The 57344-nt window shown below is 70.3% G+C and carries 45 protein-coding genes and 3 pseudogenes (1 of these 48 only partly in view); 19 read left to right on the top strand and 29 right to left on the bottom strand.

Going from position 1 to position 57344, the window contains the following annotated elements; all coding sequences use genetic code 11:
- The 5 genes in view from ACZ7L0_RS17705 to ACZ7L0_RS17725 are tightly spaced (at most 1 nt apart) and all read left to right on the top strand, a layout consistent with a single transcriptional unit that may run on beyond the window.
- A protein-coding gene (locus ACZ7L0_RS17705; RefSeq protein WP_471243375.1) for a hypothetical protein crosses the window boundary here: on the top strand, positions 1–1814 show its 3' portion. Its footprint begins 907 nt before the window's first position; 1814 of the gene's 2721 nt are visible here — the last part of the coding sequence; its start codon lies off the left edge, out of view; its stop codon occupies positions 1812–1814.
- A gap of 1 nt (position 1815) precedes the next feature.
- Positions 1816–5289, top strand: a complete 3474-nt coding sequence (locus ACZ7L0_RS17710) for a hypothetical protein (protein WP_471243376.1) — start codon at positions 1816–1818, stop codon at positions 5287–5289.
- On the top strand, positions 5289–6953 hold the full coding sequence (locus ACZ7L0_RS17715; RefSeq protein ID WP_471243377.1) for a hypothetical protein: 1665 nt from the start codon (positions 5289–5291) through the stop codon (positions 6951–6953). Before ACZ7L0_RS17710 ends, ACZ7L0_RS17715 begins: the two co-directional genes overlap by 1 nt.
- Before the next feature lies 1 nt (position 6954).
- Positions 6955–8310 carry a hypothetical protein gene (locus ACZ7L0_RS17720; protein ID WP_471243378.1) on the top strand — a complete coding sequence of 452 codons (1356 nt, stop codon included), beginning with the start codon at positions 6955–6957 and terminating at the stop codon, positions 8308–8310.
- 1 nt (position 8311) lies between these two features.
- Complete coding sequence (locus tag ACZ7L0_RS17725) at positions 8312–9802, top strand: protein phosphatase 2C domain-containing protein (RefSeq protein ID WP_471243379.1); 1491 nt, start codon at positions 8312–8314, stop codon at positions 9800–9802.
- Between the two features lie 37 nt (positions 9803–9839).
- Here the strand turns inward: ACZ7L0_RS17725 and ACZ7L0_RS17730 are convergent.
- Together ACZ7L0_RS17730 and ACZ7L0_RS17735 are read right to left on the bottom strand one after the other, a co-directional pair.
- Positions 9840–10070, bottom strand: a pseudogene (locus ACZ7L0_RS17730) (Type 1 glutamine amidotransferase-like domain-containing protein); the annotation flags it as partial.
- A gap of 77 nt (positions 10071–10147) precedes the next feature.
- Positions 10148–11116 (bottom strand): alpha/beta fold hydrolase, encoded by a 969-nt coding sequence (locus tag ACZ7L0_RS17735; RefSeq protein ID WP_471243380.1) that lies wholly within the window; start codon positions 11114–11116, stop codon positions 10148–10150.
- Positions 11117–11232: 116 nt separating this feature from the next.
- On the opposite strand from ACZ7L0_RS17735, the gene ACZ7L0_RS17740 reads away from it, so the two are divergent.
- The gene (locus ACZ7L0_RS17740; protein ID WP_471243381.1) at positions 11233–11850 is read left to right on the top strand and encodes a TetR/AcrR family transcriptional regulator; all 618 of its coding nucleotides are present in this window, start codon (positions 11233–11235) and stop codon (positions 11848–11850) included.
- Between the two features lie 125 nt (positions 11851–11975).
- On the opposite strand, the gene ACZ7L0_RS17745 is transcribed toward ACZ7L0_RS17740, so the two are convergent.
- A complete protein-coding gene (locus ACZ7L0_RS17745; protein WP_471243605.1) occupies positions 11976–13571 on the bottom strand; it encodes an FAD-dependent monooxygenase in 1596 nt (531 codons plus the stop codon).
- Positions 13572–13627: 56 nt separating this feature from the next.
- Between ACZ7L0_RS17745 and ACZ7L0_RS17750 the strand changes: the two genes are divergently transcribed.
- Positions 13628–14350, top strand: coding sequence for a TetR/AcrR family transcriptional regulator (locus ACZ7L0_RS17750; protein WP_471243382.1), 723 nt, complete (start codon positions 13628–13630; stop codon positions 14348–14350).
- A gap of 271 nt (positions 14351–14621) precedes the next feature.
- The gene (locus tag ACZ7L0_RS17755; protein WP_471243383.1) at positions 14622–18086 is read left to right on the top strand and encodes an RHS repeat-associated core domain-containing protein; all 3465 of its coding nucleotides are present in this window, start codon (positions 14622–14624) and stop codon (positions 18084–18086) included.
- 356 nt (positions 18087–18442) lie between these two features.
- Here the strand turns inward: ACZ7L0_RS17755 and ACZ7L0_RS17760 are convergent.
- The 18 genes and pseudogenes from ACZ7L0_RS17760 to ACZ7L0_RS17845 form a co-directional block, all read right to left on the bottom strand.
- Positions 18443–18835 (bottom strand): annotated as a pseudogene (locus ACZ7L0_RS17760) (nucleotidyltransferase family protein); the annotation flags it as partial.
- 116 nt (positions 18836–18951) lie between these two features.
- On the bottom strand, positions 18952–19752 hold the full coding sequence (locus ACZ7L0_RS17765; protein ID WP_471243384.1) for an ABC transporter ATP-binding protein: 801 nt from the start codon (positions 19750–19752) through the stop codon (positions 18952–18954).
- Positions 19749–20723: a FecCD family ABC transporter permease gene (locus ACZ7L0_RS17770; RefSeq protein ID WP_471243606.1), complete on the bottom strand. Its 975-nt coding sequence runs from the start codon at positions 20721–20723 to the stop codon at positions 19749–19751. The genes ACZ7L0_RS17765 and ACZ7L0_RS17770 overlap by 4 nt, the downstream gene beginning before the upstream one ends.
- A 56-nt stretch (positions 20724–20779) precedes the next feature.
- A complete protein-coding gene (locus ACZ7L0_RS17775) occupies positions 20780–21820 on the bottom strand; it encodes an ABC transporter substrate-binding protein (protein WP_471243385.1) in 1041 nt (346 codons plus the stop codon).
- Positions 21821–21911: 91 nt separating this feature from the next.
- Positions 21912–26195, bottom strand: coding sequence for an amino acid adenylation domain-containing protein (locus tag ACZ7L0_RS17780; protein ID WP_471243386.1), 4284 nt, complete (start codon positions 26193–26195; stop codon positions 21912–21914).
- Positions 26192–26437 carry a phosphopantetheine-binding protein gene (locus ACZ7L0_RS17785; protein ID WP_471243387.1) on the bottom strand — a complete coding sequence of 82 codons (246 nt, stop codon included), beginning with the start codon at positions 26435–26437 and terminating at the stop codon, positions 26192–26194. The genes ACZ7L0_RS17780 and ACZ7L0_RS17785 overlap by 4 nt, the downstream gene beginning before the upstream one ends.
- Before the next feature lie 32 nt (positions 26438–26469).
- Positions 26470–28032, bottom strand: coding sequence for a fatty acid--CoA ligase (locus ACZ7L0_RS17790; protein ID WP_471243388.1), 1563 nt, complete (start codon positions 28030–28032; stop codon positions 26470–26472).
- Positions 28033–28049: 17 nt separating this feature from the next.
- Positions 28050–28550 (bottom strand): (2E)-enoyl-ACP glycyltransferase, encoded by a 501-nt coding sequence (gene scoD, locus ACZ7L0_RS17795; protein ID WP_471243389.1) that lies wholly within the window; start codon positions 28548–28550, stop codon positions 28050–28052.
- Complete coding sequence (gene scoE, locus ACZ7L0_RS17800; protein WP_471243390.1) at positions 28547–29437, bottom strand: (3R)-3-[(carboxymethyl)amino]fatty acid oxygenase/decarboxylase; 891 nt, start codon at positions 29435–29437, stop codon at positions 28547–28549. The genes scoD and scoE overlap by 4 nt, the downstream gene beginning before the upstream one ends.
- 23 nt (positions 29438–29460) lie before the next feature.
- Entirely contained in the window at positions 29461–29700 is a 240-nt protein-coding gene (locus ACZ7L0_RS17805; RefSeq protein WP_471243391.1) for an acyl carrier protein, read from the bottom strand.
- A complete protein-coding gene (locus tag ACZ7L0_RS17810; RefSeq protein ID WP_471243392.1) occupies positions 29697–30743 on the bottom strand; it encodes a beta-ketoacyl-ACP synthase III in 1047 nt (348 codons plus the stop codon). Before ACZ7L0_RS17810 ends, ACZ7L0_RS17805 begins: the two co-directional genes overlap by 4 nt.
- A gap of 60 nt (positions 30744–30803) precedes the next feature.
- Positions 30804–32168, bottom strand: a complete 1365-nt coding sequence (locus ACZ7L0_RS17815) for an MFS transporter (protein WP_471243393.1) — start codon at positions 32166–32168, stop codon at positions 30804–30806.
- Between the two features lie 271 nt (positions 32169–32439).
- A complete protein-coding gene (locus ACZ7L0_RS17820; RefSeq protein WP_471243394.1) occupies positions 32440–33195 on the bottom strand; it encodes an aspartyl/asparaginyl beta-hydroxylase domain-containing protein in 756 nt (251 codons plus the stop codon).
- Positions 33196–33363: 168 nt separating this feature from the next.
- Positions 33364–33888: a copper chaperone PCu(A)C gene (locus tag ACZ7L0_RS17825; protein ID WP_471243607.1), complete on the bottom strand. Its 525-nt coding sequence runs from the start codon at positions 33886–33888 to the stop codon at positions 33364–33366.
- Positions 33885–36164 (bottom strand): heavy metal translocating P-type ATPase, encoded by a 2280-nt coding sequence (locus ACZ7L0_RS17830; RefSeq protein WP_471243395.1) that lies wholly within the window; start codon positions 36162–36164, stop codon positions 33885–33887. The genes ACZ7L0_RS17825 and ACZ7L0_RS17830 overlap by 4 nt, the downstream gene beginning before the upstream one ends.
- On the bottom strand, positions 36164–36421 hold the full coding sequence (locus ACZ7L0_RS17835; RefSeq protein WP_471243396.1) for a hypothetical protein: 258 nt from the start codon (positions 36419–36421) through the stop codon (positions 36164–36166). The genes ACZ7L0_RS17830 and ACZ7L0_RS17835 overlap by 1 nt, the downstream gene beginning before the upstream one ends.
- A 199-nt stretch (positions 36422–36620) precedes the next feature.
- Positions 36621–37373 carry a YcnI family copper-binding membrane protein gene (locus tag ACZ7L0_RS17840; RefSeq protein WP_471243397.1) on the bottom strand — a complete coding sequence of 251 codons (753 nt, stop codon included), beginning with the start codon at positions 37371–37373 and terminating at the stop codon, positions 36621–36623.
- 37 nt (positions 37374–37410) lie between these two features.
- Positions 37411–37992, bottom strand: a complete 582-nt coding sequence (locus ACZ7L0_RS17845; protein WP_471243398.1) for a hypothetical protein — start codon at positions 37990–37992, stop codon at positions 37411–37413.
- 302 nt (positions 37993–38294) lie between these two features.
- Between ACZ7L0_RS17845 and ACZ7L0_RS17850 the strand changes: the two genes are divergently transcribed.
- Both ACZ7L0_RS17850 and ACZ7L0_RS17855 read left to right on the top strand, forming a co-directional pair.
- Entirely contained in the window at positions 38295–39329 is a 1035-nt protein-coding gene (locus ACZ7L0_RS17850; RefSeq protein ID WP_471243399.1) for an MDR family NADP-dependent oxidoreductase, read from the top strand.
- Between the two features lie 51 nt (positions 39330–39380).
- Positions 39381–39752 carry a MerR family transcriptional regulator gene (locus tag ACZ7L0_RS17855; protein WP_471243400.1) on the top strand — a complete coding sequence of 124 codons (372 nt, stop codon included), beginning with the start codon at positions 39381–39383 and terminating at the stop codon, positions 39750–39752.
- Between the two features lie 114 nt (positions 39753–39866).
- On the opposite strand, the gene ACZ7L0_RS17860 is transcribed toward ACZ7L0_RS17855, so the two are convergent.
- From ACZ7L0_RS17860 to ACZ7L0_RS17880, 5 genes are all read right to left on the bottom strand, one after another.
- Positions 39867–41222: an LLM class flavin-dependent oxidoreductase gene (locus ACZ7L0_RS17860; RefSeq protein WP_471243401.1), complete on the bottom strand. Its 1356-nt coding sequence runs from the start codon at positions 41220–41222 to the stop codon at positions 39867–39869.
- Positions 41223–41258: 36 nt separating this feature from the next.
- Positions 41259–42311, bottom strand: a complete 1053-nt coding sequence (locus ACZ7L0_RS17865) for an aliphatic sulfonate ABC transporter substrate-binding protein (protein ID WP_471243402.1) — start codon at positions 42309–42311, stop codon at positions 41259–41261.
- A 63-nt stretch (positions 42312–42374) separates the two neighbouring features.
- Positions 42375–43106 (bottom strand): ABC transporter ATP-binding protein, encoded by a 732-nt coding sequence (locus ACZ7L0_RS17870; RefSeq protein ID WP_471243403.1) that lies wholly within the window; start codon positions 43104–43106, stop codon positions 42375–42377.
- A complete protein-coding gene (locus ACZ7L0_RS17875) occupies positions 43103–43993 on the bottom strand; it encodes an ABC transporter permease (RefSeq protein ID WP_471243404.1) in 891 nt (296 codons plus the stop codon). Before ACZ7L0_RS17875 ends, ACZ7L0_RS17870 begins: the two co-directional genes overlap by 4 nt.
- Positions 43990–44886, bottom strand: a complete 897-nt coding sequence (locus ACZ7L0_RS17880; RefSeq protein WP_471243405.1) for a TauD/TfdA dioxygenase family protein — start codon at positions 44884–44886, stop codon at positions 43990–43992. The genes ACZ7L0_RS17875 and ACZ7L0_RS17880 overlap by 4 nt, the downstream gene beginning before the upstream one ends.
- A gap of 591 nt (positions 44887–45477) precedes the next feature.
- Between ACZ7L0_RS17880 and ACZ7L0_RS17885 the strand changes: the two genes are divergently transcribed.
- From ACZ7L0_RS17885 to ACZ7L0_RS17900, 4 genes are all read left to right on the top strand, one after another.
- Positions 45478–45609, top strand: coding sequence for a hypothetical protein (locus ACZ7L0_RS17885; protein WP_471243406.1), 132 nt, complete (start codon positions 45478–45480; stop codon positions 45607–45609).
- 185 nt (positions 45610–45794) lie between these two features.
- A complete protein-coding gene (locus ACZ7L0_RS17890; protein ID WP_471243407.1) occupies positions 45795–45890 on the top strand; it encodes a putative leader peptide in 96 nt (31 codons plus the stop codon).
- Positions 45891–46077: 187 nt separating this feature from the next.
- A complete protein-coding gene (locus tag ACZ7L0_RS17895) occupies positions 46078–46902 on the top strand; it encodes a DUF1684 domain-containing protein (RefSeq protein WP_471243408.1) in 825 nt (274 codons plus the stop codon).
- 48 nt (positions 46903–46950) lie between these two features.
- The gene (locus ACZ7L0_RS17900; RefSeq protein ID WP_471243409.1) at positions 46951–47988 is read left to right on the top strand and encodes an LLM class flavin-dependent oxidoreductase; all 1038 of its coding nucleotides are present in this window, start codon (positions 46951–46953) and stop codon (positions 47986–47988) included.
- Between the two features lie 99 nt (positions 47989–48087).
- Here the strand turns inward: ACZ7L0_RS17900 and ACZ7L0_RS17905 are convergent, their stop codons facing one another.
- Positions 48088–49734, bottom strand: a complete 1647-nt coding sequence (locus tag ACZ7L0_RS17905; protein WP_471243410.1) for a rhamnogalacturonan lyase B N-terminal domain-containing protein — start codon at positions 49732–49734, stop codon at positions 48088–48090.
- A 253-nt stretch (positions 49735–49987) separates the two neighbouring features.
- On the opposite strand from ACZ7L0_RS17905, the gene ACZ7L0_RS17910 reads away from it, so the two are divergent.
- A complete protein-coding gene (locus ACZ7L0_RS17910) occupies positions 49988–50719 on the top strand; it encodes a DUF6250 domain-containing protein (protein WP_471243411.1) in 732 nt (243 codons plus the stop codon).
- Entirely contained in the window at positions 50712–53471 is a 2760-nt protein-coding gene (locus ACZ7L0_RS17915) for an exo-rhamnogalacturonan lyase family protein (protein WP_471243412.1), read from the top strand. The genes ACZ7L0_RS17910 and ACZ7L0_RS17915 overlap by 8 nt, the downstream gene beginning before the upstream one ends.
- Positions 53472–53583: 112 nt before the next feature.
- On the opposite strand, the gene ACZ7L0_RS17920 is transcribed toward ACZ7L0_RS17915, so the two are convergent.
- Positions 53584–54117, bottom strand: a complete 534-nt coding sequence (locus tag ACZ7L0_RS17920) for a putative immunity protein (protein ID WP_471243413.1) — start codon at positions 54115–54117, stop codon at positions 53584–53586.
- Positions 54118–54311: 194 nt separating this feature from the next.
- Between ACZ7L0_RS17920 and ACZ7L0_RS17925 the strand changes: the two genes are divergently transcribed.
- Positions 54312–54665, top strand: coding sequence for a VOC family protein (locus ACZ7L0_RS17925; RefSeq protein WP_471243414.1), 354 nt, complete (start codon positions 54312–54314; stop codon positions 54663–54665).
- 63 nt (positions 54666–54728) lie between these two features.
- Here ACZ7L0_RS17925 and ACZ7L0_RS17930 read toward each other — a convergent pair whose 3' ends face one another.
- Complete coding sequence (locus ACZ7L0_RS17930) at positions 54729–55427, bottom strand: HAD family hydrolase (protein ID WP_471243415.1); 699 nt, start codon at positions 55425–55427, stop codon at positions 54729–54731.
- 184 nt (positions 55428–55611) lie between these two features.
- On the opposite strand from ACZ7L0_RS17930, the pseudogene ACZ7L0_RS17935 reads away from it, so the two are divergent.
- Together ACZ7L0_RS17935 and ACZ7L0_RS17940 are read left to right on the top strand one after the other, a co-directional pair.
- Positions 55612–56363 (top strand): annotated as a pseudogene (locus tag ACZ7L0_RS17935) (MerR family transcriptional regulator).
- A gap of 32 nt (positions 56364–56395) precedes the next feature.
- The gene (locus tag ACZ7L0_RS17940) at positions 56396–57214 is read left to right on the top strand and encodes a hypothetical protein (RefSeq protein WP_471243416.1); all 819 of its coding nucleotides are present in this window, start codon (positions 56396–56398) and stop codon (positions 57212–57214) included.
- Positions 57215–57344: the final 130 nt, after the last annotated feature.

The following is a 57344-nucleotide window of genomic DNA, read 5'->3' on the forward strand; positions in this document are numbered from 1 at the left end:
CCGAACACCCCGTGCAGTTGCTGGACTTTCCCGGGATCGGCGCCGCGGGTTCCTACGGCAGGGACAAGTCCCTGAGCCGGCGGGCACTCGTGGACGTGCACACGATCCTGCTGGTCATCCTCGCCTCCCGCCCGCAGTCCAAGGGCGCGTCCGAGTTCTGGGACATGCTCCTGGAGGACGGCCGCACTCCGGAGGCCCTCGCCCACGCCGCACTGGTGGCCGCGAACGTCTTCGACCGGACGCATCTTCCGTCCCTGGCCTCCGTGCCGGGCCCCGGACTCCCGACGCACCAGTTGCTGCGGCACGCGGACGAGCTCAACGGGATCCACGTCCACGGCAACAAGTACGTCCGGGGCCGTCAGGACGGCATCGTGGTGACCTCGCCGATCCCCGCGATCCGCCGCTACGAGTTGTCGTACACCGGCCTCATCGAGGAGACACGCGACCGCGTCCGCAAGGCCATCGGCGCGCTGCCGCCCGTCGGCGTCCGCCTGTGGGAACCCATCGCGGCCCGACTCGAGGAGACGGAAACCGCCAATCCGTGGACCCCTCGGCTGCGTGCCTACGACGAGGACGGGGGCATCGGCCGACTGCGCACCCTGATCGAGGACCACGTCCGGAAGAACGGCGTGGCGCAGAAGCTGGAGCGCGCCGATGCCTCGCGACGCAGGCTCGACGCGGCCCTCCTGACGCTGCAACGCCAGGTGCACCGCGCCACCGCGGGCGACAACGCCGTCTACCGGGAGATCGCGGAGAAGTTCGCTGAGCTGCGCCGTCTGCTGGACCGCCAGGTGCGTCCGGCCCTGCACGCGGTACGGGATCCCGGCACGCCGCTCGCTACCGGCGCGGCGGTGCCCCACGGCGACGCCGAGGCCGTAGCCGCTCCTCCCCCGCCGCCCAGCCTGGCGGCGACCGCCGCCGCGGTGCACCAAGACGTCTTCCAGTGGACGCAGTGGCACCACCTGCTGGAGCGGGCCGACCGGGACCCGCGGCACCTGGTCACCAAGAGCAGGCCACCGGTGACCGAGCCCGTGGACGACGAGGAGCTGCCTCCCGGCTACGACTTCGGCGCGGACGCCGGTGAACCCGCCGCCGACGAGCCGGCGGAGGACAGTACGGACGTTTTCATCGACAACTTCCTGCAGACGGTCCGGCACTGGAGCCGGAGCGGCACCGACGGGCTGCGGGAGTGGTGCCAGGACTGGGCGGACCACTGGCAGCAGGAGTTCGCCCCGCTCCGCGCATGGTTCGCCGACCCGGGCACCGCCACCGTGCTCACGGAGCTGTACGTGCGCCGCTTCGGCGATGGCGCGAAGGCACGTGTGCGCCTGACACACCTGTGGAACGGGCTCGTACCCGCGAAGGCGGTCGAGAAGCTGATGCCGGCGCTCGGCCACCGGACGTGGGACGCGGCGGAACTCGAACAGTGCTTCCCCGCGCAGCCCCGTCACGCGCTGCCCTGGCACCACTTGATGCGGGACCTCGAGGAGTACCTCGAGGAACGGGAGCGCCATCCGCTACGCGTGACGGAGCTGCGCCAGCACACGGCGGTCGCCGCCGCCCGGGCGGTCACGGACCACCTCGGTGAACTGATCGGCGCGGTCGCCGAGAACCTCGTCCCGCTGTACGACCGGGCCTCCGCGGCCCTCCTCCAGGAGAGCGACATCGTGCCCCCGCCCCGGGAGGACCCGCCCGGCGGACCCTCCGGGGCCGGGGGGCCCTCGGGCTCGCCGGACGGTGAGGACGGTGCCGCTGACGACACGCACTCCGAGCAGCCGATCGACCGTCTCGTCCAGGCATGGAGCGTCGACTGACATGAGCGCACTGGAAATCTCGTTCCGCGTCCCGGGCCCCGCCGGGACCGAGTCCCCCGCCGCGGCACCACCGGGTGTCGTGGCCCTCGGCCGCCGCCACTTCCGTGTCTACGCCGGCCACCAGGGCTACACCCTCCCCGAGGTACTGGCGGAGCGCGAACCCGGTACCTCGGGCCACCTCTCCGTGCACCTGCCGCCCCGTGTGGAGGTCCGCGCCGAGCACGGAGTGCTCATACCGGCGCAGCTGGCCCACGCACTGGAGACGGTCTGGGCTCCCCAGGACTACACGGTCGTCAGCGTGGACGGGCCCCGTATCCTCTCCCGCGAGGCCGGGCTGCCGGTGAGCCTGGTTCACGGCGACCCCCGTACAGCGGACTTCGCGGGGACCGTGCCGGGGCAAGAGCTTCGCATCGACGTCCACTGGTCCGTGGAGTACACCGGATCGGCGGGCACGGCCACCGCTGTCGGCAGCGTCACCCTGGAGTTCGCCCCGCCCGGTGAACAGCCGCCGGACACGGCGGGTGCCACCGGACGGTCGGACTCCGACGACGAATTCCTGAGGCTGCGGCCCCCGCAGCCCACCTTGGACAGCCTTCAGCAGTTCGTCGCCGTCGACCTCGGTTCCACCGCCTCCACGGCGACCGTCTGGGACCTCGGGAGGATCACCCACAAGCTGGTCGATCCCGGCCGGGCGGCGGCGCTGGCGGACATGCTCGGCCGGCTGCTGGCGCCTCCCGCCGACTCGCCGGAGGAGTGGCGCAAGGCGGTGGAGGGCATCATGTCCGGCGGCATCGTCCTGGGCCGCCGCGGCGGGCAGCGGATCACCGGCAGGCAGGCCCTGTCCCGGCTGGACGACCCCCATGCGGTGGACGCCCTGATGGTGAAGGTCGAGCAGGCCCTGCGTGAGGACGGCCGGCCCGCGCTGCGGGACTGGCTGGTGCCGAGGCTCTTCGAGGGATACGCCCGGGTCATGCAGACACCCGCGCTGGACCGCCAGCAGCTGCGGCCGGTGGACTACACGGATGTCACCGGGGACCGGACCATGGCCCCCGCCAGCGCCCTGGTCGAACAGCCGCCAGAGCTCCACGAGAGCCGGGCCGAGACGGACGGCGGGGTCATGTTCACCGGCGCGCGGGCGCCCGAGGAGCGACACTTCGCCCTGCGGGGCTCGCATGGGCCCGGCGACGTCACCGCGATCACCGGCATCAAGCGCGCGCTGCTCCAGCAGCAGCCGCCTCGCCTCGACGGCACGGACATGAGCGCGGTCCATCTCACCCAATACCTGTATCTGCGCCTGGTGGAGCGGGCGGAGGAACTCCTGCACCGCCCGGCCGGCCGGGAACGGCCCACAGTCCGCACCGCGGTCATCACCTACCCGACGACCATCCTGCCGGAGATCAAACTCCGGCTGGAGAAGCTCGTCCGTGCCGGTCTCGGCATTCCGCAGGTGGTCATGGACTACGACGAGGGCCTGGCCGCCAGCCTCTTCTTCGTCATGCGGGAACTCTCCGACAACCAGAACCTCGGTCTGGAGGCCATGCGTTCCCGCTCCCGCCGGGTCGGCGACGACCCGCCGACCTGGCATCGCATCCTGCTCGCCATCGACATCGGCGGCTGTACGACGGACATCGCCCTGCTGCGCCTCGCCCTGGTGGACGGTACGCCCACCCTGACGAAGGAGCAGCAGTTCGTCTCCGGCCGTGACTACCGGCTGGAGCCCGTGCTGCTCGGTTCGACCGGGCACGGGCAACTGGGCGGAGACCTCTTGACCCTTCAGGTCTTCTACTGGCTCAAGGCGTGCTTCGTCGACCAGCTGCGGCTCAACGCGGCGGCGGGCGAGCCCGGGGAGCGCACCCTGTCCACGCGGGTCGCCGAACAGGCCGCCGACGCGCTCGGCACGATCGTGGCGCCCGACGTCCGGCTGACGCTCGACGAACACCTGCCGACGGACTGGGGTGACGAGGACCTCTCGGAGGAGGAACGCGATGGACTGAAGCTCCGCTTCAAGTCCCTGTGGGACCTCGCCGAGCACAAGAAGTGCGCGCTGGGCCAGGACGGCGACAGGCCGTCGGACGCGACGCTCACGATCAACAAGACGGATGTCCAGCTGATCCTCGGCGCGGCCCCGCACCGGCTGGGCCAGGTCAAGGAGGTCGTCCTCGACCCGGCCGACTTCCGCAAGCTGATGGATCCAGTGCTCAGGCGGGCCGCCGAGATGGGTGCGGACCTCGTCCGCACCGTCTTCACCCACATCCACGAGGACAACGCCAAGCGGGTCGCCAAGGGACTGGAGCCGGGGCCCCTGCCGGTCCTCGACCAGGTCGTGCTCTCCGGCCGCAGCAGCGCCCTCGCCCAGGTCGGGGAGACCGTGACCGACGTCCTCACCAAGGCCGACGCCGGTACGCAGCTGCGCCTCGGCTGGAATCCGACGGCGCTGTCCGTGGAACGGGGCGACATCGCCAAGCAGGCGACCTCGCTGGGGGCCGCGTGGGCCCACTCCACACGGGCGCTGGCGGGGAACCTGGCGCGCCGGAACGAGCTGTCCGACACGGATCCGTTGATCCGGCTGAGCGAACTCGACATCAGGACACAGGGGCTGTTCAGCAGTCTGCCCGGCGACTTCGGCGCGGCGGCGGAGGGCGGTGCGAGCGTACTGACGTTGCTGCGGGCCGGTACCCCGTTCGCCGAACTGGACGCACGGGGCCGCCGAGGGGTCCGTACGGGCTGGAGGCCGCTGACGGACATGGTGATGCTGCACCGGGCCACATCGTCCCGGGACTCCATCCTCTGGGGGAGCTTCAACCTGTTCCTGGCCGCGCACGACGAGTCGCTGCCGCAGCCGCTCGCCGAGGTGTGGGGGCGCAAGGACGGCTCCGGGGTCAACTACCAGCTGGAGCTGGACCAGGAGCTGTTCCCGTACATCCTGCTCTGCCACGGCACGCCCCGTCTGCTGGTCGCCGGGCAGGCGGTGGAGCTGAACGGCGCGCGCGCAGGGCTGGAATTCGACGCCGGGCTCGGCAGGTTCTCGCTGCCCGGCAGCATCTGCGTGTCGCTGGGCGAACCGGGGCCCGGCGGACCGGAGCTGGTGGAGGTGTTTCCTGCGACGCGGGACACGGAGCCGTATCTCGACGCCCTCTTCCACGAGACCACGGACTCCGAGGAGCCACCCGTGCCCGGCCGGACGGCGGTCGTCGACGCGCCGCCCCGGGACGGTGTCCACCACTTCTACCTGCTGCGCGAGGAGACGGGGGAAGCCGAGTACCTGGGCCGGCTCCCCGCACCCGGCGGGTCCGAACACCGCGCGACGCTGGACGCCCACGGCCGGCTGCGGATCCATCGCGGTGCCGTGCCCTACCTGCCCGCCGAGACCCTGCGCGAGGTCGAGCAGCGCCCCGGCCGGGTGCTGCACCGGCCGATGAACAGCGGCACGACGGATTTCAACCCGTACTGGGACCCGTGGACCGGGAGGCACTGATGTCCGACAACACCACCGCGGCCACGGCCACCGGCCACTGGGAGAGGTTCTCGGCGGCCGTGACCGCCTTCCTGCGGGAGGGGCCGTCGGCGACCCTCGACACCCTGCTGGACGCCCTTGACTCCTGCTGCTCGGAGCTGGGCAAGGTGGGGCCGCACGCCCCGTACCTCGCCGACGGATACGCCGTCGTCAACCGTGCCACGACCGCACGTGACGCCCTCGGCTTCGCGATCGCGGAGGGCAGGCGCCTGGCCGTCGCGGGGCCGCGCGGGGAAGTCACCGGCGACGGGTCCTTGCCTGACGCCCTGCCAGAAATGGGACCGGGAGCGGGAGTGGAACCGAGAACGGCAGCGGAAGCGGACGCGGCGCCCGGGAACCGGCCAGGGCCCGAAGCCGCGCCGGAACCCGAATCGCCGCCGGGACCCGAACCCGTGACCGCCCAGGAGCCGGACCCCGAAACCGGGCACACCCACGACCCGGACCCCGAAACCGGGCACACCCACGACCCGGACCCCGAAACCGGGCACACCCACGACCCGGATCCCGAAACCGTGGCCGCCCGGGAGCCGGACCCCGAGCCCCGGCCCGGGCCCGAAGCGGAGGCCAAGAGGCCATCCGGAGCCCGTCCCGGGCCCGGACCCACGGTGGACCCAGTGGCCCAGTGGGCCCTACGGATCGGCGTGTTGCGAGCGGAGGTGGCCAAGCGGCACCGCAAGCACTTGGGTTCTCGTGTGTCCTGCACGGGGGACGCGGCCGGCACCGAAGCAGCAGCGGCCGCGGCCTGGACGGCGTTTCACCTGACACTGCTGCGACTGCCGGACGAGACCGAATGGCGCGCCCGGGCGGCGCAGACCGTACGGGACTGCCTCGGTGCCGAACCGTCACATGACGATCCGGCCGTGATCGTGCCGGCGGTGCACGGCCCCGAGGAGACATCGGGCGCCGGTGGCCGCCCGGGACCGCACCGCCTGTGCGAGGAGACGGCGGCGCCCCTGGACTTGCGCGATCCCGCCGTCCTCCGGCGTGCCGCAGCCGACGCGCCCCCCGACGTTCTCGCGGCGCTCGGTCTCACCGCGGAGGTCGTCGACGTCCTGGGGCCCGACGATCCCCTGCTCGCTTGGGCGGCCCGGGCCGGGCAGGCCCTGACGCTGGCCCGGCTGGACGCGGGGCTGTGCGCCGTCGACGACTTGAGCATGTCTCCCGGCGCTGTCCCGCTCAAGGACGGCAGTCGCCGCAGGACGTACGAGATACGGCTGTGCACCAACCTGAAGGGCGCCGCCGAGGCGCTGCGCGGGGACGACTGGACGGACGACGAGCGGCTCGTGTCCGCCCACCGGCTCGACGGAGTGCTGGGCTCCTTGCTGCACTGGCCCCCGGCCGCCCCCGAAAGCTGGTGGTGGCGGTGGCGCCTGGGGGTGGCGGACATCCTGCGGCCCCTGGCGCGCAAGGCCGACTACGAGCTGGTCGCGGCGCCGGGGACCTGGACGGAGAACGATCTCAACGAACACACGGAGACCAAGACCAACATGGGCTACTCGGCCCGGCAGGGGCCCTTGGTGATGTGGCTGCTGCAGACACCGCTGCGCCGGACCGGCGCACAGCGGACGGACCTCAAGGGACGGGTGGTCCGCCGTTCCGCAGCGCCCGCGATCGGCGGGCCGTGACATGACAGAAGTCCGTGCGACCGGCCACGACCTGGTGCAAGGTCCGTGGTGGGTGCGTGCGAGCGCCGTACTCGCCGCGTCCGGGGTGGGCCGGGCCGCCGGGTTCTCGCCGCACCTCGCGGCCGATGTGGCGCTGCTCGGCGCCGGACCCGGACGGCGGGTTCCGGTCCGGGTGGCGGTGGTCCGTACCGGCCCCGGCCCTGGGCCGGTACCGCTGCTGACGGGCCTACGGGTCACCGATCCGCCCGTGGACGGGGACCTTCTTCCGGTCTCCGTGGTGCACTCGGGCGGCGTCCCTCGTCCCGAACTCCGGTTCGCGCCCGGTCAGGTCGCGGCGCTGAACCACCTGGCACGGCTGCTGGCCACCCGGCCGCGCGTGCTGGACGAGGCACTGCGCGCCGCGCCGGGGACGGCGGCGTGGCTACGTGTCCGCGCCCAGGAGGGTGCGGTCGGGCAGGTCTTCTTCGCCCCGAGCTGCGCGGGTGCCGACGAGGTCTCCCGCACCTGGCGCCGCTGCCAGGATCTCGCCGCCACCGGCCGGTTCTCGTCGGACCTGGACGCCGCGGTGGCCTCGGTTCCGGCGTTCTCGGCAGAGATCCACACACCGTTCGGCGCCTCCCTGCTGCCCTGGCCCGCGCCGGGCGTGGACGACCTGCGGATCGAGGTCGTCGACCTGCCCATGCCGTCGCCGGGCGAGATCGGGCCCGCAGCCCTGCGTGTGCTGCGCCGGCGGACCCTGGAAATGATGAACGCCGCGCATCTCGTGCTCGCCGCGGTGCCCGCCTCCGCGCTCGCCGGGGACACGCAGCTCCCCGCCGCCGTCGGTGAGCTCGGCACCCTGTTGGAGCAGACAGGGCGGCTCCCTCATGCTCGGATCGTGCTGCTCGCCACGGTGTCCGGGCTGCGCGGCGCGCAGGGCATGACCGACCTGGGCGGTTGGCTGCGGAAGCCGGTTCGCCGTGTTCTCGGGCCCGCGGCGCACGGGCTGCCTTTGTACGCCGTGGCCCTGGCGGAGGCCGAACAGGCGGCGCGACTGCTCGACGACACGGTACGGCGGCCGGAGCACGCGGTACGGCAGGCGGAGGCGGACTGGGTGGCCTCCGGCGCCGCGGCACTGGCCGACGGCGTCCTGCGTCCGCTGCTCGACGGGGCCCGCGAGCATGTTCCCAAACTCACCGCCCGGCGGCTCTTGGCGGCGTGCCGGGACATCCGAGTCGCGTGCCGGGAGGTGACCGCACGTCCGGTGGAACGCGGCGGACTCGGCGGACTCGGCCCCTGGGACGACCTGGAGGCCTTCGCGACGGCCGGGCTCGCCCGGCGGGTCGTGTCGCGGCTGGCCGCCGAGGAAGGGCGATGACATGGAGATCGAACCGTTCGGCTTGGTGACACTGCTCGTCCTGCTGTTCACCTCGCTGGCGCTGCTCGGCGTACTGGCCGTCCGGACCCATCGCAGGTCTCCCCCGTCCCTCCCGGCGCCGAGCCCGCCGGGGCCGGGTCCGGAAGAGCTCGATGGCATCCGCAGCGCCTACGAAGCCCAGCTCACCGCCCTCCGTGGCGAGCGGGAACAGGCGCTCGCCGGCCATCACGAGCTCCGCGCGCGGCTCACCGATCTGGAGCGCGGCAAGGAGGCTGATGTCGCCGCGCTGCTGTCGGCCCGCCTCCCCGTGCTGAAGGCGCGACTGGAAGCCGAGTTGAGGGCGGGATTCGAGGCTCGGGTCGCAAGGCAGGTGGAGGCGAGGCTGAGGGCCGAAGTCGACGCGCGGGTAGAGGCCAGACTGGCGGCCGAAGTCGAAGCACGGGTAGAGGCCAGACTGGCGGCCGAAGTCGAAGCACGGGTAGAGGCCAGACTGGCTTCGGTAGCACAGGCACGACTCGCCGCGCGGTTCTCCGTGGGGCAACTCGCCCCGGACGGTGGCGTGCCCGGAGAGACGCCCGAGGCCGTCGACCCGCCCAGCGGGGGGCCGTTCACGCTCACCGTGCCGCAGCCGCTCCCCCGGGGCAGGGACGCAGCCGCCGACAGCACCGTCGACGGCGCGGACCTGGGCCCGCTGATCGTCCGGGCGGCGTCCGTCCGGGGCGAGCGGCAGCGGGAGGACGGTGAGCACCGGCGGGACGCGGTCCTGCTCCGGGCGGTGGAAGAGATCCCGTCCCCCACACTGCTCAGCGTGGTCGCGGCAGGTGCCCCGCGCGCGTCCTGGTCGCGGTCGGCGGCGGAACGGGCCTGCGAGAGCCTGACCGCCGAACTCGGCAGATACAGCCGTCAGCTCGGCGACGAGCTGTATCGCGCTCCGGGCACGGCCGGCGAGGAGGCGAACGACGTTGAGCTGCAGGGCATGCTGTGCACCGCGGTTCAGGGCGTCGCCCGGTCCGTACGGCTCCTGGCGTGGGCCAAGGAGGGCGGTTCCGCCCCCGCTGCCGGCGACGCCGGTGCGGCGAAGGACGCAACGGTCGAGGTCGCGCTCACCGCGCTGCTGACCCGTCTCGGTGATCACGGGGTACGTCAGCACGTGGGGTTCGGCGTCGGTGATGGCTCCGTGCTGCGGTTGCGGGAGGGCGCCTGGCAGCCAGTCCTCAGCGGCACCGCGGAGGCGCGACTGCCCGCCTCCCCGATGGCATTGCGTTGCGCGCGCTTCGAGACCCGGCCGGGCGATGTGCTGGCCGTTTGCAGTCCCCACATGGCTCAGTTGCTGCGCCGCCCGGAGCTCGGGGAGTGGTTCGCGCACACGTGGGCGGGTCTGCCGCGGGACCTGCCGGCTTTCCTCGACGAAGTGCACGTCCCGGCGAGACACGCGGGCGGCGACCGGTCCGTCGTCTGCCTATGGGACTTCGGTGAGACCCGCCGCCCCTAAGGGGCGGCGCGTTGTTTCCCAAGGACTGCGCGTCGAGTCACGGATGAAAGCGCCACTGGCCTTCGGAGATGACATCCATGGTGCCGCCGTTGACGCGAACAGCCGTGTCGTCGTCGATGAAACAGATCGGGAAGTCCGCCCGCTCGACGATGCGATCAGCCCAAGCGTCGTCCCGCTCCGGGAAGTCCGGCGAGTACAGGTGCGGCTTCAGATACGAGTCGAAGAGACCGAACGGCGGCTCCACCGTCCTCGCGCCGAGCACGTGCACGAACGGCTTTCCCAGCAGGTCCCGCAGTGCGTCCCGCAGCGTCGCGTTGCGCAGACCGCTCGCCGTCAACAGAAGCTTCACCGGGCGAGCCAATCATGGCCATCAGGGGCGCGCAATGCACCGGGTGACCGGCTCGCATCGACGGAGGCCATGAAGTTCAGCATCCTGCGGTTCATTTCCTTCGCGTGGTCGATCTGAGGTCCGTGGCCGGTGCCGGAGATGATCTCGGCCCGGGCGCCCGGTATCAGGCGTGGCACGCGCTCTACTTGCCGCTGAGGGTGCACCAAGAGGCTGCGCTTGCCGAGCACAAGGTAGAGCGGAGTACGGATGGTGGACAGTTCGTCCTCCGACAGGGGAAGCGGCGCGGGGCGGCGGATGCGGTAGGCGCGGACGGCCGTCCTGATCATCGTGCGCAGCTCGGGCACGACGAGGACCGGCTGGTCCAGCCAGGCCGCCAGTCGCGGGCGCAGCGCCTTGGGTGCGAAGGTCGCGAAGAGGCTGGCGAAGATCCAGACGAAGAAGCGCAGTCCCACCTTCTCCAGGCCGCCGGGGTCGAGCAGGGTGACCGAGGCGAGGCGTCCGGGCCTGCGGTGCGCCTGGTTCACGGCGAGCCAGCCTCCGTAGGAGGTGCCGACGAGGTGGACACGGTCGAGCCCGAGCCCGGCGAGCGTCTCATCGAGCCACTGCGCGGCATGTTCGGGCTGGTGAATGGGTTCGCGCTGGACGCTGCGGCCGGGATCGCCCGGGGTGTCGATGGCGTAGACGGGGCGGTCGGCGCTGAGGGCGGGGGTGTTCGGATACCACATGGCGGAGCAGGAGCCCGCCCCGTGCACCAGGACAACGGGGGTGTGGGACTGGGCCGCAGGGTCGGCGGGCCCGTAGCGGTACACGTGGGTGGTGCCGAACGTGGTCTCCACGTCCTGTTCCGCGAGGGCGGGTGCTCCCAGTGCGTAGACGGCCTCGCAGACGGCGAAGTAGCGGTCGCGCCGGGCGTCGCTCACGTAGCGGCCGACGTCGGCCTGGGTGCGGGCAATGGTCTCGGGCACGGCCGCCTCCGGAGGTATCGGTTTCGTGGTACGAACGTATCACAACGTTGATACGGCTGTACCATCAAAGGGCCCGGCGTGAACCCGGCGGAGACGATGAAGCGGAGAACCGGCCGATGCCCAAGCGTGTGGACCATGCGGAACGGCGCACCGAGCTCGCCGAGGCGCTCGTCCGGGTCGCCGGGCGACGCGGGCTGCATGCCGTGGGGATGCGCGATGTGGCAGCCGAGGCCGGAGTGTCACTGCGGCTGGTGCAGTACTACTTCGAGACCAAGGAAAAGTTGCTGCTCTTCGGGCTGGAGCACCTGGCCGAGAAATTCGGGGAGCGGCTCTCCGCCCGCATCCGAGCCGCCGGGGACAGTCCGGGGCCGCGCACGACCATCGAGGCACTGCTGATGACGGCGTTGCCGACCGACGAAGAGAGCCGTACCTTCCACCACCTCTACACCGCGTACGCCGTTCTGGCCGTGACCGACCAGACGCTCGCAGCCCAGCCCTTCATCAAGAACCCTGACGCCGCCGAAGACACACTGACCGAACTCCTCCGGCAGGCACAGGCGGCAGACCTGCTGCAGCCCGGCGTGAACGCACAGTTGGAGGCGGCCGGCCTGCTCGCGATGTCCGCCGGACTCGGCACCAGCATCCTCGTCGGCCAGCGCAGTCCCGAGTCCGCCGCCGCAGTCCTGGACAACCATCTCAACCGCGTCTTCCGCACCGGCGATACGGCCGGTTGACCGTCTGCGCCACTGGCCTCCAGCCCGACCTCGACAACAAGCTCCGCATCGTCAGCTTCCGTCACCGGCGCCAGGCGGCGTGAAGTCAGCGTGAACGGGACGATCAGAGAGCGCGGCCACCTGGATCATCGACGTGAGGACGGCGGCGAGCCCGCCCATCGGCGCAGGGCGGCTTCGAGGCCGGTGACGGCGGCGATGCCGGTGGTGTCGGAGGCCCAGGCGACCACCCCGTCCGGGCGCACCAACACCCCGGTCGGCGTCGCGTGGTCGTCGGTCACGCTGCTCACTCGCCCGGCCCAGGCCGCGCCGAGGCGGGCGAACGTCCCGTCAGTGGTGCGGTCGAGCAGCAGGAACCCGCCGCCGTGACCGTGGTCGACCAGACGGGAGCCGTCCCTCAGGCACAGGTCGGGGACGAACCGCCCGACCAGCGGATGGTCGCCGGGCAGGTCGATGCGCTGCGTGACACCGGAGATCTTCTTGACCGCGTAGGTCGTGCCCGCCCGAGTGTTCAGCAAGTCGGCGACGACTTCGCGGAGCGCGGCCGACTTGGCGTCCCCGCGCATCACCCCGGTCTGGGCCCGCGTCCAGTTCAGCACCCAGGCGCCAAGGGGACGCCGCTCGGCGTCGTAGGTGTCGAGCAGCCCTTCGGGTGCCCACCCGGCGACCACGGCACCGAGCTTCCAGCCGAGGTTCATCGCGTCGCCGACCCCGAGATTGAGCCCCTGACCGCCGAACGGCGAGTGCACGTGCGCGGCGTCGCCGGCCAGCAGCACCCGCCCCGACCGGTAGGTCGCGGCCTGGCGGGCGTTGTCGGTCCAGCGGGTCGCGGCGCCGCGCAGTGCGGTCAGCGTGACGTCGGTGCCCGAGACCCGGCGCAGACTGGTCTGCACCTCCTCCAGGGTGACCGGCGCCATGGGGGTCCGCCCGCGCGAGCGAGGCCGAGCGTGGGGGAGGTCGGCGGGAGCGCCGTCGAACTCCACGGTGACCACCCGCCCGGGTTGTGGCCCATAGCGGTACGCCCCCCGGGTCGACCACCCCCAGCCGTTCGCGAGCTTCTCCGGGTCGGCGATGTCGACGACCGCGAGGTGTCCGGTGAGTTCGGGGTCGGTGCCGGGGAAGTCGATGCCCGCGAGGCGGCGTACGGTGCTGCGCCCGCCGTCGCATCCGACCAGCCACCCGGTGCGCACCGTGCCGGCGGTAGTGCCGACGAGCACGCCGTCGCCGGTGTCTTCGAGCGCGGTGACCTCCACCCCGCGACGCACCGGTACGCCGAGTCGCGCGACATGGTCGGCCAGCAGCTCCTCCAGCTGACGCTGCGGCACCATCCTCGCTCCGGCGACCGAGGCGTGCGCGGTGATGTCGGCATCGGACCAGTCCACGAGGTCGGCATCGAGGATCATCCCCGCGAAGTGCCCGGTGAACCGCGACTCGCGTGCTCGCCGGTCGCCACCGGGCGGCTGGTCGTCGGCCTTGCGGGCGAACGGCCCCACCCGTTCGAGGATCTCTCGCTGCACCTTTTCGGCGGCGGGCAGCAGGCCGCGGCGATCGAGTGCCCCGGCCGTCGGCACGTTGATCGACCCCGCCTTCATCGCCTCGCTCGGCTCGGCCAGTCGCTCGATCACCTGCACCGTCGCCCCGGAGAGCGCCAGCTCCGCGGCGAGCACGAGGCCCACCGGCCCGGCTCCGACCACGGTCACGTCCACGTCCTGCTTCACATCGATATTCACGAACAGTGTTCTATGTACGAACAGTGTTCGTGTCAAGTTATAGTGGTCGGGTGAACCCGAGAGAGCGACGTGCGGCGCGCCACCAGCCGCCGAACCCCGAGGCCGAAGCCGCCCCCAGGCCGCGGCGCCGCAAGGCCCCGATCACCGTGGAGCAGGTCGTCGACACCGCGCTGGATGTCGTCGCCACCGAGGGGTACGAGGCACTGACCATGCGCCGGCTGGCCGGCGCCCTTGACACCGGACCCGCCTCGCTCTACGCCCACGTCGTCAACAAGGCCGACCTCGACGAGCTGCTCATCGGGCGGCTGTGCGCCGAGCTCGTACTGCCCGAGCCCGACCCCGCGGCCTGGCGGGAGCAGATCCGCGGCGTGTGCACCCAGATGCGCGACCAGTACCTGAAATACCCCGGAATCTCCCGAGCCGCGCTCGCCATGGCCCCCACCGACCTCGAAACCATGCGCGTCAGCGAGGGAATGCTGGCGATCCTGCTCACCGGCGGCGTCGCCCCGCAGTCCGCCGCCTGGGCCATCGACGCCCTCCTGCTGTACGTGGCCGCCTATTGCCTTGAGCTGTCGATCGCGCGCCAACGATCAGCACATGATGACGCCCCTTGGGTCCTCGACCGCGACGAACTGCTGCACCGGTTCACCGCCCTGCCTGCCGAGACCTTCCCCCACACCACCCGCCACGCCGCCGAACTCACCGCCGGCGAGGGCCACGACCGGTTCGACTTCACCCTCGGCCTGATGATCGACGGCCTCGCACAGACCTAGCCCGACGGTCCGGTCGGCCGTCGTCGCATGGAAGCGTTTCGGCCTGCTTCCGGGCCGTTCAGGCCTGCCGTGCCCCCTCGAATCGAGAAGCTTCACAGCTTTCGTCACTGTTTGGTGTGCTGCGAGCAGTTGAAGGGGAGGGGCTGGTTCCCGCACGTATGTGAAGGAGATTCACGGGAACGGCACGGATTTCTGTGCGATTCCCATGGCAACTTGTGGGCGCCCGGTGACCGGTGGGGTCACCGGGGTCCGTCTTCCTATGGGGGAAGTCATGCCCACGCGTGCCTTCGGCATGCCCTGCCGGCGTGCCCGTAAGAGATCAGCCACCGCGATCGGCCTCGCGGTCGTCACGTCGGCCGCACTGGCCCTCTCGGCGCTGCCCGCAGCGTCCGCGACCGCGGCGGAGCCCAAGCCCGAGTCGGCATGGGGTCCGGACAGTCCGGACTTCACGATGCCGGCGGTGAAGGTCGGCCCGAACCGTCCGCTGAAGTCCGAGCCGTCGAAGAACCCGACGGATGAGGTGTATCTGCCGTGGCTGCGGCAGCAGCGCGAACACGCCGAGCACCCGACCGCCAAGGCCGGCGCCAGTCCCTCGTCCTCCCGCGCCACCACCGATACCTCCGTGCGGAGCCTGGTGCCCGAAGGACAGGGCAACGTGCCCTGGCACCGCTACACCAGCTTCGCGATCACCGATGCCCTCACCGCCCGCATCGACTACTCCACCGGCAATCTGATGCTGACGGCGACGGACTTCGACATCGCCGGCGTGGGTCAGCGGCTGAGGCTGGCGCGGACGTACAACTCACTGGACGCCCCGTGGGGCCGGGTCTCGCAGCGGTGGTGGCAGCAGTACGAGCGCTACCTGTCCGTCTCCAGCTCCGAGGTGATCCTCTACGACGCCTCCGGAGCCACTGTCCGTTTCACCAAGAACAGCGACGGCACCTTCACCACGCCCAAGGGCTACTCCGAGGACCTGAAGGAGAACACGGACGGCACCTACACCCTGACGAAGTGGAAGTCGGGTGCCAAGGAGACCTACAACCAGTACGGATCGCTGACCAAGGTCACCGACCGCAACCACGGCACGATCACCGTCGACCAGCACGACGAGAACGGTGAGAACAAGGGCTTCCGGCTGACGGAGACCCGCTCGGGACGCTGGATCGACCTGTCCAAGACCTACCCCGCGCAGTGGCAGGCCAAGGACAACACCGGCCGCACCGCCGTGTACGACCTCGACGCGAACGGCAACCTGGCCACCACCATCGACACCGAGGGCAAGACGGTCGACTTCCGTTACGACTCCTCCGGCCGGATCGACAAGATCACCACAGCTGAGGGCCGGGTGACGGTCTTCACCTACGACGCGGTCAACCGCGTCACCAGCATGCTGCGCGGCACCGGCTTCAACAGCGACGGCCACACCGGCCCGACGTGGACCTACACCTACAGCGCCGACTCGCCGACCGCGGCCGGCACCACCAAGGCCACCGACCCTGAGCTGCACGCCACCACATACAAGCACGACGGCGACGGGCAGGTCACGGACGTGACCGATGCGCTCGGCCGTTCCCGGCCGACGAAGTTCGACGCCAACCACAACATCGACACCGCCGCGGACGCGATGGGCTCGGGCACCACCCCGGGCAACGTCACCGACTACGGCTTCAACTCCCGCAACAACCTGGAGACCGTAACCGTCCCGACGGGCGGGAAGGCGGTCAACTCCTGGCAGACCATCGCCGGCGGGGACGTCCCCAAGGACTCCGTCAACGCGGACGGCGAGAAGACCGAGTTCAAGTACGACACGGTCGGCAACACCACCTCGGTGGCGCAGACCGGCACCGGCGGGGGCAGCGTCTCCTACGACTACAACCCCGCCACCCCGACCTGCGGCGGCTTCGAGGGCCAGCGCTGCGCCGAGAAGACGAAAATGACGTCCGCGAAGACGGTCACCACCGGCTTCCACTACAACGCCAAGGGCGACCTCGAGTCGGTCGAACCCCCTGCGCCGCTGAAAAAGACGACCTACACCTACGACGACCTGGGCCGGACCAGGACGGCCACCGACACCCGCGGCGTGACCGTCTCCTACACCTACGACAACCTCGACCGCATCCGCACCGTCACCTCCCCGCACACGGTGAAGGTCGAGTACTGGTACGACGGCGACGGCAACCTCGTGCAGCGCTCGGACGGCACCGGCACGACGAAGTACGAGTTCGACCCGCTGCAGCGGGAAACCGTGCGCACCCTGCAGGACGGCTCCCAGACCCTGCTCGCCTACACCCCGGCCGGCAACGTCGACTACTACCAGGACCCGGCCGGCAAGGTCGACTACCAGTGGAACGAGGTCAACAAGCTCAAGGAGCTGAAGGACCCGCAAGGCCGAATCACGACGTACGAGTACAACAAGAACGACGTGCGCACCACGACCACCTACCCCGGCGGCACGGTGCAGAAGGTCGACGTCGACAACTCCAGCCGCCCGAAGAACATCAAGGTGACCTCCGCCCAGGGCACCCTGGTCGACCTCGGCTACACCTATGCCTACGGCACCGACGGGAAGACCGACGGCGCCAAGATCCGCACCAGCACGGACAACGTCCGTGGGACCAAGCGCACCTACTCCTACGACGGGGCGGGCCGCTTCTCCTACGCCAAGGAGGAGACGAACGGCACGATCACCGATTCCTGGCAGTACTGCTACGACCTGGCCGGCAACCTCACCTCCCAGGGCACCGACCCGGGTTGCCCCCGCGGCACCACCTACACCTACAACGACGCCCAGCAGCTGACAGCCAAGTCCAGCACCAGCGGCGCCTGGTCCTACGATGAGATCGGCAACGAGACCGCCGGCGCCTCCACCGACGACTACGTCCGCACCGGCGAGACCTACACCGACCACTCCCAGCTGACCTCGATCACCGTCGCCGACAAGACGTACACCGGGCAGTACGGCTCCACCGACCAGAGCGAACGCATCCGCCTCGGGGACACCTACTTCCACAACGGACCCGTGGGCCTGTCGGCGAAGACGACGGCCGGCGTGGACATGGGCTTCAACCGCGAGCCCGGGGGCACGTTGAACTCCATGACGACCGGGGGCAAGAGCTACTTCTACCTCACCGACGCCATCGGCAGCGTGATCGGCTTGGCGGACGAGGACGGCAACAAGGTCGACACCTACACCTACAGCCCCCGAGGCGTGCGCATCCTGGCCCAGTCCAGCGAACCGGTCGCCCAGCCCTACCGGTTCGCCGGCAACTACCAGGACCCCACCGGCCTGTACCACCTCCAGGCCCGCTACTACGACGCCAACATCGGCCGCTTCACCCAGCCCGACCCCTCCGGCCAGGAACAGAACCCCTACCTCTACGCCGAAGGCGACCCCGTCAACCGCATCGACCCGAACGGGCTCTGGAGTTGGTCGGGCGGTCTGGACGCGTGCTTCTGGGTGTGCCTGGGCGGCGGATACTCCAAGGACGACTCCGGGAACAGCGGTTTCTACCTGAAGATCGGTGTCGGGCTTCCGGGCATAGGGGGCGGCTTCGAAGGCTCCACAGGCGGGGCAGACGCGGGGCCGTCCGCTTACGGTAACTGCGCCGCCGGCTGGGGCACGGTGGGCGGCCAAATCGGCGGTCAGGGCGGATCTCCCACAGTCAGCGGGAGCGGCGGGCTCGGTACGTACGCGTCGACCCCCACATGCAGCGGGGGGTTGCAGATCCAGTTCTGACAAACAGGTTGAAGCCCGCCCCGTGACCGGGGCGGGCTTCAGGCCAGGCGCTCTCAGCTCCACAACAGGAGGAATGAATGCGTATCTTCCTATCCGTTTTCGGCATCCTCGCAGGCCTGGGGCTCATCCTCTACAGCAAGAGATTCGCCCGCGCGGCCGCCGGTCAGCGCAACGTCTTCGGCCGGGCCAACGCATCCGCCGGGGAGTCCACCATACGAACAGGTCCCCTGATCATCGGCGTGTTCCTGATCATCATCGGCATCCTCGCAGCCACCGGAGTGGCCCAGGTGGGCTGACCCCGGCGGGCGGGTGCGGAATCGCTGTCGCCCTGCGGACGAGGCTCTTGTGGTGTGCGCGGAGGGCCAGTCCAGTACGGTCGGCTCCGGCCATTGCTCCTGCCATCGCGCTGCCTTGGCCTCATAGACCGAGCGCGGGGCGCGCACCGGATTCGGCCGGACAACCAGGTTGAACACGTCGGAGAGGCCGTGCGGCGCGTACACACGCCACCGGCCGTCGGCCTCCAGACGCACCCCCAGGGAGCACGTCGTCGCGGCGAAACTGTCGATCGCCGCCTCCGTGGACTCATACGGCGGACACGCCACTGCGAACTTGTCCTCGTACCAGAGGTGAACCCGCGCTTCGTTGCGGATCTCCACCTCTGCAGGCGGGTCGGCAAAGATCTCCCGCCCGGCCTCGATCACCGCGTTCTCCTCCTCCCAGGACAGATCCCCCGCGTCGAAGTAGAGCACCGCACGCAGGGACTCAAGTTGATCGTCGAGAGGGAGTCGGCTGATCACCAGCCTTGCCTACCACAGCCGGCCCAGGGTCTACCGAGCCTACGAGCAACACGTCCTGGACGGCACCTTCACCGTTCCGCAGGCTCGGGCTCCCTGTCGTCCGCGAGGGGCTGGGCCGCGTAGGTGATGCGGACGACGCCGTCGGGGTGGCGTTCTGTGGCGCCCCGTACGCCGAACACATCACGCAGGAGGTCCGGTGTCAGGACCTCCAGCACCGGGCCCGCCGCGACCACCGAGCCCTCGTACAGCACCACGAGGTGGTCGCAGAGACGGGCGGCCAGGTCGAGGTCGTGCAGGACCGCCAGCGTGGTGATGCCGGTGCTGCGGATGAGGTCCAGGAGCTCGAACCGGGCCCGGATGTCCAAGTGGTTGGTGAGTTCGTCCAGGACCAGCAGTTGTGGGCGCTGGGCGAGGGCGCGGGCCAGCAGGACGCGTTGGCGTTCGCCGCCGGAGAGGGTGGCGTAGTCCCGGTGGGCGAAGGGGGCGACTTTGCAGCGGGCGACCGCTTCGGCCACCGCTTCGCGGTCCTCGGCGCCGTCGCGGCCCATCAGGCCGTGGTGGGGTGTGCGGCCGAGGGCGACGATCTCTGTCACGGTCAGGCCGGTGGTGGTGCCGGCGTCCTGGAGGACGGCCGCCGTGCGGCGGGCGGCGGTGCGCGCGGAGAGCTCCCACACGTCGTCGCCGCCCACCCTGACCACCCCGTCGGCCGGGCGCAGCGAACGGTAGACCGTGCGGAGCAGAGTGGACTTACCGCTGCCGTTGGGGCCCACGAGCCCGACGATGTCGCCCTTGGCGGCCGCCAGGGTCACCTCGCGGAGGATCGGCTTGCGGTCCAGGGTGATGTGGAGCTGGTCCACGGTCAGTTTCATACGGTGTCCAGGCCCTTGTTGCGGCGCAGCAGCCATAGGAAGAAGGGGGCGCCGAGCAGGGCGGTGAGGATGCCCAGCGGCAATTCGTTGGGGCGGTTGACGGTGCGGGAGAGCAGGTCCACCAGAACGAGGTAGACGGCACCCAGGAGCGCGGTCAGGGGGATCAGGCGGCGGTGGTCGGCGCCCACCGTAAGGCGTACCAGGTGGGGAATCATGAGGCCCACGAAGCCCACCCCGCCGGCGACAGCGATGACCGTGCCGGTGAGGAGCGCGCTGATGACCAGCAGGACGGCGCGCAGCCGGTTGACGTCCACGCCGAGCGCGGTGGCGGACTCGTCTCCGGCCAGCAGGGCGTTGAGCCGCCGTCCGAACAGGGTCAGCAGGACCGTGCTGGTCAGGACCACTACCGTGACGGTGGGCAGTTGGCTCCACTGGGCGCCGGCGACACTGCCGAGCATCCAGAACATCACGGTCCGCAGCTCGGTGGGTGTCGCCAGCAGCTGGACGAAGCTGGTGACGGACAGCAGCACGTAACCGACCGCGACCCCGGCCAGCACCACCCGGGTGGGGGCGAGCCGTCCTTGTCTCTGCCCCAGGACGAAGACCAGGGCCCCGGCCGCCAGGGCACCGACGAACGCCGCGCCGGACACGCCGAGCCCGCCCAGTCCGCCGAGCGCGACGCCGCCGAGGGTGATGACCAGGACGGCGCCGAGCGAGGCACCGTGGGAAAAGCCCAGGACGATCGGGTCGGCGAGCGGATTGGAGACCAGGGTCTGCAGCACCGCCCCGGCCACCGCCAGCCCCGCGCCGACCAGGGCGGCCAGGACGACCCGGGGTGCCCGGAAGGTCCATACGATCTGGTCCAGCGCCAGGTCGTCCGTGGCCCCTCGGCCGGTGACGTGGTGCAGGAGGATCCCCCACACGTCATCGACCGGGATGGTGACCGCGCCGATGCTCACCGCCACCACCATGACCGCGACGAGCACGACCAGCAGGGCGGCGACGGAGAGCGGGAGGCGCAGGCCGCTCAGAGCTTGTCGGGGTGCAGCATCTCGGCGATCTTCTCGACCGCCAGGTCGTTGCTGGGGCCGAGGTACATCGAGTCCGACAGCGCCACGTACTTCTTGTTCTTCGCGGCCGGCCACTGGGGGAACTCCTTCAGCAGTTTCTTGGCGTATGCCGCCGGGTTCGGGTCGTTGTAGCCGATGACGACGAGGGCGTCGACGTCGGTGGCGGCCACCTTCTCCTTGCTCAGGTCGGCGAAGGACGTCGTGGAGGCGTTCTCGAAGGCGTTGGCGCCGCCGGCCTTGGCGAGGATGTCGTTGTAGATGCCCTTGGCGACGACCGAGCTGAAGTCGTTGCCGCCCATGGCCATGTTGGAGAAGAGCACCATGACCTTGGGCTGCTTCTCGCCCTCGACCTTGGCGGAGACGTCGGCGATGTGCTTCTCGGAGGCGGCGATCAGTTTCTCGGCGCGGGCGCTGACGTCGAAGATCTTGCCCATGTCGCGCAGCAGGGTGTAGCTGTCGGCGATGGTCATCTTGGATGTGTCCTGGTCGCAGCCCTGCGGGGAGACGTAGGTGTTGGCGCCGACCTCCTTGAGCTGGTCCCGGGTGGCGAAGCCGTTCTTGGCGTCGAAGCCGTAGGAGGTCGTGGACAGCACCAGGTCGGGGCGCAGCCCGATCATGGCCTCACGTGGGATGTCGTAGGCGTCGTTCTGCTTGACGTCGCCGGTGGGCAGTTTCTTGATGGCCTGGACGCGGCCGGGGACCTCCGACATGCCGTAGCTCTGCTGATTGGCGACGACGCGGTCGCCGAGACCGAGGGAGAGCAGCGTGGAGACCTCGGCGACCGAGGCGCCGTTCATGACGACCACACGGCTGGGCTCCTCGGTGAACTTCTCGGACTCCCCGCAGTTCTCCAGGGTCACCGGGTAGCCGGACTTCGCGGCGGCTGCCGCCGCCTTGCCGCCCGCGTCGTCGGCTTCGTCCGTGGAGGAGCCGCATGCCGTGGTGAGCAGACAGAGGGTGCCGGCCAGGGCGAGGGCGACCGGCCGTTTCTTCGACATGCGGGGCTCCTTGGTGCGGGGTGCTCGTGAGGGGACGGGCTCTGTTGCAGTAGTCGGGGGGTGGCGCCCGTGAGTTCCGGCGGACTCCCAACTAATGTGCGGGAGTTGCGAGATGCCTCTGTCTATGGGTCGGGGCGGGCAGTGCTCCGGTGCTGACGCAGTGGTCGAGGTAGCGGAAGACGAGGTCCCGGTCGACGGGCGGAGATGTGATGCCGCTGCCGTGCAGACCGTCCATGACGTTGTCGCAGCGGATGCGTCCCAGACGCAGGTCGGGTCCGGTCTCGATGTCGGCGTCGACGTCGGCGTCCCAGGACTCCAAGAAGGCGAGCGTGGTCGCCGCCACGCCGGAGGTCCGCGGCACCTCGGCTCGCCACTGGGCCGACGGCATGCGCCGCAGCGGGTAGCCGTACTCCTTCAGCCAGGTGTAGAGGTCGCTCAGCCGTACCGGGGTGGTGGCCGCGTGGTTGAAGACGACGGCGTTCGGCGTGCGCTGTCCGAGGCAGAGATGGACGAGGGTCTGGGCGGCGTGGTCGACCGGTGTCCAGGTCTCTTCCTCGAACAGGTCGGGGACGACGCCCGCGGGGATGCCCGCGCGCAGCGCGCTCCACAGGAAGTCCCGTTCGTTCACGTAACCGGTGGAGCGCGGGCCGACTATGCGGCCGAGCCGGTGCACGGTGACGGGCAGGCCCCGCTCGGAGGCCTGTTCCAGCAGGCGCTCGGACGCCCACTTCGACTGCTGGTAGCCGTAGCGCAGTCCGGGGTGGAGCGGGAGGAACGCCTCAGGGACCTCGGGGCTGAGGGCGAGCGGTGGGGCGACGGAGAGAGTCGAGACGAAGTGCAGGGGGATCGAGCGCACGGCCGCCATGCGCAACAGGTCCCTTGTGGAGTCGGTGTTGGCGGCGCGCAGGGTGACGTAGTCGCGCATGATGCTGACGGTCGCGCCGTTGTGGAAGATCGCGCCGCAGGTGCGGGCGAGTTCGGTGAAGAGCGCCTCGTCCAGGCCGAGGTGAGGGCGGGCGAGATCCGCTGGAACGGCTGTTACGCGTCCGCGCGCCTCGTCGCAGAGAGGGATCAGGTGGGATTCGAGGGCTTGGTGGATGCGGGTGGCGGCCTCGGCTGGGCTTGGCACGCGGACCGTGCAGACCACCTCCGCGCCGGTGCTCGTCAGGAGTTCGGCCAGCAGATGGACGCCGACGAAGCCGGTGGCGCCGGTGAGCAGGATCCTGTCCGGTGTGCCGCCCGGCCCGGGGCCGTGGCCCGGGCGGATGTCCGGGTCGAGGACCGTGTCGGCGAGCAGGGTCGGTGGAAGGCCGGGGGGTCCCGGCCGCGTCTCCTGCCCAAGGAACCCCGCCAGTTGCGCCGAGGTCGGGTGCTGGAAGAGCCAGGCGACCTTCACGTCTCGGCGCAGTTCGGCGCCGAGGCGGTTGGCGACCTGGATGACCTGGAGCGACTGGGCGCCCAGGTCGAACACGTCGTCCTGCGCGGAGACGGCGGCCAGGCCGAGCACCTGTTGCCAGACGGCGGCGATGACGCGCTCCAACTCGTCGCCGGAGTCGGCAGTTTCGGCAGGGGGCACGGGCACCGCGAGTGCTTTTCTGTCGGTCTTTCCCGAACTCGTCCGGGGCAGGTCGTGCAGGAACTCGACGGCTGACGGGATCATCGCCGCCGGCAGCGTCAGCCGGAGGTGGTCCCTGAGCACGGCCACGTCCGGGACCGGCCCGTCGGGCACGACGTACGCGACCGGGCGCCGTGTCCCGTCCTCCAGCACCTGTCCTGCGACGGCGGCGTCGCGGACTCCCGGGTGGGACAGGAGGGCACTCTCGATCTCGGCGGGGTGCACGCGATGTCCGCTGATCTTGAACTCGGTGTCCGAGCGGCCCAGGTAGCGCAGTCGGCCGTCGTCGCCGAGCCGCACCAGGTCACCGGTGCGGTAGGCGCGGGGCGCTCCGGGCAGCAGGTCGAGGGGCGCGAAGCGGGAGGCGTCCGGGACCCGGTCTCCCCGGTAGCCGTCGGCCAGGTTGTCGCCCAGGAGGTGGAGTTCGCCGTCGACGACCGCGGCGCGGGTACCGGGCAGCGGGAGCCCTATGGGTACGTCTCCGGCAGCGAGGGCGGGGTCGTGGAGGTCCGCGACGGTGGCGACCACGGTGGTCTCGGTCGGGCCGTAGGTGTTCAGCAGCCGCACCGACGTGCCGACGGCCTCGCGCCAGCGGTCGACCCGCTCCGGGAGGGCCGCCTCGCCGCCGATGACAACGGTCCGCACCTCGGGGGGCAAGGTGGCGGCGCCGGTCGAGACGGCGTAGGCCACCTCGTGCCAGTAGGCGGTGGGCAGGTCGAGGAAACTGATGCGCAGCCGTGCGCAGGCGTCCAGGAAGTCGGGGATCGAGTCGGTCATGTCGTCGCTACGGACGACGAGTGTGGCGCCCGCGCACAGGGTGAGGAAGATTTCCTCGACGCTGGTGTCGAAGTGCAGTGGGGCGAACTGCAGGACGCGGTCCTTACGGTGGAGGCCGTAGCGGTACGTGGCGCCGGCGACGAAGTGTGCGAGGGCGCGGTGGCCGATCTCGACGCCCTTGGGCCGTCCGGTGGAGCCCGAGGTGTGGAGGACGTAGGCGAGGTCCTCCGGCGCGGGTGCCGTCGGCTGGGGTGTGCCGGGCTCGGGATCCGGCCTGTCGAGCAGGAGTACGACGTGGTCCGCGAAGTCCCCGGCGCGGGCGCTGGTGGTGACGACGAGGGCGGGCCGGGTGTTGTCCAGCAGTTGTGCCCGGCGGGTGGGCGGTGCCGTCGGGTCGAGCGGGCTGTAGGCGGCGCCGGAGAGCAGGACGCCGAGGACGGCGGTGATCGCCTCGATGCCGCGGGGCAGGGCGACGGTCACCAGGTCGCCGCGGCCGATCTGACGGGCGGCCAGGCGGCGGGCGAGATCACGTGCCGCGCCGAACAGGTGCGCGTAGGTGATGCTGTCGCCGTCGTGCTCGACGGCGACGGATCCGCCGCGCCGGGCGGCATGGCCGGCGATCAGGCCGAGGACCGGGCGTGCGGGGCCGGGCAGCGGTCCCCCGTCCAGGACGGGGACGCGTTCGCGTGCGCGGAGTTCGCCGAGCGGCCGGTCGGGGGCGGCTACGGCAGCGCGGAGCAGGGAGAGCAGTCCCTCCTGGAATGCGGCGACGTCCACCTCGTCGTAGAGGTCGGGATTGGCGTCCACGGCGATGCGCAGGCCCGCGCCCTCGGAGCGGTCGTAGACGTTGACGGACAGGTCGTCGACGGGGCCGGCCGAGACGTTGTGGACCGTGCTGCGGTGGCCGGCGAAGCGCAGGTCGTACTCGAAGGGCATGATGTTGACGCCCGGGCCGGACAGTCGGCGCTGTCCGCCGACGAGCTTGAGGTCGCGTCGCAGTTGTTCGTAGCGGTAGCGCTGGTGCGGCAGTCCGGCGCGGAGTTCGGCCGAGATCCGGGCCGCGAGGTCGCACAGGCTGTCCGACGCGGTGACGGTGACGCGCAGGGGCAGGATGTTGCGCACCATGCAGGGCACGCGCAGCGAGACGGACCCGAGGCGGCCCATCGCCGGCAGGCTGAGGACGATCTCCGGTGCTCCGGTCGCGTGGTGCACGTGGGCCGCGGTCACGGCCAACAGGACTTCGGACCAGGTGACTTCGAGATCGCGGGCAACGGAGCGCAGGGTCTTGGTCTGCGCCGCGTCGAGGTCCGCCACCCGCCGGTGGAAGGTGCGAGCGGGCAGGGCCGTACGGCCGGCCGGGGTGGGGACCGGTGGCCGGTCCGCGTACCGGTCCACCCAATAGGCGCGGTCCTCGGCGAAGCGGGACGACTCCCGGTAGGCGCGTTCCTCCTCCCGGACGGAAGCCAGGGTGCCGAATCCGCTGTCTCCCGCCGGCTCGCCCGCCATCAGGGCGGTGTACACCTGGGCGACCCGGCGCGCGACCAATGACAGGCCGAAGCCGTCGAGGGCTATGTGGTGCACCCTGTGGTACCACAGGAACTCCTCCGGTGCGATCCGCAGCAGGGCGTGGCCGAAGACGGGGCCGCTGCCGAGGTCGACCGGGCGGGCCATGTCCCGGTCCATCCAGGCCAGGGCCGCCGCGTATGGATCGGGGTCGGTGGTGAGGTCGGCCGTGTGCAGGCGCCAGTCGCCGGCCGGGGCGGCCGTCTGCCAGGGCCGGCCTTGGCCGTCGGCGACGTACGCGACGTTCAGTGCCTCCGTCTCCGTGACCACGTGGTGCAGGGCCGCGTCGAAGACGGCCGGGTCCACCGGTCCGTCGATGCGCACGTACTCGGCCGTGTTGTAGGCGGGGCTGTCCGGGTCGAGCTGCTGGCCGGTCCAGATGCCTTCCTGGGCGGCCAGCAGCGGACGGCGCGCGGTCACGTGTTGCCCTCTCGCCGTGCGGAGAGCAGCCGCCACCACTGGGCGAACGAGGTGCACTCGGCGAGTTCGACGAAGGTCACGTCCGCACCGGTCGCCCGCCACCGCTCCATGAGGGTGACGATGCGCAGGGAGTCCAGTCCCGCGTCTACGGGGTTCCCTTCGAGGTCGACTTCGTCGGGCCGCTGGTACAGGAATTCCGCCAGGTCCGCGCGGAAGCCCTCCGGCGTGAGGGGAGCAGGCATGTCGTTCTCTCTCGATAGGGCCTGGTAGAGGGTCAGTTGACCTTGCGTGCGGAGTCGCCCCAGAAGCGGTCGCGCAGTTCCCGGCGCAGGATCTTTCCGCTGGGGTTGCGCGGAACGCTGTCGATGAGCTCGTACCGGGCGGGGAGCTTGAAACTCGCCAGCCGTGGGACGAGGAAGGTGTGCAGGTCCCTGGGGCTGGGCCGCTGCCCGGGAGCGGGGACGACGAAGGCGTGCACGTACTCGCCCCAGCGTTCGTCGGGGGCGCCGACGACCACGGCCTCCGCGACGCGTGGGTGATGCTCCAGTACGTTCTCGATCTCGGCCGGGTAGACGTTCTCACCGGCGACGAGGATGGCGTCCTTGATGCGGTCGCGGATGAAGACGTAGCCGTCCTCGTCGACGTACCCGGCGTCCCCGGTGTGGATCCAGCCGTCGACGAGGGTTTCGGCGGTCTTGTCGGGCAGTCCCCAGTACTCGACCATGTGGGCGGGCGTGGACAGGCACACCTCGCCGACCGCGCCGGGCGGCAGTTCGCGCCCTTCGCCGTCGACCACCTTGCTGCGCACGCCCGGGTAGGGGCGGCCCGCGGCCTGCATGAGGGGTCCGCCGGGTACATGGGCGGCCGGGGGCAGGCACACGGCGGTGTTGCCGGTCTCGGTGAGGCCGTAGATCTGGGCGAACTCACAGTCGAGGACGGCGAGGCTCTCCTCCAGCAGCGCCTCGGAGATCGGGGACCCGCCGTAGACCGTCTTGCGCAGGGTGGCGAAGTCCTCGGCGCCGACGCCGGGTTCGGTCAGCATCATGCGGAGCATGGCGGGGACGACGCAGGCGGTGGTGATGCCGAGGTCGCGGATGAGGTCGACGGCCTGGCGGGCGACGAAGGCGCGCATCGCCACAACGGTCGTTCCGGCGTTGAAGTTCTGTGTGGCCCACCACAGGCCGCCGATGTGGAATCCGGGGATGCCGACCAGCGCGATGTCGCCTGCCCGCCAGTCGATCCAGTCCAGGTCCTCGCCGGCCAGGGCGTCACGGATCGCGAAGAAGCTGCGGTGGGCGAGCACGACTCCCTTGGGCAGTCCGGTGGTGCCGCTGGTGTAGAGCTGGGCGACCGGGGTTTCCGGGGTGGCCGTTTCCGGCAGGTCGGTGTCGGGGTGGGGTGCCTTCCAGGCGGAAAAGGACTCGCCGAGCGCGACGACCGTCTCCGGGGGCGCGGTCGGCATCTTCTCGACGATCGGCGCGAACTCGGCCTCCAGGAAGAGGAGTCGGGTTCCGGAGTCCTGGAGGATGTGGCTGACCTCGGGGGCGGTGAGCCGCCAGTTGACGGGGACGAGGACGGTGCCGCTCTTGGCGCAGGCGAAGAGGATCTCGTAGTAGTGCTCGGACGCCTTGCCGAGGTACGCGACACGGTCGCCCGGGGAGAGTCCGGCGGCCTGGACGGCGTGGGCGACGCGGTTGCTCTCGCGGTGCAGCTGCTCGTACGTCAGGGTGCGGCCCTCGCAGAGGACCGCGGGGGTGGCGGGCTGGTGCCGCGCGTGGAAGCTCGTGGTCTGCACGAGCGTCTGGAGCTGCGGGTGGTGGAGCCTGTCCGTAGTCATGGATCTCTCGCCTCGGGTCAGGGGACGTTGACGAACGCCAGAGTCGCCTCGCCGTCGCACCGGCCCGACTCGGCGTCCCAGTAGCGGAAGGCGGTCTCGGCATGCAGGAAGGGGCTGCCGCCGGCCGGAGCGCGTCGGGTGACGGACCGGAACTCCAACTCCCCGAAGAAGGCACGGGGATTGACCGGACGTCGGAAATTCGATGAGAAACGGGCGATGAGAATGTCCGGAAGCTGGCGTTCCCAGAAGTCGTCCAGCGTCCAGGACTCGAAACCCGTACCCAGCCCTTCCTGTACGGACTTGGCCACGAGGTAATACATCATCTGGTTGTAGCAGATGTTCGCCTCGACGGAATTCAGATGGCCGGTGTCGTCGATGTAGCACGATTCGGGGATCTCGAACTCGCAGCGTGCGGCGACTCGTCCGGCGTCGCCCTCGGTCACGACGGCCGAACGCAGGTATGTGCAGTGGTCCTTGTACGGCATCAGCACCCGCGTCAAGAGGGCTTCGTCCGTCATACCGCCTTGATCCCGTCGTGCAGCTTGCGTTCGTCGTGCACGGTGACGCGGTAGGAGACGGCCGGCTCGGGGGTGGTCGTGTGCCGGGCGCGGTGGACGAGGCTGCGGTTGTCCCATACCAGCAGGTCACCCTGCTCGAAGTTCTGCAGGTGGATGCCTTCGTGCTCGAAGGTCTCGTCGAGCTGGCCGGTGGCCTCGAAGAGCCGCTTGAGCAGCTCCTCGTCGAGCGGGTTGCCGTCCTGGTCCTCGATGCCGACGGTGAATCCCTCGCTGATGTAGAGGACCGTCTCGCCGGTCATGGGGTGGGTGAAGGTGGTCGGCTGGAGAACGGCCGGGGTCTTTCGCTCGACCTCCTCGATGATCTCGGAGAGGGGGCGGTAGACGTCGTGCGGCCGTATCTTGAAGTACTTACGCACCGAGTGTCTGCAGGACGTTCCGGCGATCTCCTTCTTCAGTCCCGCGGGCAGCTTCTCGTACGCCCGGCCCATGTCGATGAAGTACGTGCCGCGGTTCCTCCGCGGAATGACCTGAGGGTAGATCAGGGTGATACCGAAGGGGTCCGGCATGAACTGGTAGTCGGCGTGCCAGAACTTCCCGGTCTTCGGTACGCCGATCTGCTTTCCGTCCTTCGGTACGTTGGAGGAGACGAATATCTCCGGAACCTCCGGGTGCTTGTACATCGGCTCGTAGTACGTCTCCGGGCGGCCGAGCCGCTTGCCCAGTGCGAGGAACTCCTGGGGAGAGAGGTCCTGGCCCTTCAGGACGGCGATCTTCTTCGTGTAGACGGTGTTCTTGAGCGCCGCGACGTCGGCGTCCGAGGCGGTGGTGTGGTCGAAGCCCTCGACCGCGGCGCCGATCGCCCTGCCCGGCTGGTCCTTGATCTGCATGGCGTGTGGGTCCTTCCGTGGGTTCAGACGGTCGCCCGGCGGGCGTCGATGAGTCCGACGACGTCGCCGAGGGTGAGGTCGGGCTGGAGTTCGTCGTCGCCGACGGCCACGCCGAGGTCGCGCTCGATGCGGATGCTGATCTCGACCGTCGTCAGCGAGTCGACATCCAGTTCACCGAGGGTCGCGTCGGGGCGGATCCTGTCGGCTGGGGCGTCGTGGAGTCGCGCGAGGATGCCGGCGAGTTGCTCGTAGGTGGTGCTCATGACGTCGTCCGTTCTTGTCGAGGGAGCGAGGAAGGCCAGGTCAGGAGAGAGGAGCCCCAGGTGAGGCCGCCTCCGAAGGCGGTGAGCAGAAGCCGGTCACCGGGCCGGACCGCCTGACGGGCGGTCGCGTCGGCGAGGGCGAGCGGGATGGACGCGGCACCCGTGTTGCCGACGGACTCGACATGGGTCACGCACCGCTCGCGCGGGAGCCCGAGGTCGTCGGCCACCGAGTGAAGGATCCGCAGGTTGGCCTGGTGGGGTACGAAGTGGTCGACGTCCTCGATCTTCCAGCCGGCCCGGTCCAGGATGGCCCGCGCCGACTCGGTCATGCGGGTCACCGCGTGGCGGTAGACCTCCTTGCCGCGCATGGCGAAGTGCCGCTCCTCGCGGCTGGGTTCGCCCGGCAGGGAGCGCTGTCGGGAGCCGCCGGCCGCGACCGTGATCAGGTCCTCGTGAGCGCCGTCGCTGCCGAGGTCGAAGTGCCCGACCGCGCCGGGCTCGTCGGGGTGGCCGGCGCGCAGGACGACGGCTCCGGCGCCGTCTCCGAAGATGATCGCGTTGGCCCGGTCCAGCGGGTCCACGATCGTGGAGTAGGTGTCGGCACCGATGAGCAGGACCCGTACGGCCACACCGGCCGCGATCAGCCCGGCGGCCGAGGCGAGCCCGTAGACGAACCCGGTGCACACGGCGCTGATGTCGAAGGCGGCCGCACCCGCGAGGCCGAGCCGCGCGGCGACAGCGGGGGCGGTGGCCGGGCAGGTGCGGTCCGGGGTCGTCGTGGCGACGAGGACGGCATCGGCCTTGTCCATGCCGGACGAGGCGAGGGCCCGGCGGCCGGCTTCGACGGCCAGGTCGGAGGTCGCCTGCCCGGTGTCGACGACGTGCCGTCGGCGGATCCCGGTCCGGGTGCGGATCCACGCGTCGTCGGTGTCGAGCCGCCGCGCGAGGTGCTCGTTGGTCACCACCCGGGACGGCACCCATCCGGCCAGCCCGCACAGGACGGCGGCCGGAGGAACGAAGGAGCCGGTAGCAGTGGGAATCATGCGGGCACTCCAGGCATGACGGAGGACGGACGGGACGTGAGAGGTGGAAGGAAGAGGGGCCTACGGACTCGTGATCCTGCGACGTACGCGGAGTACGAGGAGTGCGAGCGCGCCGCAGCCGATACCGCCCGCTATCGCGAAGACAGCGGCACGGATGCCGTCGAGCAGGGCGGGTCCGGAGGCACCCTGCCCGACACCGCCCGCGAACGCGACCAGGACCGCGAGGCCCACAGCGCCGCCCACCTGCAGCGTGGTCGACGCCAGCCCGGACGCCACGCCCTGGTCACCGGGGGCCACCCCGGCGGACGCGGCGATCCACATCCCCGTCCACGCGGCCCCCTGGCCCAGTCCCAGCAGCACGATCCCCGGCAGGAGTCTCGGATACGAGCCGTCCGAGGTGAGCGCCATGCCGAGGGCCGCGGCCCCTGCGGCGCCCAACCCCATCCCACCCACCAACATGCGGCGCATCCCGAAGGCGGACACGGCACGCTCCCCGGCCTGCGTGCCCACCGCGACCACCACGGCGGGCACGAGGAACGCGAGCCCCGTCGCGACCGCGCTGTAGCCGTGGACGGTCTGGAAGTACAGGGTGAGGAAGTACGGCACCGAGCTGAACGTGGCACTGAACAGGGCGGTCACCCCCATCGCCAGCAGCAACCCTCGGTGCGCGAACAGCCGTGCCGGTACCAGCGGTTCACGGGATCGCCGCTCGACGACGGCGAAGAGCACCAGCAGGCCGACGGAGAGTGCCGCGCTGGTGAGGGCCGCGGGCGTGGTCCAGCCCTCAGCCGGAGCCCGCACCAGCAAGAACACCAGGAGGGTGATCCCGCCTGTGGCGGTGAGCGCGCCCGCCACGTCGAAGCGCCGCGTACGGTCCCACGGCCCGTCCGGCGGGAAGAGAAGCCACCCCGCCACCGCGAGGGACCCCGCGATCGGCACGTTGACGAAGAACACCGACGGCCAGCCGAACGCCTCCACCAGAACCCCGCCGAGCAGGGACCCGAAGCAGAGCCCACCGGCCCCCGCCGCACCCCACACCGCCAAGGCCCGGTTCCGAGCGGGCCCTTCGTCGTACAGGGTGTTGATCAGGGACAGCGTCGCCGGGAACAGCAACGACCCGCCGAGACCCTGTACCGCCCGCACGGCGACCAGTACCCCCGGCGTCTCCGACAGACCGCCCACGAGGGACGACCCCGCGTACAGCAGCGCCGCCAGGACGAACATCCGGCGCCGGCCCAGCAGGTCGGCGGCCCGGCCGCCCAGCAGCAGGAAGCCTCCGGTGGCCACGACATAGGCGCTGACCACCCACTGCAGATCGTGGTCGGAGAAGCTCAGCCCCGCGCCGATGTCCGGCAGAGCGACGTACACGATGTTGTAGTCGAGCGAGATGACGAGCTGCCCCAACGCCAGAACCAACAGGGACATCAACCATCACCCCCTCAGAATCACAGGTATCCGAAATTCCATGGAAGAGAATTCCGGAAGGCCGATCATTTTCCGTCACCGTAGCAGCCGGAATCCGGGTTGGGAATGCCGGGCTTCTCGACCGGTATAAACCGTCATGGAATATCTGGGCAGCACTCCGACCCGGCAGTCGAAGACTGCCGGGAATGACACATCAGCGATACCGGATAAAGTTTGAGACTATTTCAAGGATTTATCCGGGCCACTGTTTTCCCGAGTTCTTACCGTCGGGTCACCCCTCCCCCATGAGCCGGCGGATCTCGGTGATGAGGGCCACCAGCGCCCGGCGCTCCGGAATGGTCGTCTCCGGATGCCAGAGGTCGATGAGCAGGCAGGTTCGTGGTCGGGTGCCCGCGTTGCGCGCCTCGTGCTCAAAGGAGTAGTCGAAGAGCAGACACTTGCCCTCCTCCCAGGAACGTGTCTCCCCGGCAACGGTGATGCTGCACCCGTCGGGGATGTCCACGGCGAGATGGAGGTTGATGCTGAAGTTCCACAGATCGCAGTGGGGGCCGATGGCGGCGCCTGGCAACAGGGTGGAGAAATGGCATTCCAGGAGAGGGCAGATCTTCTCCGTGTCGACGGCGACGCCTTTCAAGAGCCGATAGGCGGTCGGGACCGTGACGGCGGACTCCTCGACAAGACCTCCTTCGCGGAAGAGATAAAGGGCCTGCCAGTTCTCCTGCCGCGTCAGGTAGTGCTCGTAGTCCGAGAACGCCTCCCGGCGCGCCGCCCAGGCGACGTTCAGCTCTTCCCTGATCGCCTGATGATCGGCCTCCAGTGCGTGCACGACGGGGGCGATCTCGTCGTAGGCGTAGGGATCGTGCCAGGGAGTCGGAGAGAGCCCCGGCATGATCCACTTGGCTGCCTTCTGCAGCGGATGCCGTTCGCCCCCGCCGCCCGGCTCCAGCATCTGCTCGACCCGAGTGATCGATTCCGTACCGAACTCGGCTCTGATCACAGCGAAGGCGTTCTCTATCTCTGGTGTCACGCGGTTCTCCGGAGAGGTCGATGGAGAGCACTCGTGTGGGGGTCAGCCGGGTGCCGAGCTGTACTGTCGGACTAGTAGTCGGTCGCGGGTGAGCTCGAGTTCCCGGCTTTTTCGGATCGATTTCCCTTGTTGCGGCGGCAGTTGTGGACACCATCTACCGACGAGGCGTCATACGCTGCCCTGGCCCGGACGGACCACCACCGCAAGGGACTTCACAGCCCCGCTGCGCTCGAAGTGCAGGGTGAACGCGACCAGGTCGCCGGACCGCCAGTCCTTCTTCGCCGGGACCAAGACGTCGAGGCCGTCCGGTGACATGGCGAGGCTTTCGCCGGCCCGGACGGTGACGGAGGCCACCGGCTGACCCGTGGCCGAGTTGCCGCTGGTCATGACATGCCGGCTCAGGGTGGGCGTGCCTTCGCCGGCCTCGGCGGCGGTCACCTTCAGCAGCCGGTCGGCCGAGCCTCCGCTGTTGCTGATCCGGAAGAAGGCCGCCGTGTCCGGGGTGTCGCCGGACGGCAGGAGCACCTTGCCGTCGGCTACCTTGATCCGGGCCGGGCTGCCGGCGTTGCCGTAGGCGGTCCAGGTGCTCAGCCCGCCGAGCGCCAGGCCGCACGCGGCGACGGGCGCGAGCGCGGCGAGCAGCGTGTCGGTGAGCCGGCGGCGGGTCGGCCGCCACGGGCGCTGTCCGGTCATCGGGTAGGCCTCCGGAAGGCGGCGGCCGATGTCGAGGTCGAGGGCTGCCAGGCGCACAGCCGCAGGCTGTTGGCGACGACCAGCACCGAGCTGGCCGACATGGCCGCCGCGGCGAGCATCGGGTTGAGCAGGCCGACCATCGCCAGCGGGACGGTGACGACGTTGTAGCCGAAGGCCCACACCAGGTTGGCGCGGATCGTGCCCAGGGTGCGCCGGGCCAGCCGGACCGCGTCCGCGAGGGCCTCGATGTCGCCGCGCACCAGCGTGACGTCGGCCGCGCCGATGGCCACGTCCGTACCGGTGCCCATGGCGATCCCGAGATCGGCACCGGCCAGCGCGGCGGCGTCGTTCACCCCGTCACCGACGACCGCGACCCGGTAGCCCTGCTCACGCAAGTCCCGTACGAGGTCGGCCTTGCCCTCGGGCGTGCAGCGGGCGTGCACCTCCTCGATGCCGAGCGCCCGGGCCACGGCCCGGGCCGGCGCCTCGCGGTCACCGGTGGCGAGCACGGGCCGTACGCCGAGCCGGCGCAGCCGGTCGACCGCACGGTAACTTCCGGGCCGTACGACGTCCCCGACCTCGATCAAAGCCTCGACCGTACCGTCCACACGGACCACTACGGGCGTACGAGCGGCGGACTCGGCCCCGGTCAGGGCATCCGCGAGTGCGGCGGGCACGTCGTCGTCGGGCGCGAGGACTTCGACCAGCCGCCCCTCGACGCGCCCTAGCACTCCGCGCCCGGGCAACGCGCTGAACTCGCTCACGTCCGGCAGCGGCTGGTCGCCGGACTCCCGCCGCGCGTACGCGGAGACGGCCCGGCCGAGCGGGTGCTCCGAGCCCTGTTCCACAGCTCCGGCCAGCCGCAGCACCGTATCGCTCCCGAGCGCGTCCGGTACGGCGGTGACCCGGGCGACGGTCATGTGGCCGGAGGTGAGCGTGCCGGTCTTGTCGAGCACCACGGCGTCGAGATGCTGAAGCCCCTCCAGCGCCTGCGGCCCGGTGACCAGGACACCCGACTGGGCACCCCGGCCCGTGGCGGCCATCAGTGCGGTCGGGGTCGCGAGACCCAGCGCACACGGGCACGCCACCACCAGGACAGCGACGCACGCGGTGATCGCCGCCTGCGGATCGGCCCCGGCACCCAGCCAGAACCCCAGCGCGGTGACGGCCAGCGCGAGCACGACCGGCACGAAGACACCGGCCACCGAGTCGGCCAGCCGCTGCGCCCGCGCCTTCCCGGCCTGTGCCTCGGTCACCAGCCGGGTGATCCGGGCGAGCTGCGTGTCCGCGCCGACAGCGGTCGCCCGTACGAGCAGCAGCCCGCCGGCATTGACGGCCCCGCCGACCACCGCCGAGCCCGGTCCGACCTCCACGGGCTCGCTCTCGCCGGTGACCAGGGACAGATCCACCGCCGAACTGCCCTCCACCACCTGCCCGTCGGTGGCAACCCGCTCCCCCGGCCGCACGACGAAAGCCTGCCCCGCCCTCAACTCCTCGATGGGGAGGAGCCGTTCGGAGCCTCCGTCCTCCCGTACGGACACCTCCTTGGCCGCGAGCCGGGCCAGCGACCGCAGCGCCTCCCCCGTCCCGTGCCGCGCCCGCGCCTCCAGGAACCGCCCGGCGAGCACGAACAGCGGTACACCGACGGCTGCTTCGAGGTAGATGTGCGCGACATCGTCCGAGACGGCAGGCACGAGGGTGAACGGCATCCGCATCCAGGGATCGCCGGCGCCTCCGAGGAAGAGCGCGTACGACGACCACGCGAAGGACGCCACCACGCCCAGCGACACCAGCGTGTCCATGGTCGCCGCCGAGTGCCGCAGCCCCCGGACCGCCCGCACGTGGAACGGCCAGGCGCCCCACACGGCGACGGGCGCGGCGAGCGCGAAGCACAGCCACTGCCAGTTGCGGAACTGGAGGGCGGGCACCATCGACAGGATCAGCACGGGCAGCGCGAGGACGGCCGTGACGACCAGCCGGTCCCGCTCCTGCCGGGTGTCCTCGGACTCGTCGCCGTCGTCCGCGGGCTTCCGCTTCTTGGGCGGCTCGGGCAGCGCGGCCGTGTATCCGGCGTTCTCGACGGTCGCGACGAGTTCGTCCGGGCTGATACCCGCCGGATGACTCACACGAGCCATCCCGGTGGCCAGATTGACGGTCGCGGTGACCCCGTCCAGCTTGCCGAGTCTCTTCTCGACCCGGGTCACGCACGCGGCGCAGGTCATGCCGCCGACGGTCAGATCGGTCGTCACCAGGACGGTCAACGGTTCGGTACCCATCAGCCGTGTCCCCCCTGCATGTCTTCCATGTCCCCCATGTCGTCCGCGCCTCCGCCACCACCACCGTCGCCGCCGTCGCGGCTCGTGCCGCTGCCGTGCATACCGGGTGCGACAGGGCCGGCGCCGACACCCACGGCGTAGGACACCGTGAAGATCAGGACCAGCAGCAGGAGGAAGCCGCAGAGCGCGGGCGGGGGTGCCGCTTTCCGCAGGACCGCGCCCGCGCCGCTCAAGGAGGATTGTTGGGACTCGTCCATCAACCGCGTCTCCAGGTCACGTCGTACGACGTCACTCGGATCGCGCCGTACCGATCCAGAAGTCGGACGGGCTACCGGCCGGGTTCCGAAGCAATGGTGTGGCGCGCATCACATCAGGGGGCGGTCGTCTCACACGCCCCGCGGAAGACGGACCGGACGGCCCTGCCGCCGGCTGTCCGACGGCAGGGCCACCACCGGCCTACTCGGCCCGGGATCCCGCGGAACGGCTACGGACGACGGCGAACACCGCCGCCGCCAGCCCCAGCACGCCCACGACCAGCCCGGCGACACCGAGCCCACGGGCGGTCGAGTCGCTGCTGGACGCCGTCGCCGTGGACTTGCCGGAACTCTTCGTGGCCGCCGAGGCGGCCGGGGTGGAGGCGCTGTCCTCAGCCGTTCCCTCCGCGTCCTTCGCGGTGAGCTTGACGACCGGCGCCGGGTTCTCCGGCTCCTCGTCGCCGGGGGCCGCCGCCTCGATCCAGCGGACGGTCTTGCCGTCGGAGTACGTCTGGAGGGCCTTGAAGGTCAGCTGGTCGGTGTCGTCGGGCAGCTGACCGAAGGCCACGTCGAAGTCCTCGAACTGTCCGGCGCCGATCTTCCCTCCCGTCCAGGTGATCTCGGAGACGGCGTCGGTGATGGTGCCGTCGTCGGTCTTGACCGGCGTCTTGAGCTTCGTGTTCGTGACCTTGGCGGTCCAGCCGTCCTGCGGCGAGACGAGCACGCCGAGGAGGGGGTGGTCGGTCGGCAGGAAGACCTGGACCTTGGTGGTGGCCGTGTCCGCCTCGTTGGGGACACGGAAGGTCAGGACGCCGTCCGTGGCGCCCTTCGCGTAACTCTCGGGGTGGACGGTGACGTGCGCGGAAGCGACACCGGCCGCGGTGAGGACTCCGGCGGCGGCGAGGGCGGCGACGGCGCCGGCCCGGCGCAGGGTGATGGTGCGGGTCGAGGACATAGCTGAGTGGATCTCCGTACTGAGGGAGGAAGGGAGGTCAGATCGCGTACGACGTCCCCGTCGGCGGCCCTCGCCGGTGCACGGCGTACCGCAGCCGCACCTGCCGCGGCGACCACGCTCCGTCGACAGCCCCGCGCAGCGGATCCGGCGCACCCAGAACGCCCCGGAACCCCCTCACCACCTGCCACCAGGCAGCGAGCCCCGGCACGAACGCGACCGCCCACCGCAGCAGCGACCACAGCGCGACCTCACCGCGCCGCAGCCACCAGGTCAGCACCAGGGCCGCCCCGATATGGGCGGCGGTGGCATGGGGGGTCAGCGCATGGGAGTGGGACATCCGCATCCCATGCATGATCATCACGGCGTGCGGCCGAGCGGCGTCGAAGGCAAGGTGCAGCTCGCCTTGGGACGCCAGCGTCCCGCCACCGATTCCGACCAGCGACCGCTCCCGCCCGCCCAGCAGACAGCCGACCACGAAAACCGGAAGAGCCCCCGCGACCTGCACCCACACCGGCGGCGCCACGCCCGCGGCCAGCACATGTCCCCCGGCCGCGAGCAGCACGCAGAGCACGGCGAACACCGCCGCGCGCAGACTCCGTACCGCCAGGGACACACTCACGGCACGCGATGCTGCCATGCAGCCCGAGGATCTCTCCCCTCGCCCCCGCATGCGCACCATCGCCACGTCCTACCTGGCCGAACCTGCTCCCTCTTTACGAGTCGGACGCGGGCATCGTTCAGTTCCCGCGGCTTCAGGCGAACGTACCGCGGCTGCAGCGGAGTCGCTCCTTGGTCCCGGGTGGCCGCAACTGCCTTGCCCTTGACGCGCGCGTCAGGGGTTAGCGTCTGCGCGCCGGCAGCCGGATCGGCTCCGGCCGTCACAGACCGCGCTCATCCTCGAACCCGTTCAGGAGCCCCGACATGGCCGCTGTCCTGCCCTTCACGTCCCGCGAGATCCTGTTGGCCGACCTGCCCGCCGGGCTGCCCGGGCCCGAGCACTTCACGATTCAGCAGAAGCCGGTTCCCGTCCCCAGTCCGGGACAAGTCGTCGTCCGCAACCGGTACTTCCTCGTGTTCCCCGGGCTGCGCACTCTGATCGGCGGCCAGGCGGACGGCGTACCGCTGCCCCGCATCCACGCCGGTGACACGCTGTTCGGTCCCGCGGTCGGTGAGGTCGTCGCGGCCGCGCCCGGTGGTCCGTTGCGCCCTGGAGACATGGTCACGCATCTGCTCGGGTGGCGCGAGCACGCGCTGGTGGCAGCGGCCGACTGCACTCCGCTGAGCGATGTGCTGCCCGACCCGGTGGCCCACCTGTCGTCCGGGTCGGCCGCTTACGGAGCACTGACCCGGCTCGCCGACGTCCGCCCCGGCGACACGGTGTTCGTCACGGGCGCGGCGGGAGCCGTGGGTACGCTGGCGGGCCCCGTCGCACGTCTGCTGGGCGCCACGAAGGTCATCGGGAGCACTCGGTCGCCGCACAAGGCTGAGCGGCTTCGGGCTGAGCTGGGCTACGACGCGGTCGTGGTGCCGGGAGCCCGGCCCTTCGACGAGCAGCTGGCCGCGGCGGCGCCGGACGGCATCGACGTGCTGCTGGACACCGTCGGCGGTGAGCAGCTGACCGCGGCTGTGCGCGTCGCGCGACGGGGTGCCCGCTTCGCACTGGTGGGCGCGCTGTCGGGACAGTTGTCGCCGCGCCGGGGCGGTGGCCGCGCGCCTGCGGACATCGACACCTTCCGGCTCGTCAACCAAGGAGTCTCGCTGCACGGCTACAGCGGCCCGGACCATCCGGAGGTGACGGAGGAATGGACCAAGCGCTTCGGGGACTGGCTGCGTTCCGGCGAGATCACCTTCCCGCATGTACGGATCCCGGGCATGGATCACGCGCCTCGGGCGTTGCAGGAACTGTTCGAGGGGCGGCACTTCGGGACCATCGTCGTGGAGTTGCCGCCACGATGACGCGTCGTCGCGCTCGGTCGCGGCGACGCAGGCCGAGGCGCGAGGTCGGACATGCGGATCGGAGATGCGGCGGCAGCGGCAGGGACCACCCCGCGGGCACTGCGGTTCTACGAGGAACGGGGCCTGCTGCCGCCACCGCGGCGCACCGCCACCGGGCAACGTGAATACGGTCCGGGCGAGGTGGCCAGAGTCCGTGTCATCCGTGATCTGCTGGCGCTCGGGCTCACCGTCGAGGATCTGCGCGGTGTCGCCGACCGGATCGGCCTGCTTGTCGAGAATCCGCAACGGCGGTGCGGGCACCGTGACTCCGACGTCCCCGGCTCCGGCGTGGTCGACCGCAGACTCGCGGCCCTCGACGCCGAGATCGACCGCCTGACCCGGCTGCGTGCCCGTCTGGCCCTGCGCACATACGGACAACCGTGACGACACGCCTTCGGCCGCCGGGCAGCGACTACCTCCTGGGGAGCCCGGCGCATGCCATACCACCCCGGACCCGGCCGGGCATGTAAGACACCCCCAGCGGATCGTCTGCGCGCCTCAGCCGCCGGACACATGCGTCCGTGACCGGTGGAACTGGTTGGCCGGCACCGGGAGCCCGTAGTGCTCGCGAAGAGTCGTGCCTTCGTACTCCTCACGGAACAGGCCCTTGCCGCGCAGGATCGGCAGTACGTGCTCGACGAAGGTCTCCAGACCCGACGGCAGGGCCGGCGCCATGATGTTGAACCCGTCCGCGGCACCGCCCTCGAACCAGGTGATGATCGTGTCCGCCACCTGCTCGGGCGTGCCGATGAACTCGAAGTGGCCGCGGCCGCCTCCGAGCCGCGAGATGATCTGCCGGACCGTCAGCTTCTCTCGTAGGGCGAGCTCGATGATCAGGTCGGAGCGGCTCTGCGAGCCCTCCAGCTTCGGTCGCGCGAGGATGAAGTCCGGCAGCGGTTCGTCGAGTTCGAACACCGACGGCTCGGTCTCGAAGACCGCGGCCAGCTGACGCAGCCCGTACTCCGGTACGCGCAGCTCGTCGAACCGCTTCGCCAGTGCCCGGGCCTTCTCCTCGGTCGGCCCGATGTACGGGACGATGCCCGGCAGCACGATCACACCGTCCGGGTCACGCCCCGCGGCCCTGGTCCTGGCCTTGATGTCGGCGTAGAAGGCGGCCGCCCTCTCGTAGGTCTGGTGGGCGGTGAAGATCGCCTCGGCGTGCCGGGCCGCGAAGTCCTTGCCGTCCTCGGAGGAGCCTGCCTGGACGAGCAGTGGGTAGCCCTGTGGCGGGCGCTCGACGTTGAGGGGGCCGGCCACCGAAAAGTGCGTGCCTCGGTGGTCGAGCCTGTGGAGCCGGGCAGGGTCGGCATAGCGCCCCGTGGTTCTGTCCGCCACTACGGCCTCGGACTCCCAGCTGTCCCACAGCGCCTTGGCGATGTGCAGGAACTCGTCGGCCCGGGCGTAACGCTCGGCGTGGGCCGGACGGTTGACGAGGCCGAAGTTTGCCGCCTCGTCGGAGCCGGCCGAGGTGACGATGTTCCAGCCGGCGCGGCCGCCGCTGACGTGGTCGACCGAGGCGAGGCGACGAGCGAGGTTGTAGGGCTCGTTGTACGTCGACGAGACGGTCGCGATGAGGCCGATCCTGTTCGTCGCCTGCGACAGCGCGGTCAGCAGGGTGAGCGGCTCGAGCTGGCCCGGCGGCCGGAACTCACCCGTGCCGGTGATCGCCGGGCCGTCCGCGAGGAACAGCGAGTCGAACTTGGCGCTCTCCGCCAGCTGGGCCAGTTCGATCCAGTGCCGCAGGTCGAAGTCCGCCCGAGGGTTGCTGTGCGGCAGCCGCCACGCGGCCTCGTGATGACCGGCCTCCATGAGGAAGGCGTTGAGGTGGAGCCGGCGTCTTCTGTGATCGCTCATGACTGCTCTCCTTTCGTTCGGTGCGGGTAAGCCGGCTCAGTCGACCGACAGCTTCGAGCTGTCGTAGCCGGCCGGGAGGAGGTTGTCGGTGATCGAGGCGACGTCGACGTTCTTGGTGATCTGGCCGGCCTCCAGGAAGGCGTCGGCGAGCTTCTGCTCCGCCGCGATGTCCGACTTCCGCACGGGGGTGACCCGGGTCTCGAAGGCCTTGAGGGAGGCCTTCGCGTCGGCCAGAGGGATGCCCTCCTCCTTGGAGATCGCCTCCGCGTACTTGTCCTCGTGCTTGATCGCCCAGGCGAACTCGTGGGCCAGTCGCCGCAGGACGTCGGTGAGAGCCGCCCGCTTGGTCTTGTCGTTCAGCGACTTCTCGCTCGCGACGTAGTAGCTGCTGGTCTGGTCGAGGGGCGGGAGGCCCTTGGCCAGGATCCGGGCACCGTTCTTGATCGCGATCGCCGACTGGGGGTTCCAGATGGACCAGGCGTCCACCTTGCCGGTGTTGAACGCCGTGGCGCCGGCCGCCGGGTCGAGGAAGACCAGCTTCACGTCCTTGGTGCTGAGCCCGGCGCTCTTCAGCGCGTTCAGGGCCAGACCGTGGGCCGAGCTGCCCTGCGGGACGGCGAGCCTCTTGCCCTTGAGGTCCTTGAGCGTCCTCAGCTCGGAACCCTTCGGCACGATGATGTTCTCCATCGCCTGGGTCGGCGTGAGCGAGCGGTTGACGGCGACGACCTTGAAGCCGTACTCCTTGGCGGCGCCGGTGATCGGGGGTACGTCGCCGACGCTGCCCAGGTCGATGTCGCCCGACGCGGCGGCCTGTACGAGCGGCGGGCCGTAGGTGAACCGGGCGAACTTCACCTTGTAGGGCGCGTTGTCGAACACGCCGGTGATCTTCGCCAGTTCCTCGCTGCCGTCACCGCCGTTGTCACCGATGGTGAACGTGTACTTCTTCCACTCGGGGTGGTTGTCGGCGTCCGATCCGCTGGGGCTGCTCAGGGGCGCGGCGGCCTCCGACGTCGACGCGCAGGCGACGAGGGTGCTGCCCAGGGCGAGCAGGCCGACGGCGGCGACGATTCGGGAGGGTCTTCTGGACATGGTTTTCACGTACTTCCTGTGCTGTGGTGGGAGAAGTCAGGGGGTGTGGCTTGGGGGGAAAGGTCAGTGCTGGCTGGCCAGACCGAGGTCTTCCAGGAGCGCGGAGCGGAGCTCCTCACGGGCGACACTCGCCTCGCGGTCGGCGGCCGACAGCTCGATGAGATGGGAGGTGCCGATGCGCCCGTCGCTCATCACGACGACGCGATCCGCCAGCGCGATCGCCTCGTCGACATCGTGGGTGACGAGCAACATGGCCGCGTGGTGTTTGCTGCGCAGCGCCCGCACGAGGTCGTGCATGCGCAGCCGCGTGATCGCGTCGAGCGCCGCGAACGGCTCGTCGAGCAGCACGAGTTCGGGCTCCGAGACCAGCGCCCGCGCCAGCGACACCCGCTGGGCCTCGCCGCCCGAGAGCTCCTTGGGCCACGCCTTCTCCCGGCCCGCGAGTCCGACTTCGGCGAGCACGTCGAGGGCCCGCCGTTCCGCGTCCGGTCCGTGCAGACCGAGGGTGACGTTGCGCAGCACCCGCTGCCACGGCAGCAGACGGTCGGCCTGGAACACGATCGCGCGCTTGGCCGGGACCTCCACCCACCCGCCGTCGGGGCGGTCGAGGCCGGCGAGCAGACGCAGGAGGGTGCTCTTGCCGCAGCCGGAGGGGCCCAGCAGGACCACCAGCTCTTCGTCGGCGATGGTGAGGTCCAGGTGGTCGAGTACGACCCGGTCGCCGAACCGTCGGACGACCTTCTCCACGACGGCGCCGGCCTGCTGCAGGGGCCGCGTCTGAACGGTGGTGGTCATGCTGCCTCATAACTGGGACGCCACCGCAGCAGCACCCGCTCGAGAACCCGGACGAACTGGTCGGCGAGCAGACCGAGGAGCGAGTAGATCACCAGCCCCACGAAGACCTGGCCGGTCTGCAGGTACGTCTGCCCTTGGGTGATGAGGAAGCCGAGGCCCTTGTCGGCATTGACCGTCTCGGCCGCGACGAGGCCCAGGACGCTGTAGGCGAGGGAGAACCGCAGACCCACCAGGAATCCCGGCAGCGCTCCGGGCACCAACACCCGCGTCACCAGGCGCCAGTTGCCCGCGCCCGTCGTCCGCGCCATCTCGATCAGCCGCTGGTCGACACCGCGGATCGCGGCGAAGAGGTTGACGTACATCGGGACGCCCGCTCCGAACGCGATCAGCAGCACCTTCGTGAGCTCGTCGATACCGAACCACACGATCATCAACGGCAGCACCGCCAGCAGCGGGATCGTGTTCAGGATCTGCACGACGCCGTTGAACAGGTACTCGCCGCTGCGCAGCAGCCCACCCAGTACCCCGCTGATGATGCCCGCCGTCAGACCGATCGCGAGACCGATACCGGCCCGTTGCAACGAGATGGCCAAGTCGGGCCCGAGAACGCCCTGTTGCCACAGATCGATGGCGGACTTGACGATCGAGGTCGGCGCCGGAGCGTAGGTCTTCTCCAGCACTCCGGCCCTGGCGAGGATCTCCCAGGCGATGAGGATCACGACCGGAGTCGTGTGGATGCCCAGCGGCCAGCGCAGTCGCTCGCGGAGTGTGCGCAGCAGCGTCCGGTGGCCGACGTCGTGTGGCAGGAAGACCTCGCGTTCCGGCGCACTCGTCGTCTCGGCGGCCACCGAACCGACGGCCGGGCTCTTGAGGCTGACCTCGGTCATGCCGCCACCTCCAGCACTCTGCTGTAGTGCGAGGCGTCGCCGACGAGTTGCTCGCTGCGGCGGCCGTCGACGCCGACCGGCACGTCTCCGGCGACCGTCACACGGTTGAGGCGGCGCGGATGGTCGTCGTAGTTGTCCACCCCGTAGTGCTGGGTGATCCTGTTGTCGAAGATCAGCAACTGGTCGGGGGCCCAGGTCCAGCGCAGGATGTTCTCCGGACGAGTCACGTACGACTGGAAGATGCGCAACACGTCCGCCGACTCACTGCTCGACAGACCGACGATCCGCTTGGCGAACCCGCCGACGAACAGCCCGCGTTCACCCGTCAGCGGATGCACCCGCACGAGAGGGTGCTCAGTCTCGAACGGTGTCGAGACGAAGACTCGGTCGTACTCCTTCCGCTGCGCCGTCGTGGCCTGAGGGCGTGCGTAGTCGTACTGGTTGGTGTGCACGACGCGCAGCGAGTCCGCGAGGGCGCGGAGCGGTTCGGGCAGGTCGTGGTAGGCCGCAGCCGCGTTCGCGATGAGCGTCTCGCCGCCGTACGGCGTGGTCACGATGGACCGGAGCGTGGTGAGCTGCGGTGGGTTGAGTACGAAGGTGACGTCCGTGTGCCACTCGTTCGCCTTGGAGGTCTCGCTGTCGACGGCGAGCACGTTCTCCGTGCCGTCGGCGGCCGGAACGTTCGGGTGGGCGGTCGTCAGGTCGCCGAACCACCGGGCCACACGCTCCTGGGAGGCGTTGTCGAGGTTCACGTTGTCGAACACGATCGCCTTGTGCTCGTTGAGCGCATGACGGAGCGTGGTGATCGTCGAGGGGTCGGAGGGCGCGGCGAAGTCGACGCCCTCGACGAGCGCACCGATGCGGCCCGTGAGCTTGCGGATGGTCGGAGGCATGGAGAGGTCCCTCTCAAGGAATGGGGCGCACCGCCGGGTGCTGAGAGTCGGTTTGAACGGGTGAGGGGAAGCGATGAACGGCCACGAAGCCGGTACTCGGTCCGGTCGTGGTGCGAAGGCCCGGCGACTACGCGAGGAGTGCCGGAGGAAGGTCAAGCCGTGTGGTGGAGGTCGTGCGGTCCCCGGTCAGCGCGCTGTCGGGGGGCTCGAGGAAGCACGTCGGGCCCGCGCCACCCGTACCGCAGGCCCTCGCCCGCAGCTGACGGCACGTCCCCTCACCGACGTCGAGTTGTGCCACAGGCGGTCGTGCGGTGGATTCCGGGCCTCTCGGGGGAGACCCCGCCGAGGCGGAGGCTTGGCACCGCCCCTTCCGGAAATGCGCCTTCGGCGCACACCGGCCGCTGCCGAGGTCCGCTTCGCGGCTCAGCGACACGCCTTCCGGTTCAACGACAACAGAACGCGCTGGAGACGTGCGCCAGGTCGATGTGGCGCCTCCGAGTCAAATCCACGCGCTGGGTCATGGAACGTGAGTTGAGCAGACGCCCGCCCCGTCGGTCAATAAGTTCCGGCCAGGTCTCACATGGCGGAAACGTGCGACTTCTTCGCCCCCTTCTGCCCTGGCGCACCCTGCGCGTCCGCGTCGAGCTGCCCCTCCCCACCAAGGGCTTGCCGCTGGGCGAGCGCTGGGAGACGGCCGACAACCGTCGGAGCTCCCGGAGCTGATCGTAGTCCCACATGCTGGACCGGCGGCCCTCCTGGTGGCCGCCGCCACCGTGGCACTGAACCCGCTGTTCAACGGGCCGCTGCAAGCTTCCTGCAATACGGCCGCAATGCTGCCGTCGGCCTGACAAGCCGTCCTGGCGGGGCGGCTGTTGACCTCACGGGCGCCCGCTGTCATTCTGCTCGGCGTGACCCCGGACCTGCGCCTCGTGTCCCGCTGGCACGTCGACCTCTGTCGACAGGCCAGTGCGATCTGTGCCGTCCGGCCGCTGACTCACCGCTGACTTCCCTGCCGGTCGTTCCCCGGACCGCGCCCGACCTGGTGGTCTGCGACAAGCCGCTCCCCACAAGCCGCTCCCCACACGCCCCCCCACCACGGGTACACCCCGCGAGCTGAGCTGCTCGCGGCCATCTCCGGCGGCCGCTACTCCAGGAAGCCGCATCCGAGCCGCTGGAAGCGAAGGAGCACCCATGACCGTTCAGGAAACCACCGCGGACCTGTCCGCCTTCACCCGCGACTGGCAGGAGTGGCACGCCAGTCAGGAGGCACGACTCGCCGACCCGCACGGGTTCCTCGCCATCACCGGCCTGCACTGGCTCGGTGACGAGCCGCAGCGCTTCTCGGACGCTCCGGGCGCCTGGTCGACCGGTGCGGACGGGGTCGTCGTGGTCCTCGACGACGGTGAGGAACTGGTCGTGGACGGAACTCCCGTCCGCGGCGAGCACCGCTTCGGGGTACTCCCGGAGCGCGGCGGAGTCAACGCGGTCTGGGGCGACGCAGTGATCGAGGTGGCCAAGCGCGGCGGACACGACATCGTGCGTCCTCGGCACCCGGACACCCCTCTGCGCACCGCCTTCACCGGCACGCCCGCCTACGCCCCGGCTCCCCGCTGGGTTGTGACCGGCCGCTACACGGCCTTCGCCGAGCCGCGGCCGACGACCGTGGGTGCGTCGGTCGAGGGCCTTGAGCACGTGTACGACGCGCCGGGCCGGATCGAGTTCGAGCTGGACGGACGTCCCCTGGCACTTACCGCGTTCCCCGGACGCAGCCCGGGCAGTCTGCTGGTGCTGTTCACCGACGCGACCTCCGGGGTCACCACCTACGCGGCCAACCGGGCCCTCGCGCTCGACCCGCCCGCCGCCGACGGCACGGTCGTCCTGGACTTCAACCGGGCGGCGAACCTGCCGTGCGCCTACACCGATCTCGCCACCTGCCCGCTGCCTCCGGCCGAGAACCGGCTGCCCATCGCGATCGAGGCCGGGGAGAAGATCCCCCGCGAGCGGGGCGGGTCCTGAGCACCGGGCGCCACTGAGTCGGCCACGACCAAGAGGGGCGAACACCGCATGAGCACCCCCGTGATCAGCTCGCTGGCTTTTCTCACCCCGGGCAACTTCGCCGACGACGATCCGTACACCGGCCTGGAGGAGACGCTGCGGCTGTTCGAGTACGGCGAACGGCTGGGCTTCGACGGCGCCTGGATCCGGCAACGTCATCTCGAGCACGGTGTCGGCTCGGCCGCGGTCTTCCTCGCCGCCGCCGGCCAGCGCACGCAGCGGGTGGAGCTGGGGACGGCGGTCATCCCGATCGGGTACGAGAGCCCGTTCCGGCTCGCCGAGGACCTGGCGCTGGCCGACGTGCTGTCCCGGGGCCGGCTGCAGGTCGGCTTCAGCACCGGCATGCCGCACGCCGAACTCCTCGGCGACCTGGTGTACGACGGGGACTGGCGCGGCTTCGACCTGTCCTACGGCAGGATCGCCCGCGTCATCGACAGCCTGCGCGGTGACTACCTCGGCGGCCCGGACATCGTGATCCGGTCACCGGGCAACATCCAGCGTCCTCGGCTGCAACCGCACGACCCCGACCTGGTGGACCGGGTCTGGTACGGCGGAGGCAGCCTGCGCTCGATCCGGTGGGCCGCCGAGAACGGCCTGAACCTGCTGAGCGGCAACATCGTCACCGGCGAGGGCACGGACGACTTCACCACGGCCCAGCTCGCCTTGCTCTCGGAGTACCGGCGCGCACTCCTGGGGGACCGCCCGAGACGGGTGGCGCTCGGCCGGGTGATCGTTCCGTTCGACAGCGCGGACGCGACCACCCGGGCCCGCTACCGGGAGTACGCGGCCGCCCGGCATGCCCGCACCCTGGCGCCTCAGGGACCCAAGCGGACCCTGTTCGCCCCGGACGTGGTGGGGACCGCGGACCAGATCCTGGAACAGCTGACCGCGGATCCCGTGGTCGCGGCCGTCTCAGAGCTGCGCCTGGAGCTGCCGTACGAGTTCCAGCGGGGCGACTACGAGCAGATCCTGCACGACGTACGGCACCTGATCGCGCCTGAACTGGGCTGGCGGCCCGACACCGCGCTGCTGCACGACGCCGGCTGATGAGCCCCGCGCCAAGCCGCCCCCCGTCCGGCTGAGGCTCCACGCCCGTGAGCCGTTCGCCGACGGCCACCGCTTCGCCGATGTCGGCGGGTCCCGCCCTCAGAGCAGGTCGAGGGCGTCGAAACCGTAGCTGGGGCTGAGGTAGCCCCCGCCGCCCGCCGAGCCGCTTGCGGCGTCGATGCGCAGAATGTTGGTGCCGGTCAGCAACTGGGCGGCGGGGATGACGTATTCGTACGTGTGGTTGTTGCCGCGATAGCTGCCGACGGTCAGGGTCCGGGTGGAGGGCTCGGTGGCGGCGGCCGGGACGGCGGAGGTCCAGGTGTTGTTGACGGTGATCTGGGGCCGGCCGCCCGCTTTGGCGGTGGTGATGCCGATGCGGAGGGTGCGGTCGGTGGCGGCCTGGGCGGCGGTGAGGGTGAAGGAGACCGACAGGGCCTGGTTGATCTCCTTGAACTGGTAGGCGGGCCAGGCCGAGGCCGTTGAGGTGCCGATGACGTAGGTGCCGGCGGTCCAGGCGGCGGCGCGGGAGTCGGAGGGGTGGGCGTAGGTGACGAGGGAGGCGTTCTTGAAGCCGGCCGGGGTGCCGTTCCAGTCGCCGATGCGCCAGATGGCGGTGTCGGCGGCGGGGTCGCCGGCGATGGTGATGGTGTGCACCGTGGTGACGGCGCCCGCGGTGACCGTGACGTCCTGGGTGTGCACGGCGAGTTCGCCCTTGTAGACGGTGAGGGTGTACGTGCCGGGGAGGATGCCGTTGACCGCGTACTTGCCGGTGCTCGTCTGCGCCGTCGTCCAGTACTGCGCCACGGAGTTGGACAAGCCCACGACGTAAGGGTACGAAGTGTCCCGCCCGGCAAGCCCGTTGCCGACGATCCGTCCGCGACCGCTCGCGCCGGTCCAGCCCGTGAGGCCGAGGGCGTCCACCCAGGCGGTGTTGTCGCGCCCGGACACGGCTGCGGTCGGCGCGGACCCGTCCGTGAAGGCGAGGACGTACGGGCCGTGCAGCCCGAGGCGCTCGGCCTCCGTCTGGCCTTCGGCGTAGTAGAGGTGTTCGTAGAGCCCGGCGCCGGACTCGTTGCCGTGGCGCAGGAGTTGGCGGATGAAGGGGCCGCCGGAGTCCTTCTCCTTGTTGGAGCGTACGACCCAGACGGAGGCGGCGGAGGCGCTGAAGCCGAGGTAGTCGTAGTCGATGGTCCGCAGGTTGGAGAAGTGCTTGGACCTGGTGGTGCCGTCGGTCTTGGCGAAGACGTCGGCGGACTCGATGACGGTGTCGGAGTTGGACCAGGTGTCCGGGTAGGTGGTCGGGAAGATGCCGGGCTTCAAGCGCGCGATGTAGCGGCTGGCGGTGACGGAGGTGTCGGCCTTGTAGGTGAAGAGGTAGATGTTGTTCTCGCCGCTGCGCGCCGCGTAGTAGTGGATCAGGGTGCCGTGGACGACCTTGATGAGGACGACTCCGGTGGCGGGCGTGGAGATCGTCACCGTCGAGGTGCCGAGTCCGCTCTCTATGTGGGAGTTCTTGCCGTCGTATCCCTGGTACTCGGTGCCCTTGTAGACGAAGGACGAGAGGTCGCCGTTGCTGTGGTTGACCTTGAAGACCAGGCCGGCACCGGTGTCGACGACGTAGTGGGTCCCGTCGTCGGTGTGGCCGAAGCTCGCGGCCGAGGCCCCTACGGGGGTGGCGAGGGCCAGGGCGAGCCCGGCCGCCGAGGCGAGGACGGTACGGCGGGACAGCGGGCTGTCGTACGACATGCGGACAACTCCTGTGGCGTGAGCGGTGGTTGGGGAAGGGCTGCCACAAGCCTGCCTGCCTCGGCGGCTCCGCACGAAGATCGGCTGCCGCTGTCCACGGAGATGTAATGGCGCGTCACATTCGGTCCCACCATGCGGGATTCGACAGCCAATTCGATTGATCATGAACGTTTCTTTTCACTTCTGTGGCTTTCACTGATCGGAAGGGTTGGTTTCCGTACGCTCCTGACCGTCCACAGAAAGGGATCTTCCGATGCGCTACACCTGGGCCGCCCTTGCGGTGAGCCTCGCGGCCGCGGCCACCACCGCACTGTCCACCGGTGCCGCCGCTGCACCGGACCGCCATGTCTCGTACCACCAGCGCCAGTTGCTGGCCCGCGACGACTTCCGGCACGGAATCGGCCAGTGGTCGGCCGAACTGGAGCAGGGCGGCAGCGTCACGGCGAGGAACGGCGTCCTGGACATCGACGTGCCCGCCGGGGCGTCGGTGTGGTTCAAGCGGCCGTTCTCGGGCCGGTACGAGATCGACTTCACGGCGACCCCGGTCTCGGCGGGCGGCGCCAACGACCGGGTGAGCGACCTGAACACCTTCTGGAACGCCCGGGATTCGCGATCCCCCGAGGACCTCACCGCCACGCCCCGCAGCGGCGCCCTGGCGGACTACGACTACCTCACCACGTACTACGCGGGCCTCGGCGCGAACTACAACACCACCACCCGGCTTCGCCGCTACGTCGGCGTCGCGGGCTCCCGACCGCTGATCTACGACTACACCTCGCCGCTGCTCACCGCGAACGAGCCCAACCGCATCCGGCTGGTTTCCGACGGCAAGCACATCCAGTACTGGGACAACGGCGAACTGGTCTTCGACTACACCGACGAGGACCCGTACACCAGCGGCTGGTTCGCCTTCCGCACCACCTGGAGTCGCTTCCACATCACCGACTTCCGCGTCTGGCGGCTCAAGGGCGGTCACGGTGCCTGAGATATCCCGCAGAAACGCCCTCAAAGCGGCAGCCGCGGCCGTCGTGGCGACCCAGCTCTCCTGGGCGCTCGCAGCCGACCCGGCCGGAGCGGCCCCGGCCGAAGCCGCCGCCGACCCGGTGAAGGTCACCTGGCTGGAGGACGGCACCCCCGCCGAGGCCCCCGGCACCACCTTCGGTGTGGCCTGGCCCAAGGGCACGCTCCCCGCCGACCAGGTCTTCGCTCTCACCGCCGCCGACGGCACGGCGGTCCCCGTCCAGTCCTGGCCCACCGCCTACTGGCCCGACGGCACCCTGAAGTGGACCGCCCACGCGGTCGGCGGCACCGCCAAGCCCGCCAAGAGCTACACCTTGGCCCCGGGCACGCCCGCGAAAGCGGACACCGCGCTCACCGTGGACACCAAGGGAGGCACGATCGACGTCGACACCGGCGTCATCCAGGTCAGCATCGCCAAGGTCGGCGCACACGACGTCGTACGCACCATCAAGCGCGGCGGCACCGAGATCGCGAGCAAGGCCGAACTGGTCGTACTGCGCCAGCCGGAGATCGACGACGACTACGACGGCAGCGGCTCCAGTACCCGATGGGAACGCTTCACCGGCCGCGTAGGCTCCGTCACCGTCGAGCAGTCCGGACCGGTGCGCGCCGTCATCCGGCTCGAAGGCGAGCACGAGCGCGGCAGCCGCTCCTGGCTGCCCTTCGTCATCCGCCTCTACCTGTACGCCGGGTCCGAGGCCATCCGTGTCGTCCACACCATCACGTACGACGGCACCCAGGAGCCCGGCAAAAGCAGCGGCGACTTCATCAAGGGCCTGGGCCTGCGCATCCGCGTCCCCCTCTCCGACGAGCTCCACAACCGCCACATCCGCCTCGCCGGCGCCGACGACGGCTTCCTCACCGAAGCCGTCCAGGGCATCACCGGCCTGCGCCGCGACCCCGGCGCGGCCGTGCGCACCGCGCAGGTCAAGGGCGAGAAACTGCCGGACATCTCCACCTGGGACACCCGGGTCTCCTCCGCCCTCCAGCACGTCCCCGCCTGGGGCGACCACACCCTCGCCCAGCTCTCGGCCGACGGCTTCACCGTCCGCAAGCGCACCAAGGCCGGCCACGGCTGGATCCACACCACCGGCGGCACCCGTGCCCCCGGCTTCGGCTACGTCGGCGGGATCAGCGGGGGACTCTCCTTCGGCCTGCGGGACTTCTGGCAGAAGCACCCCGCCCAGCTCGACATCCGAAACGCCGCCTCCGACGAGGCGACCGTCACCCTCTGGCTCTGGTCACCCGAGGCCCAGCCGCTCGACCTGCGCTTCTACCACGACGGCCTCCGCCAGGACACCTACGAGGAGCAGACCGCCGGACTCGACATCACCTACGAGGACTACGAGCCCGGCTTCGGCACCCCGTACGGCATCGCCCGCACCTCCGAGCTCTACCTGTGGGCCAACTCCGCGACCCCCACGGCCGCAACCCTGGTCGCCCAGAAAGACGCGCTGACCACCCCGCCGCAGCTCGTCGCCGCTCCCGAGACCCTGCACAAGGCGCGCGTCTTCGCCGGGCTCTGGTCCCCCGTGGACCGCTCGACCACCGCCAGGAAGACCATCGAGGACCGCCTCGACCTGCTCTTCACCTACTACCAGGACCAACGCGAACAACGCCGCTGGTACGGCTTCCTCGACTACGGCGACGTCCAGCACACCTACGACCCGGACCGCCACACCTGGTGCTACGACGTCGGCGGGTACGCCTGGGACAACTCCGAACTCTCCACCGACCTGTGGCTCTGGCTGGCCTACCTGCGCTCCGGACGGGCCGACATCTACCGCTTCGCCGAGGCCATGACCCGCCACACCGGCGAGGTCGACGTCTACCACATCGGGAAACGCGCCGGCCTGGGCACCCGCCACGGGGTCCAGCACTTCGGCGACAGCGCCAAGCAGGTCCGTATTTCGACACCCGTATACCGCCGCCTCTTCTACTACCTCACCGCCGACGAACGAACCGGCGACCTCATGCACGCCCAGGTCGACGCGGACAAGACCTTCCTGACCCTCGACCCCAACCGCAAGGTCCGCACCGACGGCTACACCCCCGGAGACCGCCACGCCCTGTCCATCGGATTCGGCACCGACTGGAGCGGGCTGGGCTGGGCCTGGTGGACCGAGTGGGAGCGACGCGGCCCCAAGTGGCAGACGGCGAAGAGGAAACTGCTGGCCAGCGCCTCGACCATCGCCGCCCAGCCCAACGGCTTCGTCCAGGGCAGCGGTCTGTACGACCTCGACACGGGCGCCTTCGCCATCCAGACCGCCCCCGTCATCGCCGTCTCCCACCTCTCCGCGAGCTTCGGCCTGCCCGAACTGGCCGCCGAGCTCATCGACACCCTCGACGAGAGCGACATCCCCGGCTTCCGGGCCGCCTGGCTGGACTACTGCCGCTACTTCAACGCCACCTCCGCCGAGCAGAAGGCCCGCTACGGCGCGAACTTCAAGGTAAGCCTGGTCCAGGGCCACTCCCGCCTCGACGCGTACGCGGCCAGCCTGACCGACGAGGTCACGCTGGCCACCCGAGCCTGGAGCAAGTTCACCGCGAGCGACGGCTACCCGGACGCGAGCACCCCATGGGCCACCACGAAGATCAACGGTCCCACCGTGCTCAACGCCGGAACCGACGCCACCTGGATCAGCACCAACTCCACTGCGCTGTACGGCCTCGCGGCCATCGAGAACCTCGCCCTGGCCGGTGAGTCACTGAACTGACCGCAGGCCCGCGCCGAAGAGGCGCGGGCCTGCGCCGGTGCGCGGACCACGGTGGAGGGTCGGGATCGCGGTGCCGGCGGGCCCCCTGCGTGCCTGTATTGCCTGATCCCCCTCAGGCCCGGAGAGCGGCGTCGAGATCGCGCATGAACTCTCCCACGCGCCCGCCTCCGGGAGGTGCGGATGGCAGACGGCCGAGCACCGCGGCGACCGCTGCCGGTGCGTGATGACGCGCCCATTCAAGGGTCCCCACGGCGACACGCCGGTCCTCTGCGGACGCCAGCTCTTCCGCCCGTGCCGCATGCGCTGCCGCACCGAGAATGTGCTTCACCTGATGAGCGTTCGCGAGGGGATGAAGGAACGCGGCGGCGGCCGCATGGCTTGCCGCTTGCGCCGCGTCGACCGCAGCGGGTGAATCGGCTTCTCGCGCCGCTCTGTAGGCCGCCCACGCGCTCTGCCGCAGAGCACCCGTACGCCGGCCGCCCCCGGCGAAAGCGTGTGCCGCGTCGATGGCGTCGCGAGGCCGCCTGTCAGCAGGCAGACTCTGTTCGAAGATCGACAGGACCCTGCGCGCGCAATCAGCCGCGTAGCCCGCGATCTCACGAAGTTCGTGTTCGTTCAGCTCGATCTTGTCCGATTCAGTAGGCACGGCTCAATCTTGCGGCAGTTCGCCAGTCGGTGCGGAGGCTTCCAGTGAAGGGTGGGAGCGCTCTTTACTGCGGATGTGGCCAGTATGAGTCAGCAGCGAACAGATGGCGGGGGCGCTCTCCGCGATTGAGACGGGGGAAGCGTGCGGTGGTGTGGTGCCCGCCCGCCCGATCGCCGTCCTGGCAAGATAGCGGCATGGAACGTGTGCTTGGAATCGGTGGATACTTCATGCGGGCCGCAAACCCCGCGGCCCTGAGCGCGTGGTACCGAGATTGCCTGGGCCTGGACGCCGATGAGAACGGCCTGTGGCATCAGGGAACCGGGCCGACGGTGTTCGCGACGTTCGAGTCCGAGACCGACTACTTCGGGTCCCGCGCCCAGCCAACCATGCTCAACTTCCGGGTCCGCGACCTGGATGCGATGCTCGCGCAATTGCGCGCCAAGGGAGCGGACGTAGCCGACGAAACGCAGGACATGGAGGGTGTCGGCCGATTCGGCTGGGTCACCGATCCCGAGGGCAATCGGGTCGAGCTGTGGCAGCCCGTCTGACCGCGTCTTCACGCAGTCGTCTACGTGCTGGTGAACCACCAAATTGTCGAACATCTTGACGAGCTAGTCACCGAACTCGCGCCGCAGTGGGAGACACCATGCCGCTGCCCTGCGAGGTCCGGACGCGAAGGCCAGGATGTGCGGGACCGCCTCGCGCAGACTGACGAAGTGGCGATGCACCCCTTCCACCGCGTCAGCGGCGTTCACGCCCCACACCGTCATCCCGGCACGCAGCCCGGCCCGCACTCCGGACGGGGCGTCCTCGATGACCAGGCAGTCCCCCGGCGCGGCCCCCAGCCTCGCAGCGGCCTCCAGATACGGAACGGGAGAGGGCTTGCCCTCCTCTACAGCGGCCGCGTCCACGATCACGTCCGGCACCGGCAAGCCCGTCCTCAGGAAACGGCCGCGCACCCGGTGCTCGTAGTTCGAGGTCACCAGCGCCCAGGACCCCGGTGGCAGGCCGTGCAGCACCTCCGACGCGCCGTCGAAAGCCGCATAGACGCCGGACCGGACGTCCTCGTCCTCCAACTCGTGGAGCATGGCCAGACACTCGCCCGGATCTTGATCCGCAGCGACCTGGGCGAACGTCTCCATTGGCCGCGTTCGCAGAGCCACCTGGTAGACCTCGTCCGCATCCAGCCCGTACCGCTCCGCCCAGGTTCCCCAGACCCGGCGTTGGTTACTCACCGCGTCGATCAACGTGCCGTCGATGTCGAACAGGACGTACTGCGCGCGGCCCGGCCGCCCAAGGTCACTGGTCATGCATCGATCATGCCCGAGTGGGGCAGAGCCCGAGTGTGGGGTAGGGCAAGCTCCACCGCCTGGTCTTGGACGAGCTCGACGTGATCACTGAGCGGACCGGTCTGCTTGTCCATCGGGATCTCCGCCGCGCATACTCTGCGGCCGTACTTGACCTTGTCGCAGCGGCAAGGTTTCTACTGGCAGCATGCGCATCGGAGAGATCGCCGCGCTCGTCGGAGTCACTTCCCGGGCCGTGCGGCATTACCACCACATAGGTCTGCTGCCTGAGCCGCTGCGGCAGGCCAACGGATACCGCACCTATAGCCTTCGAGACGCCGTTCTGCTGGCCCGGATCCGGCGACTGACCGAGCTCGGGCTCACCCTGGACGAGGTACGGGATGTCCTCGCGGACGACGCTGGCCGCGAACTGGCCGCGAACTGGCCGAGGTATTGGGCGAGTTGGAGGCCGACCTCGCCCGCCAGGAGCACGAGATCCAGCAGCGCCGCAGGGTGCTGGCAGGTCTTCTGGAGGGCCCGCTCACGCCGGACGCGCCGCTTTCTCCCGCGCTGGTTGAGCTCCTGAAGGTTGTACCTGTCACCGCATCGCCCGCTGCCGCAAAGGACCGCGAACACCTGACCCTGCTGGAAGCGACAGTCGGCGGGGATGCGGTGTACGCGGCTCTGCGGCCGCTGGCCGAGGACCCCGCGATGCTCCTGCTGTACGAACGGCTGGACGAACTGGACGAAGCCGCGGCGGACGATCCGCGGATCGCGGCGCTGGCCGATGACTTGGCCGCCGCCGTGCCGGACGAGGTACTGGCGGCGATCCCGTACGGGGGCCCGGTCGTGACGGGCTTCGGACAGGCGCTGCTCGCCGACTACCCGCCCGCCCAGGCCGAGGTGGTGCGCCGGGTGATGCGGGAGCTGACCGCCCGGATGAGCCAGAGGCCGTCGTGAGTACGCGAATTGCGCGGGCGGCGGTATGGGTGATGCTTCCTACCGAGGCGGCTCTCCTGGTGTGTGTGGTGGCAGGCGTACGGATACCCGGGGCCGTTCTCGCGGGCGTCGAAGCGCTGGTGGGGACCGTACTCACGCTGCAAATCCTTGTTCTGTGGCGGCTGTACGCCGCCCGGCGACGGGCCGGCACCGGCCGACGGGACGCCGCGCGGGGCGCACTGCATACCTTGATGCCGTTAGTCGCGCGCCGACTCGTCGCGCACGAGATGCGGGCCCTGCACAGCCTCGGGCTGTGGGTACTGCGTCGCCGCCAGGTCCCCAACGGTTCTCTGGCCGTCGCGTACACCGGCCCCCAGACGGCCACGATGTACGGGCTGCTGTTCGTCTCCGTCATCGAAACGATTCTGCTGGCACTGGTGATCCCGTGGCCGCTCGTTCACACGATCCTGCTCGTCGTGGACGTGTACGCGGTGGTGCTGGTCCTCGCCCTGCACGCGGCCTGCGTGGTCAGGCCTCACCTCGTGGGATCCGACGGCTCGCTGCACCTCAGGTACGGCGCGCTGTTCGGCCTGCGGGTGCCGGCCGCCGCCATCGCCTCAGCCCGGGTCGAGCGGCGCTACCTTGACGGAGGACTGGTGCACCTGAGTGAAGACGGGGTGCTCGGCCTCGTCGTGGGCGGCCAAACCACGGTGACTGTAGAGCTGACGGAACCGGTGGAGTTCGTGCGACCTCTCGGCGGGCTTGGCATCGCCCGTACGCTTCGGTTTCACGCCGACGACCCGGGTGAGACGGTCGCCGCGCTCACTCAGGCGCACAAAGACCCATCGCCGTGCCCGACTCGGCCTGTGTGAGCCGGACGCGTACTACTGCCTCCAACCGGGGGCGGCACGCTGGCGCGAGTCATCGCGCACCTGCTCGGCGTTCACGCGGTCGAGCACCTCCACGACCACATGGCCACGGCGTGCGCCCAGCCGATCTCTT

The sequence above is a fragment of the Streptomyces sp. NPDC039424 genome (assembly GCF_055639495.1).

What these genes read in the sequence shown, in the direction of transcription:
- ACZ7L0_RS17710 (WP_471243376.1), top strand. Translation starts at nt 1,816, where the DNA reads ATGAGCGCACTGGAAATCTCGTTCCGCGTCCCGGGCCCCGCCGGGACC.
- ACZ7L0_RS17715 (WP_471243377.1), top strand. Translation starts at nt 5,289, where the DNA reads ATGTCCGACAACACCACCGCGGCCACGGCCACCGGCCACTGGGAGAGG.
- ACZ7L0_RS17720 (WP_471243378.1), top strand. Translation starts at nt 6,955, where the DNA reads ATGACAGAAGTCCGTGCGACCGGCCACGACCTGGTGCAAGGTCCGTGG.
- ACZ7L0_RS17725 (WP_471243379.1), top strand. Translation starts at nt 8,312, where the DNA reads ATGGAGATCGAACCGTTCGGCTTGGTGACACTGCTCGTCCTGCTGTTC.
- ACZ7L0_RS17740 (WP_471243381.1), top strand. Translation starts at nt 11,233, where the DNA reads ATGCCCAAGCGTGTGGACCATGCGGAACGGCGCACCGAGCTCGCCGAG.
- ACZ7L0_RS17755 (WP_471243383.1), top strand. Translation starts at nt 14,622, where the DNA reads ATGCCCACGCGTGCCTTCGGCATGCCCTGCCGGCGTGCCCGTAAGAGA.
- ACZ7L0_RS17765 (WP_471243384.1), bottom strand. Translation starts at nt 19,752, where the DNA reads ATGAAACTGACCGTGGACCAGCTCCACATCACCCTGGACCGCAAGCCG.
- ACZ7L0_RS17770 (WP_471243606.1), bottom strand. Translation starts at nt 20,723, where the DNA reads ATGGTGGTGGCGGTGAGCATCGGCGCGGTCACCATCCCGGTCGATGAC.
- ACZ7L0_RS17775 (WP_471243385.1), bottom strand. Translation starts at nt 21,820, where the DNA reads ATGTCGAAGAAACGGCCGGTCGCCCTCGCCCTGGCCGGCACCCTCTGT.
- ACZ7L0_RS17785 (WP_471243387.1), bottom strand. Translation starts at nt 26,437, where the DNA reads ATGCCTGCTCCCCTCACGCCGGAGGGCTTCCGCGCGGACCTGGCGGAA.
- ACZ7L0_RS17790 (WP_471243388.1), bottom strand. Translation starts at nt 28,032, where the DNA reads ATGACTACGGACAGGCTCCACCACCCGCAGCTCCAGACGCTCGTGCAG.
- scoD (WP_471243389.1), bottom strand. Translation starts at nt 28,550, where the DNA reads ATGACGGACGAAGCCCTCTTGACGCGGGTGCTGATGCCGTACAAGGAC.
- scoE (WP_471243390.1), bottom strand. Translation starts at nt 29,437, where the DNA reads ATGCAGATCAAGGACCAGCCGGGCAGGGCGATCGGCGCCGCGGTCGAG.
- ACZ7L0_RS17805 (WP_471243391.1), bottom strand. Translation starts at nt 29,700, where the DNA reads ATGAGCACCACCTACGAGCAACTCGCCGGCATCCTCGCGCGACTCCAC.
- ACZ7L0_RS17810 (WP_471243392.1), bottom strand. Translation starts at nt 30,743, where the DNA reads ATGATTCCCACTGCTACCGGCTCCTTCGTTCCTCCGGCCGCCGTCCTG.
- ACZ7L0_RS17815 (WP_471243393.1), bottom strand. Translation starts at nt 32,168, where the DNA reads ATGTCCCTGTTGGTTCTGGCGTTGGGGCAGCTCGTCATCTCGCTCGAC.
- ACZ7L0_RS17825 (WP_471243607.1), bottom strand. Translation starts at nt 33,888, where the DNA reads ATGACCGGACAGCGCCCGTGGCGGCCGACCCGCCGCCGGCTCACCGAC.
- ACZ7L0_RS17830 (WP_471243395.1), bottom strand. Translation starts at nt 36,164, where the DNA reads ATGGGTACCGAACCGTTGACCGTCCTGGTGACGACCGATCTGACCGTC.
- ACZ7L0_RS17835 (WP_471243396.1), bottom strand. Translation starts at nt 36,421, where the DNA reads ATGGACGAGTCCCAACAATCCTCCTTGAGCGGCGCGGGCGCGGTCCTG.
- ACZ7L0_RS17840 (WP_471243397.1), bottom strand. Translation starts at nt 37,373, where the DNA reads ATGTCCTCGACCCGCACCATCACCCTGCGCCGGGCCGGCGCCGTCGCC.
- ACZ7L0_RS17850 (WP_471243399.1), top strand. Translation starts at nt 38,295, where the DNA reads ATGGCCGCTGTCCTGCCCTTCACGTCCCGCGAGATCCTGTTGGCCGAC.
- ACZ7L0_RS17855 (WP_471243400.1), top strand. Translation starts at nt 39,381, where the DNA reads ATGCGGATCGGAGATGCGGCGGCAGCGGCAGGGACCACCCCGCGGGCA.
- ACZ7L0_RS17860 (WP_471243401.1), bottom strand. Translation starts at nt 41,222, where the DNA reads ATGAGCGATCACAGAAGACGCCGGCTCCACCTCAACGCCTTCCTCATG.
- ACZ7L0_RS17865 (WP_471243402.1), bottom strand. Translation starts at nt 42,311, where the DNA reads ATGTCCAGAAGACCCTCCCGAATCGTCGCCGCCGTCGGCCTGCTCGCC.
- ACZ7L0_RS17870 (WP_471243403.1), bottom strand. Translation starts at nt 43,106, where the DNA reads ATGACCACCACCGTTCAGACGCGGCCCCTGCAGCAGGCCGGCGCCGTC.
- ACZ7L0_RS17875 (WP_471243404.1), bottom strand. Translation starts at nt 43,993, where the DNA reads ATGACCGAGGTCAGCCTCAAGAGCCCGGCCGTCGGTTCGGTGGCCGCC.
- ACZ7L0_RS17880 (WP_471243405.1), bottom strand. Translation starts at nt 44,886, where the DNA reads ATGCCTCCGACCATCCGCAAGCTCACGGGCCGCATCGGTGCGCTCGTC.
- ACZ7L0_RS17895 (WP_471243408.1), top strand. Translation starts at nt 46,078, where the DNA reads ATGACCGTTCAGGAAACCACCGCGGACCTGTCCGCCTTCACCCGCGAC.
- ACZ7L0_RS17900 (WP_471243409.1), top strand. Translation starts at nt 46,951, where the DNA reads ATGAGCACCCCCGTGATCAGCTCGCTGGCTTTTCTCACCCCGGGCAAC.
- ACZ7L0_RS17905 (WP_471243410.1), bottom strand. Translation starts at nt 49,734, where the DNA reads ATGTCGTACGACAGCCCGCTGTCCCGCCGTACCGTCCTCGCCTCGGCG.
- ACZ7L0_RS17910 (WP_471243411.1), top strand. Translation starts at nt 49,988, where the DNA reads ATGCGCTACACCTGGGCCGCCCTTGCGGTGAGCCTCGCGGCCGCGGCC.
- ACZ7L0_RS17925 (WP_471243414.1), top strand. Translation starts at nt 54,312, where the DNA reads ATGGAACGTGTGCTTGGAATCGGTGGATACTTCATGCGGGCCGCAAAC.
- ACZ7L0_RS17930 (WP_471243415.1), bottom strand. Translation starts at nt 55,427, where the DNA reads ATGACCAGTGACCTTGGGCGGCCGGGCCGCGCGCAGTACGTCCTGTTC.
- ACZ7L0_RS17940 (WP_471243416.1), top strand. Translation starts at nt 56,396, where the DNA reads ATGCTTCCTACCGAGGCGGCTCTCCTGGTGTGTGTGGTGGCAGGCGTA.